58 protein-coding genes and 1 tRNA gene (2 of these 59 cut by a window edge) are annotated in these 57,671 nt (G+C 34.0%); 36 read left to right on the top strand and 23 right to left on the bottom strand.

All coding sequences use genetic code 11. The features are described 5' to 3' along the window. On the top strand, window positions 1-241 hold the 3' end of the coding sequence (locus ACQQ6V_RS00800) for a DUF2490 domain-containing protein (protein WP_448843696.1). 443 nt of this gene lie to the left of the window's left edge; the window shows 241 of its 684 coding nt (coding positions 444-684); its start codon lies off the left edge, out of view; the stop codon is at window positions 239-241. 53 nt (window positions 242-294) lie between these two features. On the opposite strand, the gene lysS is transcribed toward ACQQ6V_RS00800, so the two are convergent. From lysS to ACQQ6V_RS00785, 3 genes are all read right to left on the bottom strand, one after another. After that, window positions 295-1,992 carry a lysine--tRNA ligase gene (gene lysS / locus ACQQ6V_RS00795; RefSeq protein ID WP_448843695.1) on the bottom strand — a complete coding sequence of 566 codons (1,698 nt, stop codon included), beginning with the start codon at window positions 1,990-1,992 and terminating at the stop codon, window positions 295-297. 234 nt (window positions 1,993-2,226) lie between these two features. Beyond that, the gene (gene rlmF / locus ACQQ6V_RS00790; RefSeq protein ID WP_448843694.1) at window positions 2,227-3,153 is read right to left on the bottom strand and encodes a 23S rRNA (adenine(1618)-N(6))-methyltransferase RlmF; all 927 of its coding nucleotides are present in this window, start codon (window positions 3,151-3,153) and stop codon (window positions 2,227-2,229) included. A 3-nt stretch (window positions 3,154-3,156) separates the two neighbouring features. Then, window positions 3,157-3,534 carry a c-type cytochrome gene (locus ACQQ6V_RS00785; RefSeq protein WP_448843693.1) on the bottom strand — a complete coding sequence of 126 codons (378 nt, stop codon included), beginning with the start codon at window positions 3,532-3,534 and terminating at the stop codon, window positions 3,157-3,159. Window positions 3,535-3,698: 164 nt separating this feature from the next. Here ACQQ6V_RS00785 and dusB point away from each other — a divergent pair, with 164 nt between their 5' ends. The 3 genes from dusB (at window position 3,699) to ACQQ6V_RS00770 (ending at window position 7,271) form a co-directional block, all read left to right on the top strand. Beyond that, window positions 3,699-4,691 (top strand): tRNA dihydrouridine synthase DusB, encoded by a 993-nt coding sequence (gene dusB, locus ACQQ6V_RS00780; RefSeq protein ID WP_448843692.1) that lies wholly within the window; start codon window positions 3,699-3,701, stop codon window positions 4,689-4,691. Between the two features lie 320 nt (window positions 4,692-5,011). After that, window positions 5,012-5,920, top strand: coding sequence for an ABC transporter ATP-binding protein (locus tag ACQQ6V_RS00775; protein WP_448843691.1), 909 nt, complete (start codon window positions 5,012-5,014; stop codon window positions 5,918-5,920). A 34-nt stretch (window positions 5,921-5,954) separates the two neighbouring features. Then, complete coding sequence (locus ACQQ6V_RS00770) at window positions 5,955-7,271, top strand: ABC transporter permease (protein ID WP_448843690.1); 1,317 nt, start codon at window positions 5,955-5,957, stop codon at window positions 7,269-7,271. Window positions 7,272-7,448: 177 nt separating this feature from the next. Here the strand turns inward: ACQQ6V_RS00770 and ACQQ6V_RS00765 are convergent, their stop codons facing one another. Beyond that, window positions 7,449-9,119 carry a glutamine--tRNA ligase/YqeY domain fusion protein gene (locus ACQQ6V_RS00765; RefSeq protein ID WP_448843689.1) on the bottom strand — a complete coding sequence of 557 codons (1,671 nt, stop codon included), beginning with the start codon at window positions 9,117-9,119 and terminating at the stop codon, window positions 7,449-7,451. Between the two features lie 247 nt (window positions 9,120-9,366). On the opposite strand from ACQQ6V_RS00765, the gene ACQQ6V_RS00760 reads away from it, so the two are divergent. From ACQQ6V_RS00760 to ACQQ6V_RS00745, 4 genes are all read left to right on the top strand, one after another. Continuing rightward, window positions 9,367-10,044 (top strand): response regulator transcription factor, encoded by a 678-nt coding sequence (locus tag ACQQ6V_RS00760; protein ID WP_448843688.1) that lies wholly within the window; start codon window positions 9,367-9,369, stop codon window positions 10,042-10,044. A 35-nt stretch (window positions 10,045-10,079) separates the two neighbouring features. Then, window positions 10,080-11,141, top strand: a complete 1,062-nt coding sequence (locus ACQQ6V_RS00755) for a sensor histidine kinase (protein WP_448843687.1) — start codon at window positions 10,080-10,082, stop codon at window positions 11,139-11,141. A 177-nt stretch (window positions 11,142-11,318) separates the two neighbouring features. Beyond that, complete coding sequence (locus ACQQ6V_RS00750) at window positions 11,319-11,906, top strand: IS1096 element passenger TnpR family protein (RefSeq protein WP_448846162.1); 588 nt, start codon at window positions 11,319-11,321, stop codon at window positions 11,904-11,906. A 178-nt stretch (window positions 11,907-12,084) separates the two neighbouring features. Then, window positions 12,085-13,359: an alpha-amylase family glycosyl hydrolase gene (locus ACQQ6V_RS00745; RefSeq protein WP_448843686.1), complete on the top strand. Its 1,275-nt coding sequence runs from the start codon at window positions 12,085-12,087 to the stop codon at window positions 13,357-13,359. A gap of 72 nt (window positions 13,360-13,431) precedes the next feature. Here the strand turns inward: ACQQ6V_RS00745 and ACQQ6V_RS00740 are convergent, their stop codons facing one another. From ACQQ6V_RS00740 to ACQQ6V_RS00680, 13 genes are all read right to left on the bottom strand, one after another. Next, on the bottom strand, window positions 13,432-14,082 hold the full coding sequence (locus tag ACQQ6V_RS00740; protein ID WP_448843685.1) for an NAD(P)-dependent oxidoreductase: 651 nt from the start codon (window positions 14,080-14,082) through the stop codon (window positions 13,432-13,434). Window positions 14,083-14,135: 53 nt separating this feature from the next. Then, window positions 14,136-14,546, bottom strand: a complete 411-nt coding sequence (locus ACQQ6V_RS00735; RefSeq protein ID WP_448843684.1) for an Rrf2 family transcriptional regulator — start codon at window positions 14,544-14,546, stop codon at window positions 14,136-14,138. Window positions 14,547-14,615: 69 nt separating this feature from the next. Then, window positions 14,616-15,569, bottom strand: a complete 954-nt coding sequence (locus ACQQ6V_RS00730; RefSeq protein ID WP_448843683.1) for a hypothetical protein — start codon at window positions 15,567-15,569, stop codon at window positions 14,616-14,618. 180 nt (window positions 15,570-15,749) lie between these two features. Further along, window positions 15,750-16,634 carry a pirin family protein gene (locus ACQQ6V_RS00725; RefSeq protein WP_448843682.1) on the bottom strand — a complete coding sequence of 295 codons (885 nt, stop codon included), beginning with the start codon at window positions 16,632-16,634 and terminating at the stop codon, window positions 15,750-15,752. Between the two features lie 26 nt (window positions 16,635-16,660). Further along, entirely contained in the window at window positions 16,661-16,966 is a 306-nt protein-coding gene (locus tag ACQQ6V_RS00720) for a GNAT family N-acetyltransferase (protein WP_448843681.1), read from the bottom strand. Between the two features lie 49 nt (window positions 16,967-17,015). Further along, window positions 17,016-17,891, bottom strand: coding sequence for a pirin family protein (locus tag ACQQ6V_RS00715; RefSeq protein WP_448843680.1), 876 nt, complete (start codon window positions 17,889-17,891; stop codon window positions 17,016-17,018). A gap of 12 nt (window positions 17,892-17,903) precedes the next feature. Then, window positions 17,904-18,251 (bottom strand): hypothetical protein, encoded by a 348-nt coding sequence (locus ACQQ6V_RS00710; protein WP_448843679.1) that lies wholly within the window; start codon window positions 18,249-18,251, stop codon window positions 17,904-17,906. 206 nt (window positions 18,252-18,457) lie between these two features. Continuing rightward, window positions 18,458-18,775, bottom strand: coding sequence for a helix-turn-helix domain-containing protein (locus ACQQ6V_RS00705; protein ID WP_448843678.1), 318 nt, complete (start codon window positions 18,773-18,775; stop codon window positions 18,458-18,460). Window positions 18,776-18,821: 46 nt separating this feature from the next. Continuing rightward, entirely contained in the window at window positions 18,822-19,175 is a 354-nt protein-coding gene (locus tag ACQQ6V_RS00700) for a transposase (RefSeq protein WP_448843677.1), read from the bottom strand. A 74-nt stretch (window positions 19,176-19,249) separates the two neighbouring features. Beyond that, entirely contained in the window at window positions 19,250-20,038 is a 789-nt protein-coding gene (locus ACQQ6V_RS00695) for a hypothetical protein (RefSeq protein WP_448843676.1), read from the bottom strand. Between the two features lie 75 nt (window positions 20,039-20,113). Further along, window positions 20,114-21,547 carry a hypothetical protein gene (locus ACQQ6V_RS00690; protein ID WP_448843675.1) on the bottom strand — a complete coding sequence of 478 codons (1,434 nt, stop codon included), beginning with the start codon at window positions 21,545-21,547 and terminating at the stop codon, window positions 20,114-20,116. Window positions 21,548-21,598: 51 nt separating this feature from the next. Then, window positions 21,599-22,192: a hypothetical protein gene (locus ACQQ6V_RS00685; protein WP_448843674.1), complete on the bottom strand. Its 594-nt coding sequence runs from the start codon at window positions 22,190-22,192 to the stop codon at window positions 21,599-21,601. A 154-nt stretch (window positions 22,193-22,346) separates the two neighbouring features. After that, the gene (locus ACQQ6V_RS00680) at window positions 22,347-23,939 is read right to left on the bottom strand and encodes a helix-turn-helix domain-containing protein (protein WP_448843673.1); all 1,593 of its coding nucleotides are present in this window, start codon (window positions 23,937-23,939) and stop codon (window positions 22,347-22,349) included. Between the two features lie 364 nt (window positions 23,940-24,303). Here ACQQ6V_RS00680 and ACQQ6V_RS00675 point away from each other — a divergent pair, with 364 nt between their 5' ends. Then, window positions 24,304-25,224: a helix-turn-helix transcriptional regulator gene (locus tag ACQQ6V_RS00675; RefSeq protein WP_448843672.1), complete on the top strand. Its 921-nt coding sequence runs from the start codon at window positions 24,304-24,306 to the stop codon at window positions 25,222-25,224. Window positions 25,225-25,226: 2 nt separating this feature from the next. Here the strand turns inward: ACQQ6V_RS00675 and ACQQ6V_RS00670 are convergent, their stop codons facing one another. Genes ACQQ6V_RS00670 through ACQQ6V_RS00660 form a run of 3 tightly spaced genes read right to left on the bottom strand, consistent with a single transcriptional unit; the run spans window position 25,227 to window position 28,040 of the window. After that, window positions 25,227-26,228, bottom strand: a complete 1,002-nt coding sequence (locus tag ACQQ6V_RS00670) for an ABC transporter substrate-binding protein (protein WP_448843671.1) — start codon at window positions 26,226-26,228, stop codon at window positions 25,227-25,229. Between the two features lie 11 nt (window positions 26,229-26,239). Beyond that, a complete protein-coding gene (locus ACQQ6V_RS00665) occupies window positions 26,240-26,998 on the bottom strand; it encodes an ABC transporter ATP-binding protein (protein ID WP_448843670.1) in 759 nt (252 codons plus the stop codon). A gap of 1 nt (window position 26,999) precedes the next feature. Then, the gene (locus tag ACQQ6V_RS00660; RefSeq protein WP_448843669.1) at window positions 27,000-28,040 is read right to left on the bottom strand and encodes a FecCD family ABC transporter permease; all 1,041 of its coding nucleotides are present in this window, start codon (window positions 28,038-28,040) and stop codon (window positions 27,000-27,002) included. Between the two features lie 238 nt (window positions 28,041-28,278). Between ACQQ6V_RS00660 and ACQQ6V_RS00655 the strand changes: the two genes are divergently transcribed. From ACQQ6V_RS00655 to ACQQ6V_RS00640, 4 genes are all read left to right on the top strand, one after another. After that, entirely contained in the window at window positions 28,279-30,423 is a 2,145-nt protein-coding gene (locus tag ACQQ6V_RS00655; protein ID WP_448843668.1) for a TonB-dependent receptor, read from the top strand. A gap of 11 nt (window positions 30,424-30,434) precedes the next feature. Continuing rightward, a complete protein-coding gene (locus ACQQ6V_RS00650; RefSeq protein ID WP_448843667.1) occupies window positions 30,435-31,700 on the top strand; it encodes a DUF4374 domain-containing protein in 1,266 nt (421 codons plus the stop codon). 79 nt (window positions 31,701-31,779) lie between these two features. Next, complete coding sequence (locus ACQQ6V_RS00645; protein WP_448843666.1) at window positions 31,780-33,531, top strand: ABC transporter ATP-binding protein; 1,752 nt, start codon at window positions 31,780-31,782, stop codon at window positions 33,529-33,531. Window positions 33,532-33,549: 18 nt separating this feature from the next. Then, window positions 33,550-35,298, top strand: coding sequence for an ABC transporter ATP-binding protein (locus tag ACQQ6V_RS00640; RefSeq protein ID WP_448843665.1), 1,749 nt, complete (start codon window positions 33,550-33,552; stop codon window positions 35,296-35,298). 86 nt (window positions 35,299-35,384) lie between these two features. Here ACQQ6V_RS00640 and ACQQ6V_RS00635 read toward each other — a convergent pair. Together ACQQ6V_RS00635 and mce are read right to left on the bottom strand one after the other, a co-directional pair. Beyond that, window positions 35,385-35,458 (bottom strand) — tRNA-Ile (locus ACQQ6V_RS00635). A 62-nt stretch (window positions 35,459-35,520) separates the two neighbouring features. Further along, window positions 35,521-35,919, bottom strand: coding sequence for a methylmalonyl-CoA epimerase (gene mce, locus ACQQ6V_RS00630; protein WP_448843664.1), 399 nt, complete (start codon window positions 35,917-35,919; stop codon window positions 35,521-35,523). A gap of 255 nt (window positions 35,920-36,174) precedes the next feature. Between mce and rbfA the strand changes: the two genes are divergently transcribed. The 9 genes from rbfA (at window position 36,175) to ACQQ6V_RS00585 (ending at window position 45,326) form a co-directional block, all read left to right on the top strand. Continuing rightward, window positions 36,175-36,537 carry a 30S ribosome-binding factor RbfA gene (gene rbfA / locus ACQQ6V_RS00625; RefSeq protein ID WP_448843663.1) on the top strand — a complete coding sequence of 121 codons (363 nt, stop codon included), beginning with the start codon at window positions 36,175-36,177 and terminating at the stop codon, window positions 36,535-36,537. 17 nt (window positions 36,538-36,554) lie between these two features. Beyond that, entirely contained in the window at window positions 36,555-37,754 is a 1,200-nt protein-coding gene (locus ACQQ6V_RS00620; protein ID WP_448843662.1) for an ABC transporter permease, read from the top strand. 63 nt (window positions 37,755-37,817) lie between these two features. Next, window positions 37,818-38,957, top strand: a complete 1,140-nt coding sequence (locus ACQQ6V_RS00615; protein ID WP_448843661.1) for an endonuclease — start codon at window positions 37,818-37,820, stop codon at window positions 38,955-38,957. Window positions 38,958-39,170: 213 nt separating this feature from the next. Then, the gene (locus tag ACQQ6V_RS00610; protein WP_448843660.1) at window positions 39,171-40,238 is read left to right on the top strand and encodes an endonuclease; all 1,068 of its coding nucleotides are present in this window, start codon (window positions 39,171-39,173) and stop codon (window positions 40,236-40,238) included. A 62-nt stretch (window positions 40,239-40,300) separates the two neighbouring features. Continuing rightward, window positions 40,301-41,029 (top strand): shikimate dehydrogenase family protein, encoded by a 729-nt coding sequence (locus tag ACQQ6V_RS00605; protein ID WP_448843659.1) that lies wholly within the window; start codon window positions 40,301-40,303, stop codon window positions 41,027-41,029. Window positions 41,030-41,168: 139 nt separating this feature from the next. Then, window positions 41,169-42,977, top strand: a complete 1,809-nt coding sequence (locus tag ACQQ6V_RS00600; RefSeq protein WP_448843658.1) for a DUF349 domain-containing protein — start codon at window positions 41,169-41,171, stop codon at window positions 42,975-42,977. A gap of 12 nt (window positions 42,978-42,989) precedes the next feature. Next, window positions 42,990-43,628, top strand: a complete 639-nt coding sequence (locus tag ACQQ6V_RS00595) for an HI_0983 family protein (protein WP_448843657.1) — start codon at window positions 42,990-42,992, stop codon at window positions 43,626-43,628. A 52-nt stretch (window positions 43,629-43,680) separates the two neighbouring features. Continuing rightward, complete coding sequence (ribD, locus tag ACQQ6V_RS00590; protein ID WP_448843656.1) at window positions 43,681-44,712, top strand: bifunctional diaminohydroxyphosphoribosylaminopyrimidine deaminase/5-amino-6-(5-phosphoribosylamino)uracil reductase RibD; 1,032 nt, start codon at window positions 43,681-43,683, stop codon at window positions 44,710-44,712. Between the two features lie 17 nt (window positions 44,713-44,729). Further along, a complete protein-coding gene (locus ACQQ6V_RS00585; RefSeq protein ID WP_528072281.1) occupies window positions 44,730-45,326 on the top strand; it encodes an IMPACT family protein in 597 nt (198 codons plus the stop codon). A gap of 3 nt (window positions 45,327-45,329) precedes the next feature. Here ACQQ6V_RS00585 and ACQQ6V_RS00580 read toward each other — a convergent pair whose 3' ends face one another. Further along, the gene (locus ACQQ6V_RS00580) at window positions 45,330-46,040 is read right to left on the bottom strand and encodes a zinc metallopeptidase (RefSeq protein WP_448843654.1); all 711 of its coding nucleotides are present in this window, start codon (window positions 46,038-46,040) and stop codon (window positions 45,330-45,332) included. Between the two features lie 107 nt (window positions 46,041-46,147). On the opposite strand from ACQQ6V_RS00580, the gene ACQQ6V_RS00575 reads away from it, so the two are divergent. The 14 genes from ACQQ6V_RS00575 to nuoL form a co-directional block, all read left to right on the top strand. Next, entirely contained in the window at window positions 46,148-47,281 is a 1,134-nt protein-coding gene (locus ACQQ6V_RS00575) for a GNAT family N-acetyltransferase (RefSeq protein ID WP_448843653.1), read from the top strand. 350 nt (window positions 47,282-47,631) lie between these two features. Next, a complete protein-coding gene (locus ACQQ6V_RS00570) occupies window positions 47,632-47,997 on the top strand; it encodes an NADH-quinone oxidoreductase subunit A (RefSeq protein ID WP_448843652.1) in 366 nt (121 codons plus the stop codon). Window positions 47,998-48,076: 79 nt separating this feature from the next. After that, complete coding sequence (locus ACQQ6V_RS00565) at window positions 48,077-48,634, top strand: NADH-quinone oxidoreductase subunit B (RefSeq protein WP_448843651.1); 558 nt, start codon at window positions 48,077-48,079, stop codon at window positions 48,632-48,634. 10 nt (window positions 48,635-48,644) lie between these two features. Further along, a complete protein-coding gene (locus tag ACQQ6V_RS00560; protein ID WP_448843650.1) occupies window positions 48,645-49,139 on the top strand; it encodes an NADH-quinone oxidoreductase subunit C in 495 nt (164 codons plus the stop codon). A 76-nt stretch (window positions 49,140-49,215) separates the two neighbouring features. Further along, a complete protein-coding gene (locus ACQQ6V_RS00555; protein ID WP_448843649.1) occupies window positions 49,216-50,439 on the top strand; it encodes an NADH-quinone oxidoreductase subunit D in 1,224 nt (407 codons plus the stop codon). A 141-nt stretch (window positions 50,440-50,580) separates the two neighbouring features. Further along, on the top strand, window positions 50,581-51,090 hold the full coding sequence (locus tag ACQQ6V_RS00550; RefSeq protein WP_448843648.1) for an NADH-quinone oxidoreductase subunit NuoE family protein: 510 nt from the start codon (window positions 50,581-50,583) through the stop codon (window positions 51,088-51,090). Between the two features lie 120 nt (window positions 51,091-51,210). Then, the gene (gene nuoF / locus ACQQ6V_RS00545) at window positions 51,211-52,566 is read left to right on the top strand and encodes an NADH-quinone oxidoreductase subunit NuoF (protein ID WP_448843647.1); all 1,356 of its coding nucleotides are present in this window, start codon (window positions 51,211-51,213) and stop codon (window positions 52,564-52,566) included. A gap of 1 nt (window position 52,567) precedes the next feature. Continuing rightward, window positions 52,568-53,398 carry a hypothetical protein gene (locus ACQQ6V_RS00540; RefSeq protein ID WP_448843646.1) on the top strand — a complete coding sequence of 277 codons (831 nt, stop codon included), beginning with the start codon at window positions 52,568-52,570 and terminating at the stop codon, window positions 53,396-53,398. 42 nt (window positions 53,399-53,440) lie between these two features. Then, entirely contained in the window at window positions 53,441-54,439 is a 999-nt protein-coding gene (locus ACQQ6V_RS00535) for an NADH-quinone oxidoreductase subunit G (protein WP_448843645.1), read from the top strand. A 77-nt stretch (window positions 54,440-54,516) separates the two neighbouring features. After that, the gene (nuoH, locus tag ACQQ6V_RS00530) at window positions 54,517-55,581 is read left to right on the top strand and encodes an NADH-quinone oxidoreductase subunit NuoH (RefSeq protein WP_448843644.1); all 1,065 of its coding nucleotides are present in this window, start codon (window positions 54,517-54,519) and stop codon (window positions 55,579-55,581) included. A gap of 113 nt (window positions 55,582-55,694) precedes the next feature. Beyond that, window positions 55,695-56,234 carry a 4Fe-4S binding protein gene (locus tag ACQQ6V_RS00525; RefSeq protein ID WP_448843643.1) on the top strand — a complete coding sequence of 180 codons (540 nt, stop codon included), beginning with the start codon at window positions 55,695-55,697 and terminating at the stop codon, window positions 56,232-56,234. 2 nt (window positions 56,235-56,236) lie between these two features. Then, window positions 56,237-56,734 carry an NADH-quinone oxidoreductase subunit J family protein gene (locus tag ACQQ6V_RS00520; RefSeq protein ID WP_448843642.1) on the top strand — a complete coding sequence of 166 codons (498 nt, stop codon included), beginning with the start codon at window positions 56,237-56,239 and terminating at the stop codon, window positions 56,732-56,734. A gap of 2 nt (window positions 56,735-56,736) precedes the next feature. Then, complete coding sequence (gene nuoK / locus ACQQ6V_RS00515) at window positions 56,737-57,066, top strand: NADH-quinone oxidoreductase subunit NuoK (protein ID WP_448843641.1); 330 nt, start codon at window positions 56,737-56,739, stop codon at window positions 57,064-57,066. Window positions 57,067-57,073: 7 nt separating this feature from the next. After that, a protein-coding gene (gene nuoL, locus ACQQ6V_RS00510) for an NADH-quinone oxidoreductase subunit L (protein ID WP_448843640.1) crosses the window boundary here: on the top strand, window positions 57,074-57,671 show its beginning. The gene runs 1,298 nt beyond the window's last position; the window shows 598 of its 1,896 coding nt (coding positions 1-598); the start codon lies at window positions 57,074-57,076; the stop codon falls past the right edge of the window.

Here is a 57,671-nt window from a genome sequence, read left to right as displayed (position 1 = left end):
CAATTCGACTTTAGTTAAGAATACATGGTATGCTAATGTCTACAATGAAATCTTTATCAATGCCAAAAAAGATGCATTTGACAGAAATAGACTATACGGTGCCATCGGTTACGTTATTAATGACAATATAAGAGTTGAAGGTGGTTTTATGAACCAAACCGTAACAGGCAAAAGCAGAAATCAACTGCAAATCGGATTTTACTTGAACGATATTTTCAAGCTTAAAAAAGGAGACAATTAAATATAAAAAAAGCTATCCAATTGGATAGCTTTTTGGTTTTATTACAATGAATATTATACTAGTTTTACTAACAAAACATCATCAATTTTTTCAACTTTCACTAAGTTATTTTTGGTTAAAGTTTTAGATGCTTTATCCCATTTTTTACCAGAAAGTTTAGATTGTTCTTTAACATCGTTTAGTGACATTTGCTCGCCAGACTTTAGAATATCAAGAATTGCTTTTTCGTCATCACCCAATTCTATCTGAGGAACTACTTTTTCTGGTTTCATCTGAGGGAAGAACAATACTTCTTGGATAGATGGATTGTTAGTTAAGAACATAATCAATCTGTCCATACCAATTCCTAATCCAGATGTAGGCGGCATCCCATATTCTAAAGCTCTTAAGAAGTCTTCGTCAATAAATCCAGTTGCCTCATCATCTCCTTTTTCTGCTAATTTTAATTGCTCTTCAAAACGCTCTCTTTGATCGATTGGATCATTAAGCTCTGAGTAAGCATTTGCGATTTCTTTACCACAAACCATTAATTCAAAACGCTCAGTCAATCCTTCTTGACTTCTGTGTTTCTTGGTTAAAGGTGACATTTCTACTGGATAATCCGTAATAAAAGTCGGCTGAATAAAGTTACCTTCACACTTTTCTCCGAAAATCTCATCAATCAACTTTCCTTTACCCATCGTCTCATTAACATCGATACCAATAGATTTAGCAAAATCAAATAATTCTTGCTCAGTTTTTCCTGTGATATCAAAACCTGTAAATTTCTGGATCGCTTCCGTCATAGAAACTCTTGGATAAGGCGCTTTCCAGCTAATGGTATGCTCACCAAAAGTAGACTCTGACTTTCCATTAACCGAAGTTGCACAGAACTCCAACAACTTCTCAGTAAAATCCATCATCCAGTTGTAGTCTTTGTAAGCTACATAGATTTCCATAGCGGTAAATTCTGGATTGTGCGTTCTGTCCATCCCTTCATTTCTGAAGTTTTTAGAAAATTCATAAACACCATCAAATCCACCAACAATCAATCTTTTAAGATATAATTCGTTAGCAATTCTTAGATATAAAGGAATGTCTAAAGCGTTGTGATGCGTGACAAATGGTCTTGCCGCTGCACCTCCAGGAATAGATTGTAAAACTGGTGTTTCTACTTCAAAATAACCAGAATCATTAAAGAAATTTCTCATTGCTGTGAACAATTTTGTTCTCTTGATGAAAATTTCTTTCACATGAGGATTAACTACCAAATCCGCATAACGCTGTCTGTAACGCATTTCTGGATCGGTAAATCCGTCGTGAGTATTACCATCTGCATCCACCTTAGGCAATGGAAGCGGACGAAGTGCTTTAGTTAACAATGTGAAGTTTTTCACATTAACCGTTTTTTCACCAACTTGAGTGATAAACAAGTCACCTTCTATACCGATAATATCTCCAATATCTAAAAGTCTTTTATAAACCTCGTTGTAAAGCGTCTTATCGTCGCCTGTACATATCTCATCTCTGTTAAAATAAACCTGAATTCTACCTGTAGAATCCTGCAACTCAGCAAATGAAGCTTTACCTTGGATTCTTCTGGACATTAATCGTCCTGCAATCTTCACCTGCTTACCTTCTGCAAAGTCCTGTTTTATGGATTCTGTAGTATCCGTAATTGTATATTCTTCTGCTGGGAAAGCATTAATTCCCATATTGCCGAGTTCTTCTAACTTTTGACGGCGAATAATTTCTTGTTCAGATAATTGCATTATAATTCAATTTTTTCGAATTGCAAAAATAGTGATTTTAAAATCTTTATGAAACTTAAATTTTATACAACCTCAAAAGCGTATTAATGAGTTAAAATTTTATTAATCTTATCAATTAAAAAAACATCGAATTGCAGCAGCCCGACCTGAGTGGAGCTCATTGATATTTTTTTTCGGAAAAATATTAATAGCGGGAACGGAGGGCGGATTAAGCTGCCCTAATTATTAATAAATCTAAAATACTATTTTTCTTTTTTCTTGAGGAATAAATGTCCAAGCCAAAATTCTACTTATTTTTTGACCTTGTGCCATATCGATAACTTTGACTTCTAAAGCTTTAACAGTCTTAAGTAAACTTGTTAATTGATACAAATTTTCTTTTTTGGAAACCAAACTCGTGAACCACAATACCTGCGTAGAAAACTGCGCACTTTCTCTAATCATATTAGAAATAAAAGCAAGCTCGCCACCTTCGCACCACAACTCCGACTGCTGACCAGAGAAATTGAGAAGCGGTTTTTGAGCCTTGGATTGTTTTAGATTTTTTGTTTTTCTGAGATTGCCTTTTATGGCAGACTCTTCGGAATCATGAAAAGGCGGATTACACATTGTAAAGGTAAATCTATCGCCTTTTCCAATAATATTTTTGAAAATCGATTGAGAGTCTGACTGTAATTTCAACTTGATTGCAGATGAAATTTTGGGATTTTTTCCTAAAATCAGATTCGCATTATCGAGAGATTTTTGATTAACATCTGCGCCTAACATCTGCCAACCGTAAGAAGCATGTGCAATTAATGGATAAACTAAATTAGCGCCAACGCCGACATCCAGACCTTTTACAGATAATCCCGTTGGAATCTCATCTAAATTTTCTGCCAACAAATCTGCCAAATAATGAATATAATCTGCTCGCCCCGGAATAGGTGGGCATAAGTTATCATCCGGAATGTCCCAATACTCAATATTATAATAACGCAATAACAATGCTTTATTAAGCAATTTCACGGCTTTGGGAAGACTGAAATTAATAGTTAAAGTCCCATATTTATTTTCGAAAACATAATGTTTCAGCTCTGGTAAATATGTTATTAACTCATTAAAATCATAAGAATTACGATGAAGGTTTCTCGGATGCAAGTCAGATTTTTCGGTAGACATTTATTATTTTTTTTGGCTTAACACGTAGGCTGCCATTAATTTTGCATTCTCCTTACTCAATCCGCTATGTGGCGCCATTGGTACACTTCCCCACACGCCAGACGTCCCATTAATAATTTTATCAGCCAACATATCTACATTTTCTGGTGTGTTTTCATATTTAGCGGCAACATCCTGATAAGCAGGCCCAATCATAGTTTCGTTAATCTTATGACAAGCCAAACAATCCGCACCTTCTACAAGAGATTTCCCTTCTTCTAATGGCGTCAGCTTAACTTCTGGCTCTTGTACCTCTGTTGGTGAAGGCGATTCTACTGGCTCTACCTTTTTATCACAAGATGCCAATAAAGTGATGCTTAAAATCAAAACTACTTTTTTCATATTCCTTAATATTATCCACAAATTTAATGATTGCTATCGGATTGATTTACATAAAAATCTATGATTAAATATTAGTTAGCTAAATTAGAATTATTATAAAAAACAGATTATAAACCCAAAATTCTTTATATTAATATATCGTCTACAATGCTTATTTTTGCAACATGGTAAAAATTGGCAATATAGAACTTCCTGACTTTCCGCTTTTGTTAGCACCAATGGAAGACGTTTCGGATCCACCTTTCAGAAGATTATGCAAGATGCATGGTGCAGACTTAATGTATTCAGAATTTATTTCTTCCGAAGGTTTAATTCGTGATGCTATGAAAAGTCGAAAAAAATTAGACATTTTCGATTACGAAAGACCTGTTGGTATTCAGATTTTTGGTGGCGACGAAGAAGCCATGGCATTATCTGCTAAAATTGTAGAAACTGTAGAACCAGACTTGGTAGATATTAACTTTGGTTGCCCTGTAAAAAAAGTGGTCTGCAAAGGCGCAGGCGCAGGTGTGCTTAAAGATATTGACCTTATGATCCGTCTTACCAAAGCGGTGGTTAACTCTACACATCTTCCCGTAACTGTAAAGACGAGATTGGGCTGGGACAATGACAGCATTAACATTGACGAAGTTGCAGAAAGATTACAAGAAACAGGCATAAAAGCTTTGACAATCCACGCCAGAACGCGCGCACAAATGTACAAAGGCGAAGCCGACTGGAATCATATTTCTAGAATTAAAAACAATCCTAACATCGAAATTCCGATTTTTGGGAATGGTGATATTGACTCTCCAGAAAAAGCTTTGGAATATAAAAACAAATTCGATTGCGATGGCATTATGATTGGTCGTGGTGCAATTGGTTATCCTTGGATTTTTAATGAAGTTAAACATTTCTTTGCAACGGGAGAAATCTTACCAGAACCAACTATTGCAGACCGATTATTAGCCGTAAAACAACATGCAGAATGGAGCGCAGAATGGAAAGGCGAGCGTCTAGGTCTTATAGAAATGCGCCAACATTACAGCAATTACTTCCGTGGGATACCGCATTTTAAAGAATTTAGAAGACAGTTTTTAGAGGTTTTCACTTTAGTAGAATTGGATGAATTGATAGAAAAAACGAAAACTTTCTACACAGAAAATAGTTTTTCTTAAAGAATTCTGATTTCTTTTTTTAATTGAAATCAGAATTCTGTAACATTATGTAAAGTTAGATACTAATCTATTGTAAATTAAATCTCTTTCGGCAAGGGACAATTTCTTAACAGAAACCTAATCCCTAGCCACGATGGAAGCGGCATCCTTTTTTTTTGGAGTGAGGTGGCGGAGCGAAGCGGAGCCATCCGAGCGACAAAAGAAAAGATACAGCGGACAGCGTGAAATAGCTCCTAAAAAAAGAGATCACAAAAAAAACGCCTAATTAATATAAGCTCGTTGCTGATTAATCTCATCAATGAACATCAAAACAAAATAATATGTTAAGAGCAGAACACGTTAAAAAAACATATAACGCCGGCAAAAAAGTAGCACTTGAAGACTTCAGTATTGATGTGCCCAAAGCCAGCATCTACGGACTTCTTGGTCCTAACGGCGCCGGAAAAACGTCCTTTATCAGAATCATCAACCAGATTACGCAGGCGGACTCTGGCGAGATTTGGATTAATGACCAAAAACTCAATCCTGAACATATTAGAGATATTGGTTATATGCCGGAAGAGCGTGGACTTTACAAAAACATGACCGTGGGCGACCAATTATTATACTTCGGAGAGTTGAAGGGCATGAGCCGAAAAGACGCATTGGAGCAGGCTAAATATTGGTTTCAACAATTGGAAATTGACCAATGGTGGAAGAAAAAGCTAAGCGAATTGTCCAAAGGTATGGCGCAAAAAATTCAGTTTGTAGTGACTGTGTTACACCGTCCAAAATTGCTGATCCTGGACGAACCTTTTTCTGGTTTTGATCCTGTTAATGCCAACCTTATTAAAGATCAAATCATTAAGCTTAAAGAACAAGGCACAACCATTATCTTATCCACGCACCGCATGGAGAGTGTGGAAGAAATGTGTGATTACGTCGCATTAATCAACAATTCTCAAAAGATATTGGACGGAAAAGTTTTTGATGTTAGAGAGCAGTTTAAGAAAAATGTATTTTCCGTAATCTTATCAGATGTTGTAGACAGTCAATTGGAAAACTTTACCAATCAACACGCTATTAACAATCTAAAAACCGAAAACGGATTGATTTCCTTCGAGCTACAAAATTCTGAAAATCAAAATCTTATTTTGCAAAATCTTAGCAATATTGGGAAAATCAGAAGCTTTAACGAGAAAATACCAAGTATGAACGAAGTCTTTATTAGTGCCGTGACAGAAGCTTAATTTCAGCGTTTTAGAACCATTCAATTTATAAAAAATGAAAAATATTATACTCATTACCAAACGAGAATTTCTAACGCAGGTTAAGAAAAAATCATTTGTAATACTGACCATTCTTGCCCCATTGTTGATGATAGGATTTGGCGTTTTGGTGGCTTTTATGTTTAAAGCTAACGAATCCGAATACAACTTTAATGTCATTGACAAAAGTGGATTATTTGACAAACAACTAAAGTCTAGCAAAGATATTACTTACACTATTGTCCCTACTTCCACAGAAAAAGCTTTGGAAGCGTCTCTCAAAGAGATGAAAAGTGTTGATGGCTTATTGATTATTCCAGAATTCAACAATTCGGAGTTCGAGAATTTGGAAAGTCAAACCAAATTGTTGACCAACAAAAAAATCGGAATGGACACCAAAAATGCCATTAACAAAGATCTTTCCGAGATTCTAAAAAAAGAAAAAATTAAAAAACTCGGTCTTTCCGAAAATCAAATTTCAAGCCTTAATTCTGGTTTCAAAATCACTACTCAAAACGTTGTTGATGGTAACAAGCCAGATAACGACTTTGCTTTTGGGATAAAATCTGCATTGAGCATGATTCTTATGTACGCCACTTTTATGTTCATCATCATCTACGGCGTTCGTGTTATGAGAAGCGTTTTAGAAGAAAAAAACAATCGCGTGGTAGAGATTATCATCTCGTCTGTAAAACCATTTGAGTTGATGATGGGTAAGATTATCGGCGTAACTTTAGTTGCATTAACTCAGTTTATCATATGGATCGCTATGTTTGTAGTCGCTGCGATTTTCCTTAATACAGGATTCGGAACGATGCAAAAAAATATGCCAGCTGGGGCAGAAAACCCAATGAGCAAATTAGATATCCAGCAATTGGCGACACAAATTTCGCATACCTTATTAGACATGAATTTCGGAATGATCATCATCGTTTTCATTCTATTTTTCTTGGTAGGTTACGTATTTTACAGCTCTATGTACGCAGCAATTGGCTCGGCAGTGGACAACGAAACAGAAACACAGCAATTCACGCTTTTCGCAATGATTCCATTAATGTTAGGCATGTACGGCAGCTTTACGATTATCAATAATCCGGACGGTCCATTAGGCTTTTGGCTTTCCATTATTCCGTTTACTTCGCCTGTTGCGATGGTGGCGAGAATTCCGTTTGGTGTTCCAATTTGGCAGATTGCATTATCCTTAAGTTTATTAATCATCTCCACATTGTTCATGGTCTTTTTGGCTGGAAAAATCTACCGAATCGGCATCTTGATGTACGGCAACAAAGCCACTCTGAAAGAGCTTTGGAAGTGGATGACCACTAAATCATAATTTTTATTTGGGCGCCTGTATCCGTCTCCAGCTCCCACTCTTTTCTGGCACGCCATTTCGCTTCGCGCCATGCCGCGCCAGAAAAGGAGTTACGCTTTCGCCGGGGCGCAGATGAGCACAAAAAATCCCGATTAGAAACCTAATCGGGATTTTTTTATCGTTTATTTCAACTTCAAATTAAGGCTTATAACCATCTTTTAAAGTCACTGTTCTATTGAAAACCAGTTGGTCATCCGTAGACGTTTTATCTTTAATAAAATAACCTATCCTCTGGAATTGATAATGATCTTCTAAAGTTGCATCCTTAAGACTTGGCTCTCCAAAACCTTTTTTAACAATAACAGATTCTGGATTAACAAACTCCATAAAGTCAACATCTTTCTCCGCATCTGGTTGCTCATTAGTAAACAATCTATCATAGATATTAACATCAATTGGTAACGCATGTTGTGCAGATACCCAATGTAACGTACCTTTCACCTTTCTAAGACTTGCCTCTGTACCGCTTCCTGATCTAGAATCCTCATCGTATGTTGCAAAAATAGTAGTGATATTGCCCTCAGCATCTTTCTCTACACGATTAGCCTTGATGATGTAAGCAGATTTCAATCTTACTTCTCCTCCAATCGTTAATCTGAAGAATTTCTTAGGCGCTTCTTCCATAAAGTCTTCACGCTCTATATATAATTCTCTCGAGAAAGGCACTTTACGCGTTCCTGCATTTTCATCTTCAGGATTATTTTCGGTGTCTAACCATTCGTCTTGACCTTCAGGATAGTTTTCGATAATTACTTTTACAGGATCTACAACAGCCATAACACGGGTTGCAATCTTGTTAAGATCTTCTCTCACGAAAAACTCTAACAACTGGATTTCTATTAAGTTTTCGCGTTTTGCAACACCTACTCTATCGATAAAACTTTTGACAGCTTTTGCCGTAAAACCTTTACGTCTCAATCCAGAAATAGTCGGCATACGAGGATCATCCCAACCAGTGGTAACACCTTCTGCAACCAATCGTTGTAATTTTCTTTTAGAAGTTACCATATAACTCACATTCATCCTTGCGAACTCACGTTGCTTAGGCGCTACTTTTCCTTCGTCATATACTTGATCTAAGTACCACTCGTATAATGGTCTGTGATTTTCGAATTCTAAAGAACATAAAGAGTGCGAAATTTGTTCTAAATAATCACTCTCGCCATGCGCCCAATCGTACATTGGATAGATTTTCCAAGCATCACCTGTACGGTGGTGAGGACGCTTAAGGATACGATACATAACAGGATCACGCATGTTCATGTTAGGAGAGTTCATATCAATTTTTGCACGAAGACTCATTGTTCCTTCTTCAAATTCGCCATTTTTCATTCTCTCGAAAAGATCCAAACTTTCTTCTGTTGGACGATTTCTGAAAGGTGACTCTACGCCATCTTCAAAAGGATTTTTTCTCTGCGCTGTGATTTCTTCAGAAGATTGCTCATCAATATAAGCTTTCCCTTCCTTAATCATAGCTACTGCCCAGTCATAAAGCTGCTGGAAATAGTCAGACGCATAGCACTCTTGGTCCCATTGGAAACCAAGCCACTCGATATCTTTTTTGATAGAATCTACAAATTCTTGTTCTTCTTTTTCTGGATTAGTATCGTCAAAACGTAAGTTAACGGGTGCGTTATACTTTTGACCTAATCCAAAATTAATGCAAATGGCCTTTGTATGTCCAATATGCAAATATCCGTTAGGCTCTGGTGGAAACCTAAAACGGAGACTTTCCTGACTTAAACCATTGTTTAAATCATCTTCGATAATTTGCTCTAAAAAATTAAGAGACTTCTTTTCTTCTTCCATAACCTGTATAGTGAAGCTGCAAATTTAGTGAAATTGTTATGAAAAATTAACTCTAATTCTATAAAAACAATAACGGAAGTATGATAACATAGCATTATTATAATTTCAAATAGCTATCTTTATTATTTACAATTAATTAATAGTATCTTTCAAAAAAACACAGATGTATTAATTATTTGTAAACTATTAAGGACTCTGTAATTTTGAGTTCATTTTTTATTAATTTTGAACAACATAAAAAGTAAAAATGAATCGCAAAAAAATTCTTTTAATTGATGATGAGCAAGACATCTTAGAAATGTTGTCTTATAATCTGGAAAAAGAAGGCTATCAAGTCCACACTGCATCTAACGGTAATGAAGGGATAGCCAAAGCCAAAGAAATCATTCCTGATCTAATTTTAGTTGATGTAATGATGCCCGAAAAAGATGGCATAGAAACTTGCCAAGAACTTCGTCAGATAAAAGATTTACAAAAAACATTAATTGTTTTCTTATCTGCTCGCAGCGAAGAATTCTCCCAATTAGCTGGATATCAAGCAGGCGCCAATGATTATATCATAAAAGTAATCAAGCCAAAAGTATTAGTTTCTAAAATTGCTGCACTTCTACAATTAGGAGCAAAAGCTAATGAAAATACCAATTATATAGAATTAGGAGATCTTATCATTGATAAAGATAACTTTAAAGTAACCAAAAGTTCTGAAGAGTTTTTGTTACCCAAAAAAGAATTCGATCTTTTATTCTTATTAGCATCTAATACTGAGAAAGTTTTTAAAAGAGAAGAAATTTTAGAAAAAGTTTGGGGTAACGATGTCATTGTTGGAGAACGTACCATAGATGTACACATCAGAAGGTTACGAGAGAAATTAGGCATTCATACCATACAGACTCTTAAAGGAATTGGTTATAAATTGGTCGTATAAGATTTTCATTAGAAAATCTTTTTTAATTTTATAGCATGTATATTTTAAAATCTCAAAAAATATCCATTAACTGGATTTCTGCTGCTGCATCTCTATCATTGGTATTAGTTATTGCTTTGGTAGCTTTATTATTTCAATACTATACGGAAGATCAAAACCTTAAATCTCAAAACTTTAATCTTTTCTTATTTGTCACATTAACATTAATACTAATTCTTAATTATTTTGTTTTAGAATTCTTATTCAGTTTTTACAGCAAAAAACAGATCCGTACCATCACCAGGATATTACCTCAAAATATTATCCAAGATTATGGCAACGACATGAGCTTGAAAGAACTAGGAGAAAGAGTATCTGAGATGAGTTTCAAAAATGATTTTGAACTTGATATGATGAAAGAGATGGAGCGTTTCCGGAAAGAATATGTTGGCAATGTTTCTCACGAATTAAAAACCCCATTATTCTCCATCCAAGGTTATATAGAAACCCTATTAGAGGGCGGCGTAGAAGATCTTAACATTAGAGACAAATACCTGCAAAGAATAGAAAGTTCTGTAGAACGCCTACTTAATATTGCAACTGATCTTGATATGATTAATCGGTTTGAATCTGGTCAAATACAACTTAACATTACCGTCTTTGATATTAATCAATTGATAGAAGAAATCTTTGAGCTCTTAGATCTAGAAGCAGACAAAACATCTATGAAGCTAGAGTTACAAAGCACTCAGAAGAAATTAATGGTGAAAGCTGATAAGCAAAAAATATCTCAAGTCTTTACCAATCTTATTTCTAATGCTGTAAAATATGCCAACCGAGAAGGTGCGAGAATAGTCGTTTCTACCAAAGAAGCTACAGAAAGCATCCACATAACTATAGAAGATAATGGCATGGGTATAAAACCCGAAAACCTCGCTCGTATATTCGAAAGGTTCTATCGCGTAGAAAGCAGTAGAAACCGTAAAGATGGAGGATCAGGATTAGGATTAGCCATTGTAAAACACATCTTAGAAGCTCATAAACAACACATTGCTGTAGAAAGCGTCTATCTTAGTGGGACAAAGTTCAAGTTCCGGTTAGAAAAAGCAGAAGCCTAATAATCAACAACAATCTCTTTTAATTTTAAAATAAGCCTCGAAGATTAAGACTATTAAAAAGCCGAAAATGTAATAAAATCATTTCATAAAAAAAATTATTGTTTTGTCTTTTATCACAATTCATTTGTTTTATATTTGCAGCAGAAATTAACATTAAAATTAGAAGAAGAAAGAGTAATGGTTTATAAGATAAGAGTCATTTTAGACGCCAAGGAGAGTATCTTTAGAGATATTGAAATCAAAGACAAACAAACCCTTTGGAATCTCCATCTTGGGATAAAAAGTGCTTTCAGCTTGCCAGGTGACGAGCTATCTTCATTCTATTTTTCTGATGAAGAATGGACTGAAGGTCGTGCTGTACCTTTAGAAGATATGAGCGATGATGGCGACGGAGAAATCATGTCGGATATTTATCTAAATGAGGGTTTTCCTGAGAAAGGAAGCAAAATGAGATTTCAATATGGTTTTATTGATTTGTGGGAGTTTTTCTGTGAATTAATAGAAATTGAAGAAGAAAAACCATCCGTTAACTATCCAATTACTGGTTATAGATTCGGAAATGTTCCTTTAAAAGCGCCAAGCAAAAGCGGAAGTAGCAACGGAAGTGGTTCTAAAAAATCAGCAATATCTATTATGGATGATGATTTTGGTTTTGAAGAAGATTTTAAAACCGTAAGCTTCGAGGATGAAGATGATGATTACAATGACGATGACGAAGATGATGGTTACAATGACGACATCGGATTTGATGACGACGAGGATTAGATTTGACCTAAAAAAGAATAAAAAAGCCAGCCCAGACTATATCTGAGCTGGCTTTTTTGTGTAAATACCATTTATAGATTACTTTTAAGTATTTTTGATATGTAATTTAATCATAAAAAGAAATTTCACTTTAGAAATCAGCCATTTATAGTAGTCTTGCACCATAAACGCATATTATATGAATAATCCCCAAGAATGGAAACATACCACCAATATTTACGAAGTTAACCTCAGGCAATATACCAAAGAAGGTACCTTCAAAGCTTTCGAAAAAGAAATGCCTCGTCTGAAAAATATGGGCGTAGAGACACTTTGGTTTATGCCAATTACTCCCATTGCACAACAAAATAAAAAAGGAAGCATGGGAAGTCCTTATGCTGCGCAAGATTATGTAAGCATTAATCCAGAATTTGGTAGTTTAGAAGATTTCAAACACATGGTGGACGAAGCGCACAAGCATAGCTTCAAAGTGATTATAGATTGGGTGGCTAATCATACCGGTTGGGATCATGTCTGGACAAAGACTAATCCCGAGTTTTATCTTAAAGATCCGGATGGAACATTTCATATTGCAGAAGGTATGGACGATATTATAGAACTTGATTTTTCTAACCCGAAATTGAGAGAAGCCATGATAGATGCAATGAAATTCTGGGTAAGAGAAACTAACATTGATGGTTTTCGTTGTGATCTGGCAAGTTGGGTAGAAGTTGATTTTTGGGAGCAAGCAAGACCGGAAGTTGAGAAAATTAAACCCTTGTATTTCTTAGGAGAATATGATGAGTTAGAAACGCCCGCTTACGGAAAAGTTTTTGACGCCAGTTATTCTTGGAAGTGGATGCATCTTTCTAAAGATTTTCACCAAAATAAACTGCCAATTTCTGATCTTAAAAAACTACTAGAAGACTATTCTAATATCGGCGATAAGTCTATGAGAGCTTGGTTCACAAGTAATCATGATGAAAATTCTTGGAACGGAACCGAATATGAAAAATATGGTGATATGGCAGAAGCTTTGGCTGTATTTTCTGCTACTTGGAATGGCGTACCGTTATTATACAGCGGTCAAGAGTTACCACTGAAAACTAAACGTCTGGAGTTTTTCGATAAAGATCCAATTCCGTGGACTGGTACTTATCAATTAGCTGATTTTTATAAAACGTTGCTTACTTTAAAGTCTAATAATCCTGCCTTGCGTGGTGGTGATCCAGCAGTCACAACCTATTGGATAAAAACCTCAGCCGATGACAAAATTATGGGCTACATTAGAAAAAACGGAAATAGAGAAGTTTTGGTTTTGTTAAATCTTTCTGATAGCAACATTAACTTTACATTAGACTCTGAAGAAGTTAATGGGACTTATACCAATATTTTCAGTACAGAAGTACAAACCATCTACAAGGAAAGTAACTTTCTGATGAAAGCTTATGATTATTTAGTATTTGAGAAGTAATTGCATTACTATTATAGATAAAACAAAGCGCCGAAAAATTTCGGCGCTTCTATTATTTATTAAAATTTCGGATTAATATCCAGCAGTAAAACGTTGTTGGATGTGATTATTTTGCTCTAGCTCATCAACTAAAGCTACAGCAACGTCTTCTACAGAAATAACACTTCTACCGTTATCACCAAAAACTGGAGTTTCTAACGCCGTTCTGTAAGTCCCAACTCTTGTACCAGACGTCCCTTGGTGCATCTCTGGCGCTGGGCTAAAGTAAGTCCAATCTAAGGTTTTATTATCTTTGATAACATTCAAATAATCGCGAGCTGCCTGTGCCCCTGCTTTTATTTCTTCAGGAAAACCTTCAGAATCAACAATCTGAGTTCCGTCTGGTGTGTAAAGGCTACCTGCTCCACCAACAACAACAAGACGTTTTACACCAGAAGCTTCTACTGCTTTTTCTATGCTTTTAGAACCGTTAAGAAAGTCATTATAAATGTTAGGATTAGTCCAACCAGCATTATAAGCACTAATAATGGCGTCGCTTCCTTTTAGTTTTTCTGATAATTCTGCTTCATTATTAATGTCCACGGTCTCCACAACAAGATGATTTTGTGGATCAATCTTAGATGCATCACGTACAATTGCTGTTACCTCATGACCTCTATTTAATAATTCTTTTACGACTTGTGAGCCAACAAATCCTGTTGCTCCGATAACTGATACTTTCATAATATTTAATTTATATTGTAACTATTTTTATTACATTTAATTTTAAAAAAAATTTAGTCAAACTTCTGACCAAAATCTTTTACTGTTTTAGTTTTGAGAAAATCGATCACTTGTCGATCAACTCCATGATATAAAGAATCTAATTCTTCATTAATTTTTATTCCTACTGGACAATTAGGATTAGGGTTTTGATTTTTTTTGCCTAACAATTCAGATTCATTAATTGTTATAAAAACATCTGCTAAAGTAATTGAATCTGGAGATTTCCCTAACTGACTTCCCCCCTCTTTGCCTTGCTTACTTATGACCAATCCAGCATTTCTGAGAACACTTATTTCTTTTCTTACAATAGCAGCATTAATGTTAATACTTCCTGCAATCCAATCAGATGTTACCCATACATTAGAACTTTTATATAATAAAGTCAAAATATGCATTGCGGTAGAAAATCTGGTATTGTTCATAATTATGATGCAAATGTAAAGAAAATTTTAATTGTAACAAAATTAATTACATTAAAGTTTTGTTAAAATTTATAAAATCAATTTGTCTAAATCTAATAATAAGTAATTAATGTTTTGATTAATCGTTCTTGTGGCAGATTGCATCTGATTAAGCATTGCAGCTCTATTATGTAGATCTTCTGATCGATATTCTCCTCCATTATTAAAAATAACAGATTGATTAGCTTGCTCTATATTATCTTCAAATTGATAATGTAGCCAACGTTGTTTGATATTCTGAAGTATGGATCTTTCTTCCTTATTAGAAAATTTCTTCTCCGTATACATATACCAGATAAAAGGCGGAAAATTGGCAGATTCTAACTTTTCGTTCCAGACATCTCGCAAAAGATTTCTCTCGTGGACAAACTCTACCTTTTTACCTTTCGGGTTAAGCGTCATAAATCCAAATCCTGCTCCTAAAATACCTCCACCAATATCAATTGCATTCCCCCAACTATCACTTTTCACAATACCTCCAGCGATAGAAGCTGCCGCACCAGCAACAATAGAATAGATAATCATCTTATTATTTTTAGAACTATTGAGGTTATCCACAAAATTAGCCATCTGCGCCACGCGCTCCCCTTCACAATCAAACTCTGCGGCAACAGCATCCAATTCGGTTAAAGAAATGGTGATTTTACTATTGATTTTATTTTTAAGTTGAAGAACCTTTAATTGTGCTTCGATAGAGTTATTTTTCTTTAGTTCTATAATATCTTCTACCTCATTTAAGTTGCCTAAAGCATTAAGAATTAATATACTTTGATCTGTTAAAACACCTTTCAATTTAGAATTAGCCGCAATGATAGAATCAGAATTGTAAGAAGGCAACTTAACATCATAATTATACTGAAAAGGCGCTTTGCAGTAACTATCTTTCAATGTGAAAATATTCTTATTAATGGTCTTTGTCTTATTAGATACGCAAGACATTAACAATAGTATAATCGCGGCAGAGCCTAGTAAATATGTTTTCAAGATGAATATTTAATAATGATAAAAGGTAATAAAAAAATTAATTCTGTAGAAAATAAATTTTAATCAATTTAATTGAATTCATATAAAATCTGTAATTAATAAAAAGTCTATTTTGTGTAAACTTATTTTAGGACGGGACAATTAATACTAAAAAAAGCCATCCGAAGATAGCTTTTATTTTTATTTTAATGACGTTAACGGCAACGGAACAAAATCTGTTTCGCCTTCAACTTTAGGGAATTTTTGATCTTTCCAATCATGTTTGGCTTGCTCAATAACTTCTTTGCTAGAGCTCACAAAATTCCAATGGATATATCGCTCTTCCGGAAATGGCTCACCTCCGAAAATATAAACTGTTGTATTAGCCGCAATTTCAAACTCACATAACTTAGAATCTTTAGCGATTAGAATTTGTTTTGGGTCATAAACATTACCTTCACTTCTGATGCTTCCTTCTAAAATATACAATGCACTCTCGCCATAGAGATGATCGCCTAGCTTAACAGCTTGTGCTTCGCCTTCATTTTTAATTTCGATAAAATAAAGTGGACTATGGACTGGCACAGGAGATTTTTTGTCAAAAGCTTCGCCAGCAATTAACTTGATCTTAAGCCCTGACTCTTCCCACGACGGAATATCTTGCGCCTCAATATGATGAAACGATGGTTCTGACTGCTCTAACTCTTTAGGCAAAGCAACCCAAATCTGTAATCCATGAAGACTTTTATCTGTATGACGAAGATTTTCTGGTGTTCTTTCTGAATGTACAACGCCCTTGCCTGCCGTCATCCAATTAACAGCGCCAGGATGAATTTCTAATGCTGACCCGATGCTGTCTTTATGCATTATCGCCCCTTCAAAAAGATAAGTCAATGTAGATAATCCAATATGCGGATGCGGTGGTACGTCAAGATTTTCATAATCCTTAAGCTTCGCAGGTCCCATGTGATCGATAAAAACGAATGGCCCTACAGATCTTTTATCTATAAATGGCAATAATCTGCCTACCATAAAGTTACCAATATTAGCAGCTCTTTCTGGGATGATGATTCCTATATTTGACATAATGTTAATGTTTTTAAAGTTGAAATTTAATCAAAAGTTCTAACATTGTCTGCAACAATTCTTTTCCAATCTAGGTGACGCTTGATATAGGCGACAACCAAAGGACACAAAGGATTAAGTTTTTTACCACTTTCTTCTATTGCTGCTAATGTTTTTTCTATAATTGCAGTGGATGCACCTTGTCCTTGTAATGCGTCTTCTACTTCAGTATGCAACAAAGTTATGGTCTCAGCAGTTTCTCTGTAGGTGATAAAGGCTTTGGCGCCATTAATTTCGATTTCGTATTGTTTGTCGGTTTTGTTTAACGGAATGTTTTCAAATTCTGCTTTCATAATATTTATCTTAAATAGTTGATATTTAAATTTTAAAAAATAAGTTCTATTAATCTTCTAAAGATCCAAATTTTCCTCGGTTAAAATCATCAAAAGCCTGGATAATTTCTTCTCGAGTATTCATCACAAAAGGTCCATGGGCGTATATTGGCTCATTAATAGGTTCTCCACTTAATACCAAAACAACAGCATCTTCTGTAGCTTCAATAACAAAATCTGTCCCTTTATTTTTAAAAAGCACCAACTCATCGGTATTAGCATGACTGTCATTGACTTTTACAGCACCTTCTATCACCAATAAAACGGTATTATAATGATCCGGAAAACTAAAGTTAGCTACACCACCTTTTACCAATTTTGCATTCATCATATTAATTGGTGTAAAGGTAAAAGCAGGTCCTTTTTCATCTTGATAATTACCTGCAATAACCTCAACGTAACCCGCATTATTAGGCAAGTCAACCTTTTTCATATCTTCATTAGCAATCGCCTGATATTTAGGATTAGACACTTTATCTTTAGCTGGAAGATTAACCCAAAGTTGCACCATCTGAAACTCTCCACCCGTTTTATTGAAAGATTCTTCATGATATTCTTTATGCAAAACTCCTGATCCAGCCGTCATCCATTGGACATCACCTTCTCCAATAACGCCACCACCACCGCTGCTGTCGTGATGTGCCACACGCCCTTTATAGGCAATTGTCACAGTCTCGAATCCTTTGTGAGGATGCACTCCAACACCTTTTAGATGCTCGCTTGGAGGGAAATTATATTTAGAATTATAATCCAACATGATAAACGGACTCATCCTCTCCATGCTAAGCCCCGGGATACTCGGAATAAAATTATGGACTCTAAAGCCATCGCCAACAAAATGAGTGCCTTGAGGCGAAATAACGCGTTCTACTATTTTTGTATTCATAATCTTGTATTTTTAGTTATTTTGATAAATTGATAATTGTGCAAAAGCATTGTCTGTAAAAGAATAATTTCTTTTTTGGTTTTTAAATTGATCCAAAAGCATCGCTACAACTTCTTGAAAATGATTATCATCAGTTGCCACTTGGAAAACTAAATCAGCTTGTTGAAATGTTAATAATTTTTTCAATTTTTGAATTTCTACAGCATCAATTTTTTGATTAATGACAATCGCATCAAAGTCAATAGATTGATTTTTTTCTATAGCTTCTTCCACAGTATTAACTTTTGTAATGCTTACTAAATTTTGATCGTTAATCATTAATGGATCAAAACCTAAACTTAAAATGTTTCTATTTCTCATGACGATTTATTTTATAGATCAAAATTACTTCAAACTATAATGCTAATCATTGATGTAAGATAAGTCCGTATTATGACATCAAAGCAAAGCAATAGTTAAAATCTATTACACAAAAAATTAATAATATTAGTTTTACACAAACAAAAAAAGCTCAGATTCTAAAATCTAAGCCTTTTTAACGTATATAATAATGAAATAATACCTTCTCAAACAATGAACAACCTTCTCCATTTGGTAACCGTATTCCTACTAATTGCGAAGTGATTTGCCAATTGTATATTATTAAGTTTTTGTTCTTTTTGGTAATCTAATATTTTAAAGATATCAGATCTATTATATGAGCGTAGTCTTTTATTCTGATGATAAGTATCTTTTCTTGTTCCAAAAATTTTATTATTAATTTCAATTACATCAATATTATTAAGAGTTTCTTTTAATAATAAATATTCTAATTCGGTTTTCTTATCGGGAAATTTTTTATTTATGATATCAGAATATATTTGTTTATAGTTAGGGTTATGCATGCTAAGTAAATAATTTATTTTGTTAACCGTTTCTTTAACTTTGATATTAATCTAAAAATTTTTTCATCCATTTATAAAGTGTAGTTTTAGAAATTCCATATCTATTAATAACTTGACTTGTTGTCATTTCACCAGACTTAATCTGATCCAATATAAAATCTATAAGCTCTTTTGTATAAATATTTTTTCGGAATTGTGGTAAAGATGTATTTTTTGTCTTAGCTTCTACTTGTGCAGCTTGAGGCGCATACAAAATAAGATGCTGACAATATATTCTAAAGAAATCATATTCTAGAAGCTTGCACCATTTCAGAAGAATTTCCGTATCCAAACTCGGATCACCATACATCCCTACAATTTCTTCATCTGAACATTTTAAAAAGTTAGATATACGAGACATATCTATATTACTTTCCGTAACTCTTTGACGAATTAATTTTCCTATATGAATATTTTTATAATTAGACATTTCTTTTAATATCTAAAAATCTTTATTGATTTTGTAAAACTCATTCCTGTAGGTTTATTGATGTGCGGATAGCCATCAGGAAGAGAAGATTGCGTATCAGTATTTGCTACATAATCACTATTAACGGTAGATGGTCTCATTACTACCATCCGTATTTTGGTTTTGGCAGACAAAACCGCAATAACAGGTGGTATAATAATACTAGTATTAAGATCGGCATCAGCGAAGTTATAAACCTTACGCGTCCCTGTAAGATCCTTCCATGTCACACCATCATCATTTGAGTATTCTATTTTGACGTTTATGACTATTCTTTCACTATTATGCAAAAGACCAAGGTCGCTGTAGCTTGTCCTACCAGGATTAAAATTTATCACGCCTCCCAACTCGTAATTCCCACTTGTTAATAGCGTAAATATATCTGAGTTATCATCAAAAGAAACGGCACTATTTAATAAAGCATCAGTACTTTTGAAGCTTATAACTATACCTGCTCCATTGTTGGTATTTAGATCTTTTAAATATTGATTATCTGAAGATTTAAAATAAGTCGTAACAATAGGAACCCCATCAATTTTTACAACATTGTTTGTCAAGCTGTCAATGCCTAACAATACTCTACTCTCGCCAATAAATTCTCTTTTCAATTGATCTAACCTTAAAACTTTATGATCTTGACTTGTTTTAGGTATAATATGAAGTGCTGCTTCTGGTTTTTCAGTATTAATACCAACCTGACTGTATGTTTTTATAAAAAGTATAAAAACAAAGAAATACAATATTTTTTTTCTCATTGTGTGTGTTTTTTTTAATTAAAATCTACCAGCATTAGCTGGTAGATTTACATCTTTTGTGTGTATTAGAATCGTTTATTTTTGTTTTATAGTTTGAAGTTCTTTTTGAAGTTTAAAAACCATATTTGATAGATCATCAATCTGTTTTTGTTGTTCGATAGTATGAAGATATAATTCTTCAATTTTCTCCAATGACTGCACAGATAGTTCATTAAGGTCTAATACTTTCTTCCCTTCTATATTTTCTTTTAAATCTTTATAAGAAGTTACTCCTGGCAAATGACCATTATCTTTAATAAAGGTTTCAATATTTTTGAGGGATTTAAATTTGTAAGACGGCTTGAAAATAGATGATCCCGAAAAGTAATCCTGAAAAACATAATCTGCATATCCTCCTGGAGTTCCTAATTCGGATTTATACTTTGTTGCATAAATAGATCCATAGACCCTTAGCCTCTCTCCATTTTGTGGAGAATTTGGATCTGTGGCTGTAGCTTGGCTTGGAATAACATTACTTTCGCTGCCAATAGCCAGCCAGCCAGCATAGGTTGGGACCATTCCAACATCAGGAGTAAAACCATAAAATGCAGTAATTATATTCATTCTATTAGAATTGTCTATCCCTGTACCTACCTGAAAAATAGGATCATTAACATAATTTTGACTCATCGGATTTGGTTGAGAAGAGCTCGTAATAAGATTAAATCTACCAAATGTTGAACTACTTCTTGATGGAGATCTTGTACCTACTCCTAATGCAAAACCATGATTAGCTAAAGCTTGTGCGTCGTTTCCAAATGCGAAAGAATATGCACCCATTGCCCTTGCACCATTACCTCCCGCAAAAGAATAATCCCCGGGAGCAATTGTAGTATTTCCTATTGTCAAAGCACTATTACCCGTTGATTTATTATTATTTCCAAAGCTTACAGAATTTGCTCCTGAAGCTTCATTACCATTACCAATAGCAAGTGAATAAGAACCTACACTACCAGCATGGTTACCTCCTGCTCTCACAGCTCCGTTTACATCAATAGTTGCAGAAGTTGCGCCATTAGAATATACAGTTGTTTTTCCTATCGCAACATTTCCCATTTGATAAATGTTTTGATTATTAGCTGTTGCAGGGGTATTATTTACTTGATTATTCCACGGTTCTTTATAAGCAGGATTGAAATGAATCCATTGTCCTGCAGTACCAGCTGTTTTATCAAAATAATAATAACCAATATCTGTTAAATTTACTGTCTTATTATCAGTATTATCTGGAGCTAAGGCTTCTGTTATATATACAATAGCGCCATCTTGGTCAGCATTATATTTTGAATTGTTTGTTTTCAGTTCAGAGGCTTTTAATCTTGGAGCAATTAATCCGTCGACCTTATTTGCATTTGTAGGTGAAGCTTTTATATCTAATGTAGCTTTGGGAGAATCGTTATCAATACCAACTTGTGAGAATAATGCACATGGAATTAAAAGTACTGCAAAAAGTATTTTATTTGTAATCATTTGTATCTTTTGCTAAGTTTATTAATTATATTTTTTTATTAAATCAAGAAATTAACAAAATATTGGTGGAGGACGTATGAAAACAATTGTCTTATAAGATCTTCTGTTTTCTATATTTTTATAAAACGAACTACAGTTATCGAGGATAAATACATAATAACCATAATTAATTTCACTGTTTACAGATTTTATTTTGTTCTCTGAGAAATTATGTAAGTAATTCTTCTGGATATTTAAATTCGATATTACACTAGAATTATTAGAATTTTCACCGAAATACATTACAAGTTTATAATCTTCGGATTTTATTTTATCTCTTAGCTTCGGTTTAGAATTATTTTTATGAACAACTCTCTGCTTTTTATTTGCAACTTTATTTATGTCATTAAATTCAGAATTTGTAACATCTTCTCGGTTGTAAATTTTAGTATTTTCGGCTATATAAACTTTTCCTTTTGGCTTATTTGTAAAAACAGTACCATGTACTATTGTTGATTCTTTTATAGTAATATCTGTAGAATCTAATAAGTAAATTTGTGAAAATAAAGTATCGAAAAAAAGCGCAAAAAATACAGCTATAACTTTGTAAAAAAAGAAGCTGCATTTTATTTTTGCTTTTCTAGTTAATAGAATATTTTCCATCATTTGTGTTTCGATAGCAAAAGTATTCTCAATCTATATAATAGGAAAACTTTTAGCTGTCACTATTGGCAATTCTACTACTACAAATAGCAAAAACAAATGATTATCAAGCACTTGAAATCATAGACAATATCTACATACAACCGATGGAAATTATTTATTTATTCTTTTTTAATAATTGATTAATGAATTCTGAAGGTGAAATCTCTAACTCTTTCTTGAAAATTTGTGTGAAACGGCTATGATTAGAAAAGCCAGAAAGCTCCGCAAGATGGCTGATTTTGTAGTTTAAATATTCTGGATTATTGACTAGTTTTTCAACTATATATTTAATTCTTAATCCCTGAATATAATCTGTGAAATTTTTATTTTTATTCTTCTGTAAAATATAATTTATATATCTTCTATTGGAACTTAATAGAGATTCCATTTTAGACATAGTAAATCCCTTCTCAGTAAAAAATATAGAATTTTCAAAATCATTAAGTTTGTTAAGTAGTTCTTCTTCTTTATCATCCGACATTATTTTCTGAGGAACCTCGGACATAGATTCTGGCTGACGAGTTTCGATAATATTTGTAGAAATACCTTGATTAGACTCTTCGGCTAATCTCAAGTTTTCTATAATGATTTCGAATTTTTGTTGGATCTTTTTATTCCTATTTCTATTATAGAAGAAGAAAACTAAAATAATTAGGACTAAAAATGAAACAGAAATAACAAGTTTATCACGAAGTTTATATCGCTCAATTTCCTTCTCTTGTAAAAGCAAATTAGAATAATCTGAAGATAGCTTAAGTTTATCCTGATTTATTCTTTTTATTTCATCCGTGATATTTTTTCTTTTTTCTATATTATCTAATCCGTAATTTAGTCGTTCTTCATATATATTTAGAATAGAATTAATTTGTTTTTTTTGCTTTGCTACAATTAGAGCTTTATCAAACCAAATAATTGCCTGTTGATTATTTTTCTTTTCGGCAAAAAGCATAGCTTTAACTAAATATTGTTTTTGTAATATATAATTGCGCTCTTCAGGAATATCCTTCATCAGATCAAAACTTTTATTGAGATATATTTCTGCATCAGGGATTTGATTATTTTTAAAAAAGGAATAACTAAGTAAACTATAAGTCATTGCTAAAAATAATTGATTATCCGTATTACCTTCTTTCTTATATAAATTCTCAGCATAATTGCTAATTTTCTTCCTATAAATAACAGCTTGGGGATAATTATTTTCAGCTTCATAACCGATAGCATTAACTTGCATTAGCAAAAACTCAACGCTTGGATCTTTAATAAGCTTACATGTTTCAATTATTTTTTTCCATGATTGATGATAAAAAGGAGTGTTTTTCAAATCAATATATATCATCATGAGTAAAAAATTAGCCGAAACTTGATCTTCTAATAAATTACAGTTAGGAGCTAATGAATCAACTTTTTTTAGATAACTAATTGCTTCAATATATTGTAAACTCTTAGACTTTGCATCACCTAATCTCAAATATGCTTTACTTTTTTCACAATCATTTTTTGATATTCGCAACATTTCCTTTCCAATAGTGAAAGAATCATTTGCTCCTTTATCATTTTTAACGGACAATTGTTGTATTTTCTCACTGACTTTTAATTTATTTTGTGAAGAATACAAATCAATAGATAGTATCAAAATAAAACTTATTATAAATAATTTAATATAATTATTGTAATTAAAGATTTGTTTTAAACATTTATATTTCAGCATTATGTAGATCTAATATATTTCAAATATAGGATAAATTATTTTTTTTTAATACTCGTATGCTTTGTTAGAGAGACATACATGGCATGAGAGCATACAGAATCAAAAAATTAGTAGATATCAAATCTATCTTAAAAAAAACTTTTAGAGGTCAATATATCTACGGATTTCTATTATACCCTCTCCCGAAATACACCTAATAAATTACTGAATATCAACAATGCAGTTATTTATTTTATTATAAAAACCTTAAGATATTCGTATTTAATGATACTATTAAAGAATTAATATATTGATAACTATTATGACATGATAAAATACATTTACAATGTTTTATTTAGAGTGATTATAAATAGTATATTTAGAAATGAAATTTAAGGAATTAATCATTGACACGAAAAAGAGTGCTGATTTCGAGTATGTGGAAGGAAATCTTCATCTGATAGAAATGAACGGAATTTCTTTGGATCACGCGGTTCTCAACTATTCTAAACCTCACAAGAAAGAAGTTCACAAAAAAGATAAGCACATAGAACTGTTCTTTATGCTCCAAGGCACGCAGAAATACTACGATGACAAACAAACTATTTCTTCTACGGCAACTGGAGAATATGGATTTTTCCATTTACCAGAGATCAACGGTAATATTGATTTTGTGCCCTATGAACAAACTTATAATTCACTCGGCATTGAGTTTTCTGTTCCTTATCTAGAAGCGCTTTTTAAAAATGATTTAGAACTATTGGGAGACTTCGGAAAATCGATTTATGCTAATGAAGCCTCTTTTTTTGCGAAAAATACATCCATCCCGCAAAAAGCAAAATGGATCATCCGTGAAATTCTAAATAATCCTTATAAAAACAAGATGAAACAAATCTATCTGGAAATCAAAATCAATGAATTATTACTTTTAATAATAGATACTAATGAGAAAGATTTTTGCAAAAATGTTTCTTCCGAAATTTTAAACAAAAATGATATCGAAAAGTTATACTATATCAGGGAAATAATTACTCAAAATATTGATAATCCTTTTTCTTTAAAACAATTATCTAGAATTTCGGGCCTTAATGAATTCAAACTCAAAAAAGGTTTTAAAGAGATTTTTGACTATACGGTTTTCGAATATATTTTTGAAGAAAAAATGCAACTGGGAAAAAAATTAATCATTGAAACTAACCAAAGTATTGCAGAAATTGCAAGCAATGTAGGTTATAAAAATGCAACTCATTTTACAGCTGCATTCAAAAAGCATTATCAGATTCTGCCCAGTTTTCTGAGAAAATAAATTTATCTTTTTTCGTAAATTTCTTGATATAGTCTTTCTAAAGTATCAAAGTTTCTCGCTCCGTAATCTAAGAAATCATCATACTGAACTCCAATAATACGCTTATTCTTAATGGCTGATACGTCTTTTATTAACGGATCTGTGAAAAAGTATTTTTCCAGATCACTTTCGGAGACAGGCATTCTGTCCGTTAAGATGTAGATGATGATATCAGGATTCATCTTTATCAAATGTTCAAAAGTATTGTTATTAGAAAATCCATCTACGGCAGGTTTCAGGTTCAATGTTTTTATAATATCATATTGCAATCCTGTTGATATAATTGGTACTCCGAACATTTTTTTTTCAATATCCATAGAATAAATAGCTAAAATACTTAGTTGTTTTTCTGTCTTAGAAGATTTCACTTTCTCCAAAATGTTATCATATTTCTTCTGTAATTCTGTTGCGTAAGCCTCTGATTTTTCTTCTACATTCATAATTTTTCCGAGATTTTTGACATCTTCTATAATTGTTTTAAAAGTAGGAGAATTATGATTGATACTCGCTAACTGAGAATAAACCGGAATGCCTAATTGATTATAATTATCGATACTTCCCTGAAAAGCTTCATTCATACCTCTACCCGATCCTATAAAGATGTCTGGTTGATAACTGGCAATCATTTCTTTGTTGGTTTGCATTTTGTCACCAATGACTTTCAATTGTTCCAATTCTTTTTTCCATTTCCCATTTGGTTTATTATCGAGTTGGAGAATTCCTACGATTTTATCTTTTAAACCCAATTCTAAAAAAATCTCTGTACAAGATAGATTATTGATAACAACTCGCTCTGGCACTTTGTTCAAAGATTGAGGAAAAGCCTTCCCGTCCATATCATAAGAGGTGAATTTCTGATGAAAAGGCGCGTTTTTGTCGGTCTGATTGTTGACTTTTTTCTCATTACAGTTTTGAAACAATAATAATCCGAAAATAGTTAATGTGATGTAATTTATTTTTTTCATTTTGATGGTATTTAATAATAACTAATACAAATATTTTGAGTTGATGGATGCGTAAAAACTTCACAATCTACATCGTAAACTTTCGAGATAATTTCTTTGGTCATAACATCTTGTACCAAACCGTGTTCTACAATTTTTCCTTCTACAATAAAATAGATATAATCACAATATTTTGCAGCTAAAGAAAGGTCGTGAAGCGCTGTCAATACGCTCACATTCATATCTTTTATCGTTGATAAAACTTCCATTTGGTATTTGATATCAAGATGATTGCTGGGTTCATCCAGAATCATAAAGTCAGCTTGTTGCGCAATAGCTCTCGCCAATACTAATCTTTGTTTTTCGCCACCAGACAAGCCTGTAACATATTGATTTCTCTTGTGTAACAAACCTGTTTTTTCTAAAGCTTCTGTCACCATCTCTTTATCATTTTTACTTTCTTTTTGAAGATATTTCTGATGTGGAATTCTGGCTGTCATCACCACTTCTTCTACAGTAAAATTGAATGCAAACAACTGAAACTGGCTAACCACAGATAATTGCCTTGCAATTTCTTTGGACTTATAAGATTTGATGGATTTCTTATCAAGAAGAATTTCGCCTTTCTTGGGTTGTAAAATCCGATAAACAGATTTCAGTAAGGTTGACTTCCCGCTTCCATTTGGTCCGAGAATCCCAACAAATTGTTTTGACTTAACGTGCAAATCAATAGATTCTAAAATTGTTTTTTCTCCAATATCAACTTGCAGTTCTGTAACTTGTAGCTCCATCTTAATTAGAATATGAATAGTTTTTACGAATCATTATGTATGCGAAGAAAATTGAACCTATTAATGAGGTAAAAATCCCAATCGGAAATTCTTTATATCCCATATAAGAGCGGGAAAATGTATCTGCTAACATCATAAAAATAGCACCCAAGAAACAAGAAATCGGGATTAAAAATTTATGATTTGATCCAAAAATCGCTCTTCCAATATGCGGAATAATTAATCCTACAAAACCAATAATTCCTGTTTTAGAAACCAAAAAACCGACAATTAATGATACAATGACAATATAGATCGTTCTAAGAAAATTAACATTAATACCCAGCGTGATGGCAATCTCATCGCCTTGTAGAAAAGCATTAAGCTGTCGGTATTGTGACCAGAAAAAGAAAACCGACAGACCAACTAACACAAAAGGTAGTAAAAGATCATTCCATTGGATAGAACTCAAAGAACCCATTGTCCAAAAGGAAATTCTGGTAATTGTATCTTGTGATCCTAATAGCGTGAGGATAAAATTAGCGATCGCTTGGAAAGCAGCGTTAACAATCATTCCTGATAAAATCAGTTTTGTAGTGGAAATTTTCGATTTATAAGAAGATAAAAATAGAACCGCAAAAGATGCCATTAACGAACCTAGAAAGGCAGATAATCCAAGTCCAAAACTTCCTGCAAAAAAAGGAATCCAAGTTCCTGCAAAAATAAAGACAACGGCTCCCAAATAGCCTCCAGAAGAAACTCCAATAATAAAAGGATCGGCTAAAGGATTCTGTACCATTGCCTGCATTACAACCCCACAAATCGACAAGCCCACCCCCACAATAATCGCCATTATAATTCTAGGAAATCTCAGTTGCCAAAGGATATTCATCTGGACATCATCTAATGGAGAATCAAAATTTGAAAATTTGAAGCGAATTAATTCTAATACTTTTCCACTAGGGATATCTACCGCTCCACAACTTACCGAAAGACAAAAAACCAAGCATAAAACCATACTAAGAATCAAGCACCAGAGTGGGAATTTCATTTCTGTTTTCATTATTTAATCTCAATAATATTTTTAGTAATCATTAAGCCTTTTCAATTCTATCCAGAAAAAGCAAGACAAAGGTACCAATCCGTAAGGCTTATTTTTAATCAATATAAATAATAATCCTTTTAACGTCATTAATAATCCTTTTAACGTCATCCATCGCTTATCCCTATGTCTACTTTTGTAAAGTCTAATCGAGGTGACATACGATTACAATTTATTAATAAAAACTACCCCCGAGGTAATGAATAAGTACTATCTATCCACAATTATTTTACTATCACTTCCGCTTTTTGGTCAAGAAGATTCTCTTAAGTTACAGCAGATAAAAGAAGTAACCATCGAAAAAATTAACCAAAGCGAGAATGTCGCTAGACAACCTATAAAAGCCAATGTTCTGGATATGAAAACCGTCCGAGAACAATCTTCTTCTGTTATCGACTTGATGAACAGAACCACTGGTGTAAGAGTAAAGCAAGACGGAGGTCTAGGAACCCGCGCTAATATTATTCTTAATGGTTTTCAGGGTAATGCTATTAAATATTTCCGAGATGGGATTCCGATGGATTATCTCGGGAATGCCTTTAATTTTTCTATTGTTCCTGCCAATAGTATTGACCGAATCGAAATCTATAAAGGAATTTCTCCTGTAGAATTGGGAGCAGATGCGCTAGGCGGCGTCATTAATATTGTGACCAGAAATATAGAAAAACCGAAATCAGCAGACATTTCTTATCAGATTGGTTCATTCAGCACTCATCGTTTTACAAGCAATCTCTACAGCCGGAATAAGAATAACACTTGGTATAATGGATTCAATTTTTTCTACAATTATTCTGATAATGATTATAAGGTTGATGTTCCTGTAACAGATTCTGAAACCGCTACATCTAGAATAGAAACACATCGATTATTTCATAATAAATTCAATAATGCTTTTGGAGAAGTCTATACAGGCCTGAAGAATCAAAGTTGGGCAGATGATATCCGCTTAACCATCACTGGATTTTATTTGAGCAAAGACCGAAATTATGGATTGACGATGAACTATCCCTTCGGAGCTGTGAATAACGAAATGTATTCTGTAATTCCGACATTGCGCTATCAGAAAAAACTCTTTAATGATAAATTAAAAATCGACCAGTTTTTAGTTTACAATACGCTTCACACCAAATTTACAGATATCGCTAATGGTTACTATGATTGGTATGGTGATTATCACGAAGTCCCTAATAGAACCGGAGAATCTACGGTAAGCGGAAGTCTTCAGAAACTTAAATTTTCAAATTTCATCTCAAGAACCAATGCGCAATACAAATTAGGTGCAAGCTCGTCTCTTCAGCTTAACGCCATTTATTCCGCAACATCCAGAACAGGTTCAGACCCTTATGGCGAGAAATTTCCAGTTTCGGGCAAAGATCTGCTGTCGGCTAAAAATCGATACAAAAAATTGATTTTAGGTTTAGGCTACAGAACTCAAGCCTTGGATGAAAAACTAACGAATGATTTGGCTGTCAAATATTATATTCTCAATACCGAAGGCTACGAAAGTTCCAAGATTTCTGACACAGAAGGCTTCCGTACTAAAAGCACCAATAAATGGGGTTTTTCTGAAGCTTTGAAATATCAATTTAACACCAATCTTTTCGCAAGACTTTCTGGAGAATTAGCTTATAGATTGCCTGATCAGGAAGAATTTTTCGGAGATGGAAACTTTATCAATAGTCATTTTGCTTTAAATCCAGAAAAGAGCTACAATGCCAATCTTGGAATTAATTATACCAAAAAAAATAAGTTCTCATTAGAAACTAATATCTTCTACAGAAGAACTTATGATATGATCCTGTTAATCAGTACAGGCATCTACGGAAGTTATGAAAATGTGAGCAAAGTCAAGGGATTAGGCGTTGAGATGGACGCATCTTATCAACCTTTGTCATGGTTAGAATTCCGAGGAAATTACACATATCAGGATTTCCGGTTATTTGGGCAAAATGACCCGACCTATGACGGTTCAAGATTGAGAAACACGCCTTATTTCTTTGCTAATCTAGGCATTTATACACATTTCAAAAATATTTTAACGTCTGATGACAAGTTCAATCTCTATTGGAACTATGGTTTTGTTAGAGAATACTATCTGGATTATATCCCGAAAGCGTACGAAGCTGATGGATTCTTAGGATTATCCGGTTCTCCAAAAGTGAACGTCAGCGCCTATACAATCCCGAGCCAGAATCTACACACCGCAGGATTGACCTGGAAACCACCTGGCCGATGGGGATTGGGGCTGGAAGCAAGAAATATTTTCAATTCTAAAATCTATGACAATTACAGAATTCAAAATGAAGGATTCAATATCAATTTTAAAATCAATTTATCATTATAAACTATTACATTATGGATCATAACCAATACCTGAAATCAGGAAAAATCGCAGGATTAATATTAGCAGGATTATTAACTTTTAGTTCTTGCTCTAGCTCAGATGATGACATTAAAAAAGAGCCAACAACAACAACAACAACAACCAATAATTACGTCTTACTTACGGGAGATCTTACCGCCAGTCCTTATGTAGGTTATATTTCTACATTTTCATCTTTGCCTTCGGGGGATTTTTCTAACATCAAAGAAGGCTCACTTTCTGTAAAAGCCAACGGAATCAAATATTACGGAAAATGGATTTTCCAGCGTTTACAGCTTGGGAGAGTCCAGTCCACAGATGACGGAATTTTACGTTACTCTTTAGATTCCAAGGGAAATATGGTACAGGATGGTGAAATCAAAGGAATGTCATCCAACTTCTACATCCACAACGACACAACAGGTTATTATGCTGATACAAACAGAGGATTATTAAAACTTCAGGTTTTCAATCCTTCTACAATGCAGAGAACGGGAGAGATTGATCTTTCTGCTGTTGCAACTTCACAATATGGTCCATATCAATCTGTGGCATCAAGCTTAATAGTTGCCAAAAACGGAAAACTATATGTAGATATTATATATGGTACCAAAGAAGGAAAAGGTAGTTTTTTATTAGAAGATGCTAAAGGTTTTGTTGATATCGCAGTTATAGATATTGCCACAATGAAATACGAAAAAACAATCAGAGATAAGAGAATTAACTCTGTTGGGTATCCCGGAAATGCTAACCAAATGTGGGCAATTGGAGATGACGGCGCTCTCTATCTATGCGCTCATGGCCTAGGAAAAACAGGTGCAACAAATGGTTCTGCAGTTGTAAGAATAAAAGCTAACGAAACAGATTTTGACAACAATTGGATTATCAAATCTGATAATTACTCATCTAACACATCTATAAGTACAGTTGCTGTAAAAGGTGGTAAACTTTATACTTCCTGGGGAGCAAAACCTCTAAGCTATGCAGGAATGTTAACCGATGTAACATATAGTTATTACGCATTCGATGTAGAGAATCTTTCTGCTGGTCCACAAAAAATTGCTAATACACCAGAAACTACTTACTCTTTCCAAAATGCACAAAACATTACAGTTCTAGACAATAACGTCTACTTCCGTACAGTAAATAATGCAAAAACCAACGGCTATTATGTTTTGGACGGAACTAATTCTGCCAAACCAGCCTTCAACATTACATCCGGTGGAATCGTATGGGGAATTGCAAAACTTAATCACTAATTTTTCTTCTCATCACTACTCATATCGATGTGTGTATCCGTATGTACATCAATTTTAATTTCTAAAAAAATATATAGAAATGAAACAGACAAAAACTTTATGGTTCATCATTTCTCCAATTCGCAAGAAAATTAACTGGGCGATGTTTCTTTCGTGTGTCTCATCTTTTTCTGTTGTTCTCAACCTTGTCTTGATGAGCTATCTTATTAATGCTTTGTTTAATAACGAAAAAGAAATGATTCTCTACTATTTCATAGGAATGCTTATTTGCACAACAATAGCTTATTATTTTAGGTTAAAAGCTTTTGATGTATCACATTATGCGGCTTTTCATCTAGAAGCAGTTCTTAGAAAAAAAATAGCAAAACATTTGGCGATTTTACCTTTGGGCTACATTATGGAGCATGGATCGGGCGCTTTGACAAAAGTTCTTAACGAGGATGTGAGACAATTACATGGTTTTGCGGCAGATAGTACGCCGTTGTTTGCAAGAACCTATGCTTTTCCGATTTTTACTTTGCTAGCTTTATTTTGGTTCGATTACAGAGTTGCTTTGATATGCCTTGGTATATTAATTATTGGACTAAGTATTCTATCATTTGTTATGAAAAACAATAAGGAAATTTCTCAAAAATTCAATAAAAGAAGAGAAGCCATCAATGTTTCGGTGATAGAATATGTGCAAGCGATGCCAGTTGTACGAGTATTTGATGGTGGTGAAAAATCATTTTCAAAATTCGATAATGCTCTTAATAATTTTCTTGAAATCATTATCAGCTGGTACAAACAAAATGGATTAGGCGCAAAGTTGTCAATGTTAATTCTTAATCCGTTACCAACATTTATTATTCTCTTAATTGTAGGAACGTATTGGTACACCAATAATCAGATTAGCTTTTTAGGATTGATTGGTGCATTGCTTCTAGGAACCGGAATGATGGAATCTATACTTCCCTATCGTTCTCTGATGAATATTGTTTTAAGGTCAGAAATCAGTGCGAAAAGAATTGATGAACTACTTAATGTTCAGGCTTTAAAAGAGCCAGAAAACAATAATTTAATCCCACAAGATTCAAGTATAAAATTTGAAAATGTATCTTTCACTTACGAAGGTCGAGATGACAAAGCTCTTGATAATCTCGCTTTCCAAGTTTTACCCAATACTTTCACAGCAATAACAGGTTCTTCTGGCGCAGGAAAATCGACCATTGCAAGGTTAATTCCGAGATTTTGGGATATCCAGGAAGGCTCCATAAAAATTGGAAATATTGATATCCGAGATTTAAAATCCGAAATTCTTCTGAATCATCTTTCTTTTGTATTTCAGGATAGTTTTATTTTTTCTGATACAGTTGCCAACAATATCAAAATGGGAAATGAAGATGCGACTTTAGAACAAATCATAGAAGCTGCAAAATCAGCTCAAATCCACGACGAAATTATGAACCTACCTCTAGGTTATGATACGCTTTTGCAGGAAAGAGCTAACAATTTTTCTGGTGGACAGAAACAGCGTTTGGCCATTGCAAGAGCTATATTGAGAGACAACCCAATTCTCGTTCTGGATGAAGCAACTTCATTTTCTGACACCGAAAACGAATATCAACTCATGCAGGCTTTCAAAAATCTTATGAAAAACAAAACTGTTGTGATGATTGCTCATCGTCTAGAAACTATCAAAAATGCTGACCAAATTCTGGTAATCGAAAAAGGTAAAATAGCAGAACAAGGCAATCATGAAAGCTTGATAAAAGCCAATGGAAATTATACTAAAATGTGGGAATCTTATCACGAAGCCAGAAACTGGCATATCAAAGCATCTTCTCTTTAATAGTTAAAATTTAAAATTATGTTGAATATTATTCCAGATATAAAATTATTTGCAGAGACAATTAATGTAGCAGGACCTTTGAAGAAAAAATTAAAAAAATCACTTTTTTTGATTGGGCTATCATCCGTTGTGCAAGGTTTGGCTTACACTTGTTTCTTCCCTTTGTTTATAGCATTGGGACAAAAGGATTTTAATCTCGCCGCTCAATGGGTGATTGTTGCTTTGGTATTAGTAATTATCAGTTCAATTTTCAGATGGATTGGTCAGAACTATGATTATGACGGACATTCTTCGCAAGCACAATATCAATTACGAAAAAAATTGGGGAACAAATTCAGAGAAATCCCATTAGAAATTCTTCATCAGAAACGCTCCGGACAATGGGGCGCAATCATCAGCACCAATGTGGACGAGGCTACTCTTTTTATATTGACAATAGCATCACTGATGATTTATGGGATTATCACACCGTTGACCGTTAGTATTGCTACACTATTTTTTGACTGGAAAATAGCTTTGGTAATGATGGTTATTTTCCCTTCAATCATTCCGTTTTACAGATGGCGAAAACCCGCTTTTGACCGAGGAATGAAATATATGAACGATGTCCACGCCGAACTAAATTCGGAATCAATTGAATATATCCAAGGTCTCGGAATACTGAAAGCAACAAATGGAGCCAACAAAATCGTAGAAAGACTCAATAAATCTATTGATAAAGTAGAACAAGTACAAGCTTATGGACACGGAAAAGGCGCAAGACCCAATCTTATTATTGCTTCTGTCTTAGAAACTGCAATTCTGCTAACCCTCGGTATTGGCATTTCTCTAGTTCTTTTTGGGAATAGCGACGCTATGATTATGATTGCAATGATGATTATCGTAATTCGTTTCTCAGAGTTGATTTCTAGTTTTATCCCAATGACAATGTTTTTCAGTTTAATCGAAGATGGCATCAAAAAAATGAAAGAAATGTTCGATATAGAAAAACTTCCAGAGCCAAAAGAATCCATTATTAATCCTAAAAATAATATTGAATTTAAAAATGTAAGTTTCAAATATCATCAAACTGAAAAATTAGTTCTTGATAATATTAATCTTATAATTCCAGAAAAAAAGATTGTTGCCTTTGTAGGAGCATCAGGTTCCGGAAAAACCACAATGACAAGAATGTTGATGCGTTACGCAGATGTAACTTCTGGAAAATTGCTCATTGGTGGACAAGATATTCAATCTTATAAAACTAAAGATTTGCTAGATAAGATATCGGTAGTTTTTCAGGATGTCTATCTTTTTGATGACACCATTGAACAAAATATCAGAATGGCAAAACCCATTGCAACAAAAGAAGAAATCATAGCAGTTGCCAAAAGAGCTCAATGTCATGACTTCATTATGAATCTTCCAAAAGCTTATGAGACTCACCTTGGAGAAATGGGAAATAGCCTATCTGGTGGAGAAAAACAAAGAATTTCTATTGCTAGAGCGCTACTAAAAGATACACCTATCGTCATTTTGGACGAGCCAACATCATCTCTTGATTCTCTTAGTGAATTAGCCATTCAGAAAGCAATTGATGAATTGGTAAAAGAAAAAATTGTTCTCGTTATTGCCCATCGTTTATCAACCATCATTGGCGCTGATATGATTTGCGTAATGGAAAATGGTAAAATCATTGAGCAAGGAAAGCATCAAGAATTACTTAATAATCAAGGAAAATATTCTAAGTTATGGCTTGCAGAAAGCAAATTAGAAAAAATCAATTAATTATTAATAAAAATATAATTTAATTCTATAAAAAATTGAAAGTATAAAAAAAGCACTTACATTTCTGTAAGTGCTTTTTTCTCATGTGGCCCCACTTGGGCTCGAACCAAGGACTTGCTGATTATGAGTCAGCTACTCTAACCAGCTGAGTTATAGGGCCTCAAAAACTGGCGTTTTTTTCTGTTGGCAAAAATAGTAAAAATTATCTTTCTACCAAACTTTTTATGGCTTTTCTTGACATAATTCTACAAGCACGCCATTGGTAGATTTCGGGTGTAGGAAGACAACTAGCTTATTATCAGCGCCGTCCTTAGGCTCTTCTGAGATAAAGTCAAAGCCATCTTTTTTCAATCTTTTTACTTCTTCTACAATATCTTCTACACCAAAGGCTATGTGATGTACGCCCTCTCCCCTTTTTTCTATGAATTTTGAGATTGGACTGTCGTCTTTGCTGGCTTCTAAAAGTTCTATTTTGCTATCGCCAACCTTATAGAAAGAAGTAACTACGCCTTCGCGCTCTACACTTTCTTGTTTGTAATGATCATTTCCTAATAGTTTTCTGAATAAATCGTCTGATAATCCTAATGATTTTACAGCAATCCCGATATGTTCTATTTTCATATTTTGTTTTGTAATCTTACATTGAATATTATTGACCAATCTCGCGTGAGGGCGAAGGTCATTGTTGAAGCTCGTTATTATGATATAATTGTCCCGAAGCAAAGCGAAAGTGACGATTATATCATAATAACAGCGACTGACCGTAGACCGACCAAGCGTTTCTTTTGGAAGCGGCGGAACGTAGTGGAGCCGCTGTAGAAAAGAAACGCTGGGACACGCCATAATTATGTCAAACAAATGTATTAAATTTGCACCATGAACGAAAGTAATAGACAACGAAAAGTTGCACAGATTATTCAGGAAGATTTTGCAGAATTATTCAGAAAGCAGGCTGCAAGCAGCAAAGAGAGCTTTCTTGTGTCTGTAAGTGATGTAAAAGTGACGCCAGATCTTGGGATTGCTAAGATCTACTTAAGTATATTTCCTAAAGAGTTGCGTAAGCCTATTATGAAAGAAATTGAAGAAAATAAAGCACAATACCGTAACTTTATTGGTCAGAAAATGGCAAAACAAGTACGTATTATTCCACAACTTGCTTTCTATGTAGATACTTCTATGGATGATGTAGAGCGTATTGAGAGAGAACTGAAGGGTGAAGGTGACAATCCTGTACTTTAAATTCTTAACTACAATTGGTGAAAAACAATTCTTTATACATAGCATCTCGCTACATATTAGCGAAGAAAGGTAGCCATGTCGTGACTTTTATTACATGGCTGGCGGCTTTTGCAATGATGATTGCAATTGCATCGATGTTTATTATAATATCGGTGTTTTCTGGCTTAGAAGAATTGAATAAGGATATTATCGCAAATGTCCACGCAGATCTAACGGTTAAAAATAAATCTGGAAAAACAATTTCGGATATTAATAAGGTAGTTTCTGTTTTGAAATCTAATCAAGATATTGCGCATTTCTCTAAAGTTATTGAAGAAAAAATTTATCTTGACTTTCGTAACAATGGCGAAATCGCATACCTGCGCGGTGTAGACTCTGCTTACACTTCTGTTAATCCTATTAATAAGACTTTGCTTTATGGCAGCTATCCAAGCTTTGAGTTTTCTAATGAGGTTTTGATAGAAAATCAATTGGATAATAGATTATCTATTCCGGCTAATTCTGACCAAGATTTTGCGACAATCTACATGCCAAAACCAGGCAAAGGAATTATCCAGAATGAAGATGACATTTTTAATAGAAAAGAAATTTTTGTGACGGGGATTTTCCCAGGTAACGATCAATTGGATAATTATATCATCTCTCCCATAGATCTAGCACAAAACCTATTAAGCCTACCAAAGGGATCTGCCTATCAAATTGTTATTAAACTTAAAAATCCTGCCAATGCAGATCAAGTAAAAGCAAATCTACTTTCTCAATTAAAGGATTGTACTATTAGTACAAAATCAGAGGATAATGCAGCCTTCTGGAAAATGATTAATACCGAAAAATTAATGATTTATTTAATTTTCGCCTTGGTGATTTTCATTACAACTTTTAATTTGGCTGGTGCTGTTACCATTCTTCAGTTAGATAAAAAGCCACAAGCCAAATCATTAATTTCTCTAGGATTTACTATTAAAGAATTGCGACGTACTTATTTTTATACAGGTGCATTAATCGTATTATTTGGGACTATTTCTGGATTAATATTAGGTTCGTTAATTTGCATTTTACAATTAAGAACAAGTCTTTTTATGGCGGGCGCTAACCTTCCATTTCCTGTTAAGATCATCTTCAGTAATTATATTATTGTTGGATCAATATCCTTGACGTTTGGATTTATCATCTCTTGGATTTTCTCTAAGGTGTCTAAAAATTTAAGCAAATTTTAAGCAGATTTAATTGAGCTAAGTTTTAATTTTACATAGCTTTGAAGTCCAAAATTAGATTTCAAAATGAAAAAATTTTTACTCTTAGGATTCTTAGGCTCATTTAGCTTAGGAATCTCACAACTTCCTGCTAATTATTATAATGGCACAGATGGACTGAGTGGTTACGCGTTAAAAACTAAATTAAGCCAGATTGCCACCGGTGGACATAAGGATCAAGGCTACGGCACTGGAAACTCTGGTCTATGGTTCGCTTATAAAACCACAGACATGGACACCTACTATGAAAATGACAATACCATCCTACTGATGTATTCTGAAAACCCTGCCCCCAACACACCTGGCATAAGTAATGACCCTTATAATTATAAACATGGTCAATCTAATGCAGGAGGTAACCAATGCGGAAGTACTAATCAAAATAATGAAGGATTCTGCTATAATAGAGAACACTCTATCCCAAAAAGTTTTTTTGGAGGGCAGACTGCTACACCTATGGCTAGTGATGCTCATTTTATTGTTCCTTCTGATTATTATATTAACTCCCAAAGAGGAGATCTCAACTATGGAGAAGTTGGTAACGCTTCTGTTACTTTTAAAAATGGAACTAAAATAGGCCCAAGCATAACTCCTGGATTTACAGGCACTGTTTTTGAACCAATCAACGAGTTTAAAGGAGATTTTGCGAGAATGCACCTTTATTTCATCACAAGATATGAAAATCTATTACCTTCTTTTGCAGCTTTAAACAAGCCTAACAGCCCTTTTAACGGAACTAAAGATCAAGGTTTCGAGACATGGTATATTAAGATGTTATTGAGATGGGCAATACAAGATCCTTTGTCTCAAAAAGAAATTGACAGAAACAATGCGGTACAGAAATTTCAGGGAAACAGAAATCCTTTCATCGATCATCCAGAATGGGTACAAGCTATTTTTGGAAGCTTAATGTCTACGGACAACTTATCTTTTTCTAAAAATTTCAAGATCTATCCTAACCCAGCAAAAGGCGGAACAGCAATTACTGTACAAGGTGACAATCTTAAAAAATTCGATAAAGCTTGGATCTATAATCTTGTTGGACAGAGAGTACAAGAAATCAATCAGCCATTCAAAAACGGGAATAGCATCCAACTTAATAATTTACCAAAAGGAATCTACATCCTTAAAACGGGAGAACTTAACACTAAGTTTATCGTAGATTAATACTTTCTAACATATTACAGAAAGCATCAAATTAATTTTTGGTGCTTTTTTCATTTTATATTGAAAATAAATTTTAAAACAAACACAACATTAAAACATTAACACAAGCAATAACCCAACAATAAAAACAACTTATTGTTAAATATTTAATTTTAATTATGCTAATACGTTTTTTTTTCTACCTTTATCGCCCCAAAAATTTAGACTTATAAAATGAAAAAATTACTCCTTTCGGCTTGCCTAGCGATCTATGGATTAGGTTCTGCCCAAGCGCCATCTAATTATTACAATGGCACTAGCAATTTATCTGGTTACTCATTAAAAGGTAAATTAAGTAACATTATATCAGCAGCCCACCAAGATAAAGGTTACGATGGCTTATATGACATCTACCCAACGTCTGACACCGATAACTATTATGAGAAAGATGGGACGGTATTAGATATGTACTCAGAGAACCCTGCAGGCAAGGATCCTTATAACTTTAGACACGGACAAAAACAATGCGGGAATTACAAAAATGAAGGCGATTGTTATAACAGAGAGCACAGCATCCCACAATCTATTTTTAGTAAGGCAAGACCTATGGTAAGTGACGCGCATCATGTGTTGCCTACCGATGGTAAAGTGAATGGTATGAGAAGCAACTATCCTCACGGCGAAGTTAAAACAGTCTCAGAAACCTCTCTTAATGGCTCTAAATTAGGTTCTAGCAATGTTCCTGGTTTTCAAGGAACGGTTTTTGAGCCGATTGATGAATTTAAAGGCGATTTTGCAAGAATTTATTTTTATTTCGTAACGAGATATGCTGATAAAATCCCAAATTACAACTATGCGATGTTCAGCAAAAATAAAAACCAAGGTCTTGCCAACGGTTTCTTAGAAATGCTTGAAAAATGGCATGCTCAAGATCCTGTATCTCAAAAAGAATTAGATAGAAATGATGCGATATACGAGATTCAAAAAAATAGAAATCCATTCATCGATCATCCAGAATGGGTAAGCAAGATCTGGCGTACAGAATTAGCAACAGATGAATTATCTTTTTCTAAAAACTACAAAATCTATCCTAATCCTGCCAAAAGCGGTGGTACAATTACGGTACAAGGTGATGATTTAAAGAAATTTGATAAAGCTTGGATCTATAACCTTGTTGGACAGAGAGTGCAAGAAATCAACCAGCCCTTCAAAAACGGAAACAGCATTCAGATTAACAACCTACCAAAAGGAATCTACATCCTTAAAACGGGAGAACTTAACACTAAGTTTATCGTAGATTAATTTACTAAAAAAAACCTTACTAAGACCGAAGTTATCTTCGGTCTTTTTTTTAATTTTGATCTATGGAAGCAATACGCAACTTCGGACTGTTAGGGAAAAATATATCCTACTCTTTTTCAAAAAATTACTTTGAAGAAAAATTTAAAAAATTATTTCTAAAAAATCACGATTATAACTTTTTTGATGTTCAAAATCTAGACAATATTCAGGATTTATTTAATCAAGAAAACCTCGTTGGTTTTAATATTACAATTCCTTATAAGGAAGCTATTATTCCTTTTTTGGATGAATTAAGTGATGAAGCTAAAGAAATTGGGGCTGTTAATTGCGTAAAATTAGTTGATGGAAAAAAGATAGGATACAATACAGATGCTTTTGGTTTTGAAAAAAGCCTATTAATTCATAAAAAAGAGCATCATACAAAAGCTATTATTCTTGGTGATGGCGGCGCAGCAAAAGCCGTTAAATATATTTTAGAAAAACATGGCATACAGCATCTGACCATTTCTAGAAAGTCAGAAATCAACTTTGAGAACATCAATATTGACCTTGTAAAGGAGCATTTATTAATCATACAATGCACGCCAGTAGGTACCTTTCCTAAGGTTGATGATTGCTTAGAATTTCCTTTTCATGGACTTTTGCCTCAACATTATATCATCGACTTAATATATAATCCATCAGAAACAGCTTTTATAAAGAAAGCAGCAGAGCAAGGCGCAACAACCATCAATGGATATTATATGTTAGAACAACAAGCCGAAAAAGCGTGGCAAATCTGGACAAAATAATTATTTAGACTAATCTTTTATATTAAAAAACTCCTTCACTGCAAGATCCATAAAAAAAATATAGCTAAAATTGGATAAATCCAAAAAATAAAATTAATTTAGTGGATTAATAAGTACTTCTCTAATAAAAAGTTTGGTTATGATCACAGAAACAGGACACCCTGAAAACGAAGAAAACAAATTACCTGTCGAAACCTCAGAATCTCAGAATACAGAAAATGTAGAAAACATTAGCTATTCTAAAGAAATTGAAACCGTTACCTCCTACCAAGATGACAACGTACTCTCTACTCTTTCTCTAAAAGAAACTCTAGATGAGATGGAAAAAATTGTCAATTTGACAGATGCAGGTCATCATTCTAAGACTTTTAACCAACTGAAAGAAAATGCCCAGCACATCATTCATGATGAGACGGAGGATAAAAAACATGAATTTACAGATCAAGGCAACGATATTTTGCATTTTTCGTTTACACATCCTTCCACTGCAAGATTAACGACCTTAGCCAATATTTACAGAGAAAAACTAGATGCATTTCATAAAAATCAAGATCTAGAACATCATAAAAACCTAGAAGATCGTCTAGCAATTATAGAAAATCTAAAAAATCTATATACCAATTCTGAAGCAGGCACCAATCTTTTCAAAGCAATAAGAGAGATCAAAGAAGCTTGGTCTAATGCTGGACAAGTCGCAAAGACAGAGTTTAAAAACCTTAACAATAACTATTTCCACCATCTTAAAATGTTTAACGAGATGTTGGATCTTAATAAAGAATACCTAGAGCAAGAATTCTCTCACAATCTTGAAAAAAGATTACACATTATAGAGCGTGCCAAAGAGTTACAACATGAACCTGTTGTACAAAAAGCGCTTAATGAGTTACAATATCTGCACAAACTTTGGAAAGAAGAAGCAGAACCTGTTGCCGAAGAATTCCGAGAAAAAACATGGGAAGATTTCAAAGAAATATCTAACAAAATACACGAAAGAAAATCCGAACTTCTTGCAGGAATAGAGGCAGAACATGAAGCCAATCTCGTTAAGAAAAATAAGATTATAGAAACCCTCAAAGCACTTACAGCTTCTGAGAAAACCTCTAATCATAGCTATTGGCAGAATGCAATAAAACAAGTAGAAGATCTAAGAACAGAGTTTCTAAAATTAGGAAGCGTACCTAAAAAATTATCTAATCAAAATTGGACTGACTTTAAGCAAACTCTTAGAAATTTTAATGCGGCTAAAAATAACTTTTATAAAAATATGAAAGGTAGCCAAGTTGAAAACTTAGAAGCAAAACAGCAATTAATAAAAACAGCGCAAGACAACATGTTGTCCGAAGATTGGGAAATCACAGTCCCTTTATTTAAAAAACTTCAAGACGATTGGAAAAAAATCGGACATGTACCAAGAAGCCAAGCTAATCTAATCTGGGACGAATTCCGAGAGGCTTGTAATACATTTTTCAAAAACTTTAGAGAAAAAAACAATGCCGTTAATGATAATTGGAAAGAAAACTACAAGCAAAAGCGAGCATTATTAGACGAACTAAAAACCATCTCTAATGAAGATGGAAGCGTTGATAAAATAGAGCAAATCAAAAATTCTTGGAATGCCGTAGGAAAAGTACCAAAGGAGAAATTATCCATTAATACCGAGTTCAACAAAGCCTTAAGAGAAAAATTAAAGCTTAATAAGATTAATGAATTTGACTTAAAAGATGAAAACCTTAGCGAAAATCAATTAACCGATAAAGCAAGAAAAATTAAAAATCAAATCTCTGACTTAGAAGCAGAAATCGTTAAACTAGAAAATAATTTAGCATTCTTTAAAAATCCTTCAAGAGAAAATATTTTATTGACAGACACATACAACAAGATAGATGACAAAAAAGCACAGCTAGAAAACTTGAAATCTACTTTGCATAACATCATCTCAGGCGAATAAATTATTAGAACATTGAAAAAGATAATTGCTTTCTTTGCATTAATACTAGGGATCTTCTTGGGCATAGCTCAGGATAAAGATAGCATTACTACGGATAAATCTGTTGTAGATTATATCTCTTTTCCTGGTCCTATTAAATTTAAAGGAGAAGAATTTTTCTTAACATGGAGCAAAAAAAATACCGCGACATGGTACCAACAGCAATATATACAAAGAGATGATGATCTAGAAAACTATAGAGAAAGAGTTAATATTTCATTTTTTGACAAAGACATAGATCCTTATGATGCTGCGAAAACCAAAAAAGAAAATATTGAGCAACGGAAAGAAAAAACCAAAGACAATTATTCTTTTGTTGGCGTAACAGAAAGTCCTGATGGCACAGAAGTTATTGTAGATTATCTGGTAACTATTATTCAACAGGATAAAGAGCCTTATGCAGAATATAATATCGACCGCTTCAAGACTGTAAAGGTTAATGATAAAATAGGTCTTTTGATATACTCTTATTCTAAAAGATACATTGAAGGCGATCTAAAGTACATGTCTAGAGTCGTAAATAAAGAACGAAACAGACTAATGGAAGCTGTTATTAATAGCAAGATGCCAACAATCAATTTACCTACTACTCCTGTCGGTACGACAAAATAGTAGATTTTAATACCACATAAAAAACACTTAACTTTGCTTAAGTGTTTTTTTTATGACTGACCAATTTTACATGCAACGCTGTATCGACCTTGCTAACAAAGCTATCGGTAATACCTATCCTAATCCTTTAGTAGGATCTGTTATCGTCTATGATAACCAAATTATTGGCGAAGGCTATCACAAAAAAGCAGGCGAACCACATGCCGAAATTAATGCCATTAACTCTGTAAGAAATCCCAAACTCTTAAAAGAAGCTACTATTTATGTTTCTTTAGAACCTTGTTCTCACTTTGGAAAAACGCCACCTTGCGCCTTGAAACTTAAGGAAATTGGCTTTAAAAAAGTCGTAATTGGCGCGATGGATTACAATGAACAAGTTAACGGAAAAGGAAAAAAAATCTTAGAAGATGCCAGCATAGAAGTCGTGACTGGGGTATTGAAAGAAGAGTGTGAGGACCTTAACAAACGATTTTTCACCTTTCATCAGAAAAAAAGACCTTATATTATTCTTAAATGGGCACAATCTGGTGATGGATTTATGGATAAAGATTATCGCCCAACGCAAATTAGCAATAGCCTTTCTAAGCAATATGTGCACAAAATGAGAAGCGAAGAACAAGCCATTTTAGTAGGTAAAAACACCGCGATTAACGATAATCCAAGCTTAACAGTTAGAGAAATTGTCGGTAATAATCCGATAAGGGTTCTCATTGATTTCAACTTAGACGTTTCTAGAGAGTTCAATATATACAATGATGAGGCGACAACTTTAGTTTTTAATCAAATTAAAGAAGAAAAGCTAGATCACATTCATTTTATTAAAATTGAAAAAGAAAATGCTTTGAATCAAATCATAAAACATCTTCACACATTCTCCATTCAATCTATTATTATTGAAGGTGGAAGCTTTACGTTAAAACAATTTATTGAGCATAACCTTTGGGACGAAGCTTATATTTTCCAAAACAATAATCTAAAATTAGAAAACGGAACTAAAGCACCAAAATTCAATTTTGAAGCCATAGAAGAATTAAAATTACGAGATAATTCTGTTTCAATTTATAAAAATCAAAACTCTATATAACGCCTTACATATTGGAAATTTACGACTATCAAAGCATCGAAAAACCCATTGAAGATATTTTGCTCAAAGAAAAAGGGAGCAAGTTTATTGGTTTCGCCTATCCTGTAAATTCTGATGATGATGTAAAAAAACGCCTTAATCATCTTTATGACCTTCATCCTAAGGCAACACACCACTGTTATGCTTTCAGGATTGGATTAACTGGAGAGAATTATCGTGCCAATGATGATGGAGAACCTAGTGGCAGCGCAGGATTACCAATATACAATCAATTATTAGCCCATCAGATTACTAATGTCTTACTTGTGATTATTAGATATTATGGAGGTACAAAATTAGGCGTTGGTGGTCTTGTAAAAACTTATAAAGAATCTGCAAAACTTATATTAGAAGAAGCCAATATCATTACCAAAGAGTTAGAAAGTTTTATTGAAATCAAATTCAAGTTCAATCAGCAAAACGTTATTTTTTCACTTCTTAATAGAAATAATGCACAAATTCTTGATTTCGATGCGCAACAGATTTGTGTTATTAAAGCAAAAATCAAAACTGCTCAAAAAGAAAGCATCTCAGACCAATTATCCGAGATGCTTTTAGAATATAAGTTTTATTGATTTCTAATCTCTTCGTCCTCCGAAAAGCATAGAAGCCCAATATAATAATTGCCCTAATGAGCCTATTGCTGCAACAACATAGGTTCTCGCTGCCCATTTTAGGCTATCTTGTACGCCAACATATTCTTCTGCAGTTACTGTGCCTGTATCTTTTAGCCATTTCATCGCACGATTACTTGCATCATACTCTACAGGTAAAGTTACAAAGGCAAACAGTGTTGTTACCGCAAAAAGAATAACCCCAATCGCCAATACCAATGTATTACCGCGCGGATTCTCTATACTTTGAGAAGCAAACATCACCGCTAGACCAGCCATAATAACAAATTGAGATAATGTAGAGCTGATATTAACCATTGGGACTAATTTTGATCTTAATTGCAACATAGAGTAACCAACAGCATGTTGTACAGCATGGCCTACTTCGTGTGCTGCAACAGCCGCAGAGGCAGCATTACGTTGCATATATACAGCTTCAGAAAGATTAACCGTTTTATTTTCTGGATTATAATGATCCGTTAATTGTCCTGGTACAGAAATAACTTGTACATCATTAATCCCATTATCTCTTAACATTTTTTCTGCAACTTCTTTCCCAGACATACCATTTCTGAGATGCATTTGAGAATAATATTGGAACTTAGATTTTAGTCTGTTAGAAACAATCCAACTTACCAACATCGTAAGACCAATAATAAGATAATAACCTGTCATTTTTATAAAATTTAATTAAATTAATAGTAAATATTTTTGAGTAAAAATTATGCCAAAGTTTGGTATCTCCACATAATTGAAACTATATTTGTTAATTATTGTATATTATGGCAGAGATTTTAATAAAAGAAGTTCTTACTAAGCAAGATTTGCAAGACTTCATCAACTTTCCTAACACACTTTACAAAAACAACCCTAACTATGTCCCGTCACTCATAAAAGACGAACTAGACCAATGGGATCCTAAAGAAAATCCTGCATTAAGTTATTCTGAGACCAAACAATTTTTAGCTTTAAAAAATGGTGATATTGTTGGCAGAATTGCGGTGATGATTAACCATAAAGAGGAAAAAGATCTAGGGATTAAGAAAGTCCGTTTTGGTTGGTTAGATTTTATTGATGACCAAGCTGTTTCTAAAGCTTTAATTGATAGCGCCATTAATTTCGCTAAAACTAATCAAATTACAAAAATAGAAGGTCCAATGGGGATCACTAACCTTGATAAAGCTGGTATGCTTACCATGGGTTTTGATAAATTAGCAACCATGATCGGGCTTTACAACTATGATTATTACCCAAAACACATTGAAAATCTAGGACTTACAAAAGAAAAAGAATGGGTAGAATTCGAGATTGACTTTGCCAATGTTGTTATTGATAAAGTAGAACGTTTTAATGGATTAATCAAAGAAAAATACAAGCTTAACACAATTGAATTTAAAAGCAAAAAAGAAATATTGCCGCTTGTAGAACCTATGTTCAAGTTACTAGATGACACCTATAAAAATCTATCAACCTACACACCAATTAGTAATGAGCAGATAGCACATTATAAGGAAAAGTACTTCGGTTTTATAGACAAAGACTACATTATTTGTATCGAGGACGAAAATCACCAGCTCATAGCTTTTGCCATCACGATGCCTTCTTATTCTAAAGCTCTTCAAAAATCCAAAGGCAAGTTATTTCCTTTTGGATGGTGGCACTTTTTACAAGCAGGTAAGAAAAATGACAGAGCCAACTTCTATCTTATTGGCATCCATCCGGATTATCAAAGACGCGGTGTTACTGCAATTATTTTCAAGGAAATATATGAGACATTCAAGAGCAAAGGTGTGAAGTTTCTAGAGACCAATCCAGAATTGGAAGAAAATAAAAGCGTGCAATTACTTTGGCAAGATTACAACCCAGTTAATCACAAAAGAAGAAGAACTTACAGCCTAGAAATTGATAAAAACTAATCATTTGTTTAATTTTATATTACTCCTAATAAAATAGCATTATGAAGAAACAGATTGTTATATATGCAATACTAATCATCATTTTTTTATCATATAACTTTTTCTTTCAGGTAAAAGATGAACGTACCAACACCTTGATAAATATTGTCTTTGCAAGCTTTTTATTTCTATATATCGCATATATTGCCTTTGTGATTCTAAAAAGAATTAACAAGAAATAATGAGAATACAACTATTTGTATTAATTCTAAATTAACTAAAATAGGGCTGTGACAATTTATTAAAAGCTTTTCTGTTCACAATTATAAATGATAATTTAGTAATTTTGCAGGTGATTAATTTTGAATAGCATGAACTTACCCGAAAATTACATACCAATACTCATTCAGGCTGCTGTAGGCCTAGGATTTGTAATTGTTTCCTTATTAGGCGCCCATTTTTTAGGACCTAAAATTAAGGGCGAAGTAAAAGACCAAGCCTTCGAGTGTGGTGTAGAAGTAGAAGGTGATGCAAGAACACCTTTCTCGGTAAAATATTTCTTGACAGCAATCCTTTTTGTATTGTTTGATATAGAAATTATCTTTTTCTATCCTTACGCTGTTAATTTTAAAGAATTTGGCGTACCAGGATTTATGGCAATCCTAACATTTGTAGGGATATTCTTCTTAGGTTTCTTTTATGTATTAAAAAGAGGAGCTCTAGATTGGGACAAGTAAAATAATTTTAAATTATAAATTTTGATAATTATTTAAGGAATAAAACTTAAATAAAAAATCAAGATCAAAAATAAAAAAAATGTCAGATAATAAACCAGTAGTTAACATGAATAACCCTGCTCCAGAAGGTTTTGAAGGAGAAGGTTTTTTCGCGACTAAATTAAGCAGTGTCATTGGTATGGCGAGAAGTTATTCTCTTTGGCCACTACCCTTTGCAACATCATGCTGTGGAATCGAATTTATGGCAACGCTTAATCCAACATATGACGCATCAAGATTTGGGATGGAGCGTAACTCTTTTTCTCCAAGACAAGCGGATATGCTAATGGTTTGTGGGACTATTTCTAAGAAATTAGGACCAGTTCTTAAGCAAATTTACACACAAATGGCAGAACCAAAATGGGTTGTAGCCGTTGGTGCTTGTGCATCTAGTGGTGGGATTTTTGACACATATTCTGTATTACAAGGGATTGATAAGATTATCCCTGTAGATGTCTATGTACCAGGATGTCCTCCAAGACCAGAACAGATTATAGAAGGTGTTATGCAAGTGCAAGAACTATCAAGAAGCGAAAGTCTTAGACGTCGTGACTTGCCAGAATATAGAGCTTTGCTAGACTCATACGATATTAAATAAATCAGGAATTATGACAAACGAATTTGTTTTAGAAGCTTTAACAAGAGAATTTCCTGGTGCTATTTTTAATCCATCAGAACCTTATGGTATGCTGACGGTAGAAGTTAGAAAAGAAGATGTAAAAAAAATAATTCATTATTTGAGAGACTCTTCTTTAGAAATCAATTTCTTAACAGATATCTGTGGTATTCATTATCCAGAAACTCCAGATAGAGAATTAGGCGTTGTATATCATTTGCATAATATGATGACTAATTTCAGACTTCGCATCAAGACATTTATGCCTAGAGAAAATGCAGAAGTAGATTCTTTAACAGAGTTATATGCTGGAGCCAATTGGATGGAGCGTGAGACTTTTGATTTCTATGGAATTAAATTTAAAGGGCATCCAGATCTAAGAGCAATCCTTAATATGGAAGATCTTGGTTATCATCCAATGCTTAAAGAATACCGTCTAGAAGATGGTACGAGAATAGATAAAAACGATAGCATGTTCGGAAGATAACAATAATGCAATAAGCAGTAAGCAATAAGTCAAACAACTTAAAGCCAAACGCCTAGAGCCTAAAGCATTTAAAATTATGAAAGACAACGAATTATCAAACATACTTAACCAATACGAGTCCAAAGAACAGATTGACGGTCAATTATACACCCTTAATCTAGGTCCTACTCACCCTGCTACACACGGTATTTTCCAAAACATCTTAACGATGGATGGAGAAAAAATCCTTCATAGTGAGCAGACAGTTGGTTATATCCATAGAGCTTTTGAGAAAATTTCTGAAAGAAGAAATTACGCTCAGATTACAACACTTACAGATCGTCTTAACTATTGTTCTGCTCCAATTAATAACTTTGGTTGGCACATGACAATGGAAAAATTGATCGGTGTAGAAACCCCAAAACGTGTAGATTACCTGCGCGTTATCATTATGGAATTGGCAAGGATTGGTGATCACCTAATCTGTAACGGTGTTACCGGGATGGATGCTGGTGCAATTACAGGATTGACTTATATGTTCCAAGATAGAGAGCGCATCTACGAAATGTACGAGCAGATTTGCGGTGCAAGGATGACGACTAACATGGGACGTATTGGTGGTTTCGAAAGAGATATCAACCCTAAATTTCATGAGTTACTTCAAGATTTCCTTAAAACCTTCCCTAAGCGTTTTGGAGAATTTTGTTCTTTATTAGAAAGAAACAGGATCTTTATGGACAGAACGATTGGTGTAGGTGGTATCTCAGCAGAAAGAGCATTAAGCTATGGTTTTACAGGACCTAACCTTAGAGCAGCTGGTGTAGATTACGACGTTAGAGTATCTCAGCCTTATAGTTCTTATCAAGATTTTGATTTTACAATTCCAATTGGGACATCTGGTGACACTTATGATAGATTTATGGTACGTCAACAAGAAATTTGGGAATCCCTGAAAATCATCAAACAAGCCTACGAAAATCTACCAGAAGGTAATTTCCATGCAGACGTTCCTGATTTTTATTTGCCAGAGAAAGCCGATGTTTATAATAAAATGGAAGCTCTAATCTATCACTTCAAAATCGTTATGGGAGAGACCGAAATCCCAAGAGGAGAAGTCTATCACTCTGTAGAAGGTGGTAATGGAGAATTAGGATTCTATCTAGTAAGCGACGGCGGAAGAAGTCCTTACAGATTGCACTTTAGAAGACCTTGCTTCGTATATTATCAGGCTTATCCTGAGATGATACAAGGTGCTGTTATTTCTGATGCGATTGTAACGATGTGTAGCATGAATGTTATCGCAGGAGAACTAGATGCATAATAGAAATTATAGATTTTGGATTATAAATTTTAAATTAATCTAAAATCTTTAAAATATATAAATTAATATCAAAATTGATAGGATTTTTGGAACTAAGATTTTCATCTAAAATCTAAAATCTAAAATCTAAAATCTTTAAATATGAGCGAAACAATTGCTTTTAAACCTGAAACATTACAGCAGGTTAATAAAATAATCGCAAGATATCCAGAAGATCGTAAGAAGTCTGCTTTAATTCCTATTTTGCATGTTGCACAAAAAGAATTTGGTGGTTGGTTAGACGTTCCAGTGATGGATTATGTTGCAGAAGTTCTTAGCATTACCCCAATCGAAGTCTATGAAGTGGCAACATTTTATACGATGTTCAATATGAAACCTGTGGGTAAATATGTCTTAGAAGTATGTAGAACAGGACCTTGTATGGTACGTGGCAGCGAAAAAATCCTAGATCATATCCGTACAACGCTTAATATTAAAGATGGCGAGACAACTGCTGATGGCTTGTTTACTTTAAAACCGGCAGAATGTCTAGGCGCTTGTGGTTATGCTCCAATGTTACAATTAGGGAAATTTTACCACGAGAATCTAACCATAGAAAAAGTTGACGAAATCATTGATCTTTGCAGACAAGGTCAGTTGGCTTTAGATTAATTAAAATTTTGAATTCTAAATTTTAGATTTTAAAATCAATAAAACTTAATAATAAAAGCAAAAAGGCTATCGCACTAAGCTTGTCGAAGTGCAAAAGCCAATTGCAATAAGCATAATAAAATGAGTAAAAAACTTTTACTTAAAGACGCCCATGTAGAAGGCATCCGTTACTTCGAAACTTACCGCAAATGTGGTGGGTACGAAGCAGTAGAAAAAGCTTTCAAAATGACAACCGATGAAGTATTAGAAGAAGTAAAAGCTTCTGGACTTAGAGGTCGTGGAGGTGCTGGTTTCCCTACTGGGATGAAGTGGAGCTTCCTTGCAAAGCCAGAAGGCGTGCCGAGACACTTGGTGGTTAACGCCGATGAATCTGAGCCAGGTACTTTCAAAGATCGTTATCTGATGGAGTTTCTTCCGCATCTTTTGATAGAGGGAATGATTATTTCGTCTTATACATTAGGTTCTAATGTGTCGTATATCTACATCCGTGGAGAATATTCTTGGATTCCTGATATTTTAGAAGAAGCCATAGAAGAAGCAAAAGCAGCTGGTTTCTTAGGTAAAAACATCTTGGGAACTGGTTATGATCTAGAAATCTATGTACAACGTGGTGCTGGTGCTTACATCTGTGGAGAAGAAACAGCTTTGTTAGAATCTCTGGAAGGTAAAAGAGGTAACCCAAGATTAAAACCACCTTTCCCTGCTGTAAAAGGACTTTGGGAAAGACCAACAGTTGTTAATAACGTAGAAACTATTGCGGCAGTTGTTCCGATTATCAATATTACAGGGGCAGAATATGCTAAGATTGGTGTAGGCCGTTCTACAGGAACCAAATTAATTTCGGCTTGTGGAAACATTAACAAACCTGGCGTTTACGAAATTGATATGACCATTACCGTAGAAGAGTTTATCTATTCTGACGAATATTGTGGTGGTATCCCGAATGGTAAAAAATTAAAAGCTTGTATTCCTGGAGGTTCTTCAGTGCCAATTGTACCAGCTAATCTTTTATTAAAAACCATTAATGGCGAGCCTCGTTACATGAACTACGAATCTCTTTCTGATGGTGGTTTTGCAACAGGAACTATGATGGGATCTGGCGGTTTTATCGTTTTAGATGAAGATCAATGTGTTGTAGATCACACGATGACTTTAGCAAGATTTTATAATCACGAAAGTTGTGGACAATGTACGCCTTGCCGTGAAGGAACGGGTTGGATGTACAAAATCCTTAAAAAAATAGAAAAGGGACAAGGTAAAATGGAAGATATCGATCTACTTTGGGACATCCAGAGAAAGATTGAAGGCAACACCATTTGTCCTTTAGGAGATGCAGCGGCTTGGCCAGTTGCAGCGGCGATTAGACATTTCAGAGATGAATTCGAATGGCATGTTAATAATCCAGAACTTAGCCAAACTCAAAATTATGGCTTAGCAAACTATGCAGATCCAATCCCTGCAGTAGCAAGTAATTAAGATGAAAAAGATATTATTAACAATGTTCGGGTTAATGACTTTTGCGCAAGCATTCAGTCAAGAGCAGAACAACGATTCTTTAACCAAAAAAGGAAAAATATTTCTATTTTGGGGATGGAATACCGCTGCTTACAGTGACTCTAATATCCACTTTAGAGGAGAAGGTTACGATTTTACTTTGAGAAAAGTGAGCGCACATGATAGATTGACGCCTTTTACATTTAAAGATTATTTTGCGCCAGACAGTTGGACTATTCCTCAGACTAACGCTAGAATTGGTTATTTTGTTAAAGATAATGTTGCTATAGTTTTAGGATTAGACCACATGAAATATGTGATGGATCAAAATCAGACTGTAGGTATCAGCGGACATATTAATGATCCTAAATACGCATCAATGATCCAAAGTGGTCAAGCTGTTAATCTTACAGACGAGCAGTTTTTAACTTTTGAGCATACAGATGGTCTTAACTATATTAACGTTGGTGTAGAAAAATATACTAACATTAGTAAGTCTAAAGGTTTTGATTTAGAATTTGCTTATGGTGCTGGTGTAGGTGCTTTATTACCAAAAAGTAACGTAAAACTATTCGGGAACGAAAGAAGTGATCGTTTTCACTTAGCAGGTTTTGGAGCAGATGCAAGAGTGAGTTTCAATGCTATTTTTGCTAAACATGTCATGTTAAGATTAGAAGGTAAAGTAGGTTATATTAATATGCCTGATATCAAAACTACCCTTAACAACAAGCCTGATAAAGCCTCTCAAGATTTCTTGTTTGCACAGGCTAATTTAGGAATCGGATATATTTTCGGTTTAAAGAAAAAGAATTAATACAGGCTTTTGCCTTAATGATAAGCTTATAACAATAAGATAATGAGCGAAGAGATTAAAAAATTTAAAATAACCATCGACGGACAAACAACTGAAGTTTTGCCTGGCACTTCTATCTTAGAAGCCGCTAGACAAATCGGAGGAAAATCTGTGCCGCCTGCTATGTGTTATTATAGCACGCTAGAAACCAGCGGTGGTAGATGTAGAACGTGTCTAGTAGAAGTTTCTAAAGGTTCTGAAGCAGATCCTCGTCCAATGCCAAAACTAGTTGCCAGCTGTAGAACTGGTGTTATGGATGGTATGGAAGTTAAAAATCTAACTTCAGAAAAAGCACAAGAAGGCCGTAAAGCGGTAACCGAATTTTTATTATTAAATCATCCATTAGATTGTCCTGTTTGTGATCAAGCTGGAGAATGTCATCTTCAAGACTTAGGTTACGAGCATGGCGTGGATAGCACAAGAACAGAATTCGAAAGAAATACCTACGATGCAGACGATATCGGGCCATATATCAAATTAAATATGAACCGTTGTATTCTTTGTGCAAGATGCGTGTTGGCTGCTAATCAGTTAACTAATAAGAGAGAACACGGGATCTTGTTCCGTGGTGATCATGCCGAAATTTCGACGTATCTTAACAAGGCATTAGACAACGATTTTATAGGAAACGTTATTGATGTTTGTCCAGTTGGAGCCTTAACAGATAGAACGGCAAGATTTACAAGCAGAGTATGGTTTACCAATCCTGTTGATGCCTCTTGCAAATGTGGTAAATGTAGTGGTAAAGCTGTATTATGGATGAAAGGTGACGAGATTGTACGTGTTACTGGTAGAAAAGATCAGTATGGTGAAGTACAAGATTGGATATGTAACGAGTGTCGTTTCGAAAGAAAAGATGTAAAACATTGGAACATCGAAGGGCCAAGACATATCGACAGACATTCTGTAATTTCTTTAAATCATTATGAAAAGCCAAAAGACTATTACAGACAATTGGATAATCCTGATGCTAAAGAAATCGCTCAAAAAGACGAAATTTAATACGAAAATATGATATTTTGATCTTTTGATAATGAACATTAAGCTCATGTCAAATCTCAAATTTCAAATAAAATTTTATGGAATTACTTACTTTTAAATTAATTTTGGTTCTTGCCTTATTCTTGCTGGCTCTTACAGTTGCCGCCTACTCTACTTGGGCAGAACGTAAAGTGGCTGCGATTATGCAAGATCGTATCGGACCTAACCGTGCAGGGCCATTTGGGTTGTTACAACCTTTAGCAGATGGTGGAAAATTCTTTTTCAAAGAAGATTTTACACCTGCCAATGCAGAAAAATTCTTATTCGTTATCGGGCCAGCGTTAGTAATGTTTATTTCATTAATTACGGGTGCCGTTATCCCTTGGGGAAAAAGCTTAAATATTGGCGGACAATCTTTCGATTTACAAGTTGCCAATGTTGATGTTGGTGTATTGTACTTAATCGGTATGGTATCTATCGGCGTCTACGGTATTATGATTGGTGGTTGGGCTTCTAATAACAAATATTCTTTAATATCAGCCATTAGAGCATCTTCTCAAATGATTTCTTATGAATTGGCAATGGGATTATCGCTTCTGGCAATTATCTTAATGGCGGGTTCTTTGGATCTTAAAATCATTACAGAATCTCAAGGTCATGGTAAAATTTGGGGGTTTATCCCAGAAGTTTCTGGACTTAATTGGAATATCTTTTACCAACCAATAGCATTCTTAATTTTCTTCATTGCAGCATTAGCAGAGACTAACCGTCATCCATTTGATTTACCAGAATGTGAATCAGAATTGGTAACGGGTTATTCTACAGAATATTCTTCGATGAAATTAGGATTATTCATGTTTGGAGAATATGTTAACATGTTTATTTCTAATGCCTTAATTACGGTTTTATTCTTTGGAGGATTTAACTATCCTGGGATAGATTGGGTAACACAACATTGGGGAGAAAACGCAGCAGGAATATTAAGTGTTGTCGCATTCTTATCAAAAACAGTATTCGGGATTATCACGTTTATGTGGATAAGATGGACGCTACCAAGATTCCGTTATGACCAATTAATGCACCTTGGCTGGAAAACATTAATTCCGCTAGCTTTGGTTAATCTATTGGCGACTGGCGCAATGATGCTAATATTTGGAAATTAAAAAAATTGATAATATGATGATGTGATGATGTGATAATTGCTGAAATTTTAAAATTAAATTTTACTCTTTTAAGCTATAACATCTAACGTCTAACATCTAATATCTATAATTAAATGAAACTAACAAACAGATCAAAAGTTGTTTCTAACAAGAAAATGACTCTTAGTGAAAAAATCTACTTGCCTGCAATTGCAAAAGGCATGGCGATTACACTTAAGCATGCTGTAAAAACTGTCGTTAAAGGTGCGCCTTCTGTGCAATATCCAGAAGTGCAAAAACCTAGAGCCATCGTATGGCGCGGACAGCACGTCCTAAAACGTGACGACGAAGGCAGAGAGCGTTGTACTGCTTGCGGACTATGTGCCGTAGCATGTCCTGCAGAAGCGATTACGATGACCGCAGCAGAGCGCAAAAAAGATGAAAAACATCTTTACAGAGAAGAAAAATATGCAGAAATCTATGAGATAGATATGCTACGTTGTATCTTCTGTGGTATGTGCGAAGAAGCATGTCCTAAGCAAGCCGTTTTCTTAACAGATAGATTGGTAGATGTAGAGCAGATCCGTACAGATTTTGTCTATGGTAAGGATAAGTTAGTGGAGAAGATCAATGAAAGAATTGATATTACAGAACGTCAAAAGAAAACGTATTAAGAATGGATCAGATATTATTTTTCACAGTTGCTTTTATTGCAATTCTTAGTGCTGTGTATTTTGTATTTGCAAAAAATCCATTATACAGTATTTTGTCTTTAATTGTAACATTTTTCAGTATTGCTGGGATGTATATTTTGTTAAATGCTCAATTCTTAGGCATTGTACAGATTATTGTCTATGCAGGAGCAATTATGGTATTGTTCTTATATGTATTAATGATGCTTAATCTTAATCCAAAAGACGAAAGTAAGAAACAAAACCTTCCTAAGTTTATCGGTATTTTCACTGTTTGTATCCTTTTTATCGGGATGTTAGGTGCATATAAAGGTCTTAGCGGAAAAACAACAGCATTAGCTAATGCAGATTCTTCTGTTGGATTGACGAAGAACTTAGGTCACTTATTATTTAACGAGTATGTTTTACCTTTTGAGCTGGCTTCAGTTCTTATTTTTGCAGGTATTATAGGTGCTGTATTAATTGGTAAAAAAGAATTATAACAATGGGAGAAGTTAATTCATTTATACAAAATGTACCGATAGAATATTTTATTATTCTTAGTACGATTATGTTTTGTCTGGGTGTTTTGGGTGTATTAATCCGAAAAAATGCCATCATTATATTAGGCTGTGTAGAGTTAATGCTTAACTCTGTTAACCTATTACTCGCAGCATTTTCTGCATACAGAGGAGATAGCCACGGACAATTATTAGTATTTTTTATCATGGTAGTTGCCGCAGCAGAAGTAGCTGTAGGATTAGCAATTATCGCCATGATGTACAGAAATACAAAATCTGTGGACGTCAGTATTTTTAATAAATTAAGAGGATAATTATAGAATGGAAAATTTAATTTACGCAATTATACTTTTACCATTAGCAGGTTTCCTTATCAATGGACTTTTTGGGAAGAAATTACCAAAAATGTTAATTGGAGGATTGGCAACATTAGTCGTTTTTGGTTCATTCCTTATTGCTGTTAGCATCTTTTTAGGAATGAAATCAGACAGCGCACCTGTTATCGTAAAAGCATTTGAATGGTTTAAAGTGAATGGAATGCAGGTTAACTTCGGTTTCCAAGTGGATCAATTATCAATTATGATGGTGATGATCATTACAGGAATTGGATCGTTAATCCATTTGTATTCTATCGGCTACATGAGCCATGACAAAGGATTTTATAAATTCTTTACTTATCTTAATCTCTTTATCTTCTCAATGTTACTATTGGTATTGGGAAGCAACTATCTAATCCTGTTTATTGGTTGGGAAGGTGTAGGACTTTGTTCTTATCTATTGATCGGTTTCTGGTACGAAAATGAAGAATACGGTAAAGCAGCAAGAAAAGCTTTCATAATGAACCGTATTGGTGACCTTGGTCTACTAATCGGAATCTTCGCGATTGCTTATCACCTTAACGCTATCGACTTCTTAAGCG

The sequence above is a fragment of the Chryseobacterium electrogenes genome (assembly GCF_053553015.1).
Note: the sequence above shows the minus strand (reverse complement) of the source record. Positions and strands in the feature narration are given on the sequence as shown.

Coding starts and splice junctions, on each gene's coding strand:
- lysS (WP_448843695.1), bottom strand. CDS start 1,992: ATGCAATTATCTGAACAAGAAATTATTCGCCGTCAAAAGTTAGAAGAA.
- rlmF (WP_448843694.1), bottom strand. CDS start 3,153: ATGTCTACCGAAAAATCTGACTTGCATCCGAGAAACCTTCATCGTAAT.
- ACQQ6V_RS00785 (WP_448843693.1), bottom strand. CDS start 3,534: ATGAAAAAAGTAGTTTTGATTTTAAGCATCACTTTATTGGCATCTTGT.
- dusB (WP_448843692.1), top strand. CDS start 3,699: ATGGTAAAAATTGGCAATATAGAACTTCCTGACTTTCCGCTTTTGTTA.
- ACQQ6V_RS00775 (WP_448843691.1), top strand. CDS start 5,012: ATGTTAAGAGCAGAACACGTTAAAAAAACATATAACGCCGGCAAAAAA.
- ACQQ6V_RS00770 (WP_448843690.1), top strand. CDS start 5,955: ATGAAAAATATTATACTCATTACCAAACGAGAATTTCTAACGCAGGTT.
- ACQQ6V_RS00765 (WP_448843689.1), bottom strand. CDS start 9,119: ATGGAAGAAGAAAAGAAGTCTCTTAATTTTTTAGAGCAAATTATCGAA.
- ACQQ6V_RS00760 (WP_448843688.1), top strand. CDS start 9,367: ATGAATCGCAAAAAAATTCTTTTAATTGATGATGAGCAAGACATCTTA.
- ACQQ6V_RS00755 (WP_448843687.1), top strand. CDS start 10,080: ATGTATATTTTAAAATCTCAAAAAATATCCATTAACTGGATTTCTGCT.
- ACQQ6V_RS00750 (WP_448846162.1), top strand. CDS start 11,319: ATGGTTTATAAGATAAGAGTCATTTTAGACGCCAAGGAGAGTATCTTT.
- ACQQ6V_RS00745 (WP_448843686.1), top strand. CDS start 12,085: ATGAATAATCCCCAAGAATGGAAACATACCACCAATATTTACGAAGTT.
- ACQQ6V_RS00740 (WP_448843685.1), bottom strand. CDS start 14,082: ATGAAAGTATCAGTTATCGGAGCAACAGGATTTGTTGGCTCACAAGTC.
- ACQQ6V_RS00735 (WP_448843684.1), bottom strand. CDS start 14,546: ATGAACAATACCAGATTTTCTACCGCAATGCATATTTTGACTTTATTA.
- ACQQ6V_RS00725 (WP_448843682.1), bottom strand. CDS start 16,634: ATGTCAAATATAGGAATCATCATCCCAGAAAGAGCTGCTAATATTGGT.
- ACQQ6V_RS00720 (WP_448843681.1), bottom strand. CDS start 16,966: ATGAAAGCAGAATTTGAAAACATTCCGTTAAACAAAACCGACAAACAA.
- ACQQ6V_RS00715 (WP_448843680.1), bottom strand. CDS start 17,891: ATGAATACAAAAATAGTAGAACGCGTTATTTCGCCTCAAGGCACTCAT.
- ACQQ6V_RS00710 (WP_448843679.1), bottom strand. CDS start 18,251: ATGAGAAATAGAAACATTTTAAGTTTAGGTTTTGATCCATTAATGATT.
- ACQQ6V_RS00705 (WP_448843678.1), bottom strand. CDS start 18,775: ATGCATAACCCTAACTATAAACAAATATATTCTGATATCATAAATAAA.
- ACQQ6V_RS00700 (WP_448843677.1), bottom strand. CDS start 19,175: ATGTCTCGTATATCTAACTTTTTAAAATGTTCAGATGAAGAAATTGTA.
- ACQQ6V_RS00695 (WP_448843676.1), bottom strand. CDS start 20,038: ATGAGAAAAAAAATATTGTATTTCTTTGTTTTTATACTTTTTATAAAA.
- ACQQ6V_RS00690 (WP_448843675.1), bottom strand. CDS start 21,547: ATGATTACAAATAAAATACTTTTTGCAGTACTTTTAATTCCATGTGCA.
- ACQQ6V_RS00685 (WP_448843674.1), bottom strand. CDS start 22,192: ATGATGGAAAATATTCTATTAACTAGAAAAGCAAAAATAAAATGCAGC.
- ACQQ6V_RS00680 (WP_448843673.1), bottom strand. CDS start 23,939: ATGCTGAAATATAAATGTTTAAAACAAATCTTTAATTACAATAATTAT.
- ACQQ6V_RS00675 (WP_448843672.1), top strand. CDS start 24,304: ATGAAATTTAAGGAATTAATCATTGACACGAAAAAGAGTGCTGATTTC.
- ACQQ6V_RS00670 (WP_448843671.1), bottom strand. CDS start 26,228: ATGAAAAAAATAAATTACATCACATTAACTATTTTCGGATTATTATTG.
- ACQQ6V_RS00665 (WP_448843670.1), bottom strand. CDS start 26,998: ATGGAGCTACAAGTTACAGAACTGCAAGTTGATATTGGAGAAAAAACA.
- ACQQ6V_RS00660 (WP_448843669.1), bottom strand. CDS start 28,040: ATGAAAACAGAAATGAAATTCCCACTCTGGTGCTTGATTCTTAGTATG.
- ACQQ6V_RS00655 (WP_448843668.1), top strand. CDS start 28,279: ATGAATAAGTACTATCTATCCACAATTATTTTACTATCACTTCCGCTT.
- ACQQ6V_RS00650 (WP_448843667.1), top strand. CDS start 30,435: ATGGATCATAACCAATACCTGAAATCAGGAAAAATCGCAGGATTAATA.
- ACQQ6V_RS00645 (WP_448843666.1), top strand. CDS start 31,780: ATGAAACAGACAAAAACTTTATGGTTCATCATTTCTCCAATTCGCAAG.
- ACQQ6V_RS00640 (WP_448843665.1), top strand. CDS start 33,550: ATGTTGAATATTATTCCAGATATAAAATTATTTGCAGAGACAATTAAT.
- mce (WP_448843664.1), bottom strand. CDS start 35,919: ATGAAAATAGAACATATCGGGATTGCTGTAAAATCATTAGGATTATCA.
- rbfA (WP_448843663.1), top strand. CDS start 36,175: ATGAACGAAAGTAATAGACAACGAAAAGTTGCACAGATTATTCAGGAA.
- ACQQ6V_RS00615 (WP_448843661.1), top strand. CDS start 37,818: ATGAAAAAATTTTTACTCTTAGGATTCTTAGGCTCATTTAGCTTAGGA.
- ACQQ6V_RS00610 (WP_448843660.1), top strand. CDS start 39,171: ATGAAAAAATTACTCCTTTCGGCTTGCCTAGCGATCTATGGATTAGGT.
- ACQQ6V_RS00605 (WP_448843659.1), top strand. CDS start 40,301: ATGGAAGCAATACGCAACTTCGGACTGTTAGGGAAAAATATATCCTAC.
- ACQQ6V_RS00600 (WP_448843658.1), top strand. CDS start 41,169: ATGATCACAGAAACAGGACACCCTGAAAACGAAGAAAACAAATTACCT.
- ribD (WP_448843656.1), top strand. CDS start 43,681: ATGACTGACCAATTTTACATGCAACGCTGTATCGACCTTGCTAACAAA.
- ACQQ6V_RS00580 (WP_448843654.1), bottom strand. CDS start 46,040: ATGACAGGTTATTATCTTATTATTGGTCTTACGATGTTGGTAAGTTGG.
- ACQQ6V_RS00575 (WP_448843653.1), top strand. CDS start 46,148: ATGGCAGAGATTTTAATAAAAGAAGTTCTTACTAAGCAAGATTTGCAA.
- ACQQ6V_RS00570 (WP_448843652.1), top strand. CDS start 47,632: ATGAACTTACCCGAAAATTACATACCAATACTCATTCAGGCTGCTGTA.
- ACQQ6V_RS00565 (WP_448843651.1), top strand. CDS start 48,077: ATGTCAGATAATAAACCAGTAGTTAACATGAATAACCCTGCTCCAGAA.
- ACQQ6V_RS00560 (WP_448843650.1), top strand. CDS start 48,645: ATGACAAACGAATTTGTTTTAGAAGCTTTAACAAGAGAATTTCCTGGT.
- ACQQ6V_RS00555 (WP_448843649.1), top strand. CDS start 49,216: ATGAAAGACAACGAATTATCAAACATACTTAACCAATACGAGTCCAAA.
- ACQQ6V_RS00550 (WP_448843648.1), top strand. CDS start 50,581: ATGAGCGAAACAATTGCTTTTAAACCTGAAACATTACAGCAGGTTAAT.
- nuoF (WP_448843647.1), top strand. CDS start 51,211: ATGAGTAAAAAACTTTTACTTAAAGACGCCCATGTAGAAGGCATCCGT.
- ACQQ6V_RS00540 (WP_448843646.1), top strand. CDS start 52,568: ATGAAAAAGATATTATTAACAATGTTCGGGTTAATGACTTTTGCGCAA.
- ACQQ6V_RS00535 (WP_448843645.1), top strand. CDS start 53,441: ATGAGCGAAGAGATTAAAAAATTTAAAATAACCATCGACGGACAAACA.
- nuoH (WP_448843644.1), top strand. CDS start 54,517: ATGGAATTACTTACTTTTAAATTAATTTTGGTTCTTGCCTTATTCTTG.
- ACQQ6V_RS00525 (WP_448843643.1), top strand. CDS start 55,695: ATGAAACTAACAAACAGATCAAAAGTTGTTTCTAACAAGAAAATGACT.
- ACQQ6V_RS00520 (WP_448843642.1), top strand. CDS start 56,237: ATGGATCAGATATTATTTTTCACAGTTGCTTTTATTGCAATTCTTAGT.
- nuoK (WP_448843641.1), top strand. CDS start 56,737: ATGGGAGAAGTTAATTCATTTATACAAAATGTACCGATAGAATATTTT.